Below are 57,671 nucleotides of genomic sequence, written 5' to 3' on the forward strand. Positions count from 1 at the left end.
AGGTGCCAAACCTCCCCGTCGATGTGGACTCTTGGGGGAGATAAGCCTGTTATCCCCGGGGTAGCTTTTATCCGTTGAGCGATGGCCCTTCCATGCGGAACCACCGGATCACTAAGCCCGACTTTCGTCCCTGCTCGACTTGTAGGTCTCGCAGTCAAGCTCCCTTGTGCCTTTACACTCTACGAATGATTTCCAACCATTCTGAGGGAACCTTTGGGCGCCTCCGTTACTCTTTAGGAGGCGACCGCCCCAGTCAAACTGCCCACCTGACACTGTCTCCCACCCCGATAAGGGGCGCGGGTTAGAATTTCAATACAGCCAGGGTAGTATCCCACCAACGCCTCCACCGAAGCTGGCGCTCCGGCTTCTCAGGCTCCTACCTATCCTGTACAAGCTGTACCAAAATTCAATATCAGGCTGCAGTAAAGCTCCACGGGGTCTTTCCGTCCTGTCGCGGGTAACCTGCATCTTCACAGGTACTATAATTTCACCGAGTCTCTCGTTGAGACAGTGCCCAGATCGTTACACCTTTCGTGCGGGTCGGAACTTACCCGACAAGGAATTTCGCTACCTTAGGACCGTTATAGTTACGGCCGCCGTTTACTGGGGCTTCGGTTCAAAGCTTCGCTTGCGCTAACCTCTCCCCTTAACCTTCCAGCACCGGGCAGGTGTCAGCCCCTATACTTCGCCTTGCGGCTTCGCAGAGACCTGTGTTTTTGCTAAACAGTCGCCTGGGCCTATTCACTGCGGCTTTTCTGGGCTATTCACCCTAAAAAGCACCCCTTCTCCCGAAGTTACGGGGTCATTTTGCCGAGTTCCTTAACGAGAGTTCTCTCGCACACCTTAGGATTCTCTCCTCGCCTACCTGTGTCGGTTTGCGGTACGGGCACCTTACATCTCACTAGAGGCTTTTCTTGGCAGCGTGGAATCAGGAACTTCGGTACTATATTTCCCTCGCCATCACAGCTCCGCCTTAATGGAAACGGGATTTGCCTCGTTTCCGGCCTAACTGCTTGGACGCGCATATCCAACAGCGCGCTTACCCTATCCTTCTGCGTCCCCCCATCGTTCAAACGATGTATAGGTGGTACAGGAATATCAACCTGTTGTCCATCGCCTACGCCTTTCGGCCTCGGCTTAGGTCCCGACTAACCCTGAGCGGACGAGCCTTCCTCAGGAAACCTTAGGCATTCGGTGGAAGGGATTCTCACCCTTCTTTCGCTACTCATACCGGCATTCTCACTTCTAAGCGCTCCACCAGTCCTTCCGGTCTGACTTCAACGCCCTTAGAACGCTCTCCTACCATCGACACCATACGGTGTCAATCCACAGCTTCGGTGATACGTTTAGCCCCGGTACATTTTCGGCGCGGAGTCACTCGACCAGTGAGCTATTACGCACTCTTTAAATGGTGGCTGCTTCTAAGCCAACATCCTGGTTGTCTAAGCAACTCCACATCCTTTTCCACTTAACGTATACTTTGGGACCTTAGCTGGTGGTCTGGGCTGTTTCCCTTTCGACTACGGATCTTATCACTCGCAGTCTGACTCCCAAGAATAAGTATTTGGCATTCGGAGTTTGACTGAATTCGGTAACCCGTTGGGGGCCCCTAGTCCAATCAGTGCTCTACCTCCAATACTCTCATCTTGAGGCTAGCCCTAAAGCTATTTCGGAGAGAACCAGCTATCTCCAGGTTCGATTGGAATTTCTCCGCTACCCACACCTCATCCCCGCACTTTTCAACGTGCGTGGGTTCGGGCCTCCATTCAGTGTTACCTGAACTTCACCCTGGACATGGGTAGATCACCTGGTTTCGGGTCTACGACCTCATACTCATTCGCCCTATTCAGACTCGCTTTCGCTGCGGCTCCGTCTTATCAACTTAACCTCGCATGAAATCGTAACTCGCCGGTTCATTCTACAAAAGGCACGCCATTACCCATTAACGGGCTTTGACTACTTGTAGGCACACGGTTTCAGGATCTATTTCACTCCCCTTCCGGGGTGCTTTTCACCTTTCCCTCACGGTACTGGTTCACTATCGGTCACTAGGGAGTATTTAGCCTTGGGAGATGGTCCTCCCTGCTTCCGACGGGATTTCTCGTGTCCCGCCGTACTCAGGATCCACTCAGGAGGGAACGAAGTTTCAACTACAGGGTTTTTACCTTCTTCGACGGATCTTTCCAGATCACTTCATTTACCCCGTTCCTTTGTAACTCCATGTTGAGTGTCCTACAACCCCAAGAGGCAAGCCTCTTGGTTTGGGCTAATTCCGTTTCGCTCGCCGCTACTCAGGAAATCGCGTTTGCTTTCTCTTCCTCCGGGTACTTAGATGTTTCAGTTCCCCGGGTCTGCCTTCAGTACCCTATGTATTCAGGTAAAGATACTGTTCCATTACGAACAGTGGGTTTCCCCATTCGGAAATCTCCGGATCAAAGCTTACTTACAGCTCCCCGAAGCATATCGGTGTTAGTCCCGTCCTTCATCGGCTCCTAGTGCCAAGGCATCCACCGTGCGCCCTTTCTAACTTAACCGTTAAAAAAGATCTTACAGATGCTTTGAAAAAAATTAATTGCCTTCTATCTATTATCTAGTTTTCAAGGAACAAAGCAGAAAGAATCCATCACATCGTGATGCTTGTCTTTCCTATTTGAATGAATTACTCATTCAAAACTGAACAAAACAAAAGCGCTCTCGTAATTATCCTTAGAAAGGAGGTGATCCAGCCGCACCTTCCGATACGGCTACCTTGTTACGACTTCACCCCAATCATCTGTCCCACCTTAGGCGGCTGGCTCCATGAAGGTTACCTCACCGACTTCGGGTGTTACAAACTCTCGTGGTGTGACGGGCGGTGTGTACAAGGCCCGGGAACGTATTCACCGCGGCATGCTGATCCGCGATTACTAGCGATTCCGGCTTCATGCAGGCGAGTTGCAGCCTGCAATCCGAACTGAGAATGGCTTTATGGGATTCGCTTACCTTCGCAGGTTTGCAGCCCTTTGTACCATCCATTGTAGCACGTGTGTAGCCCAGGTCATAAGGGGCATGATGATTTGACGTCATCCCCACCTTCCTCCGGTTTGTCACCGGCAGTCACCTTAGAGTGCCCAACTGAATGCTGGCAACTAAGATCAAGGGTTGCGCTCGTTGCGGGACTTAACCCAACATCTCACGACACGAGCTGACGACAACCATGCACCACCTGTCACTCTGTCCCCCGAAGGGGAAAGCCCTATCTCTAGGGTTGTCAGAGGATGTCAAGACCTGGTAAGGTTCTTCGCGTTGCTTCGAATTAAACCACATGCTCCACCGCTTGTGCGGGCCCCCGTCAATTCCTTTGAGTTTCAGCCTTGCGGCCGTACTCCCCAGGCGGAGTGCTTAATGCGTTAGCTGCAGCACTAAAGGGCGGAAACCCTCTAACACTTAGCACTCATCGTTTACGGCGTGGACTACCAGGGTATCTAATCCTGTTTGCTCCCCACGCTTTCGCGCCTCAGTGTCAGTTACAGACCAGAAAGTCGCCTTCGCCACTGGTGTTCCTCCAAATCTCTACGCATTTCACCGCTACACTTGGAATTCCACTTTCCTCTTCTGCACTCAAGTTCCCCAGTTTCCAATGACCCTCCACGGTTGAGCCGTGGGCTTTCACATCAGACTTAAGGAACCACCTGCGCGCGCTTTACGCCCAATAATTCCGGACAACGCTTGCCACCTACGTATTACCGCGGCTGCTGGCACGTAGTTAGCCGTGGCTTTCTGGTTAGGTACCGTCAAGGTACCAGCAGTTACTCTGGTACTTGTTCTTCCCTAACAACAGAACTTTACGACCCGAAGGCCTTCTTCGTTCACGCGGCGTTGCTCCGTCAGACTTTCGTCCATTGCGGAAGATTCCCTACTGCTGCCTCCCGTAGGAGTCTGGGCCGTGTCTCAGTCCCAGTGTGGCCGATCACCCTCTCAGGTCGGCTACGCATCGTCGCCTTGGTGAGCCATTACCTCACCAACTAGCTAATGCGCCGCGGGCCCATCTATAAGTGACAGCGTAAACCGTCTTTCCATCTTCTCTCATGCGAGAAAAGAACGTATCCGGTATTAGCTCCGGTTTCCCGAAGTTATCCCAGTCTTATAGGCAGGTTGCCCACGTGTTACTCACCCGTCCGCCGCTAATCTCAGGGAGCAAGCTCCCGTCGATTCGCTCGACTTGCATGTATTAGGCACGCCGCCAGCGTTCGTCCTGAGCCAGGATCAAACTCTCCGAAGAAATGTTTGACTTGCTCATTTGCTTTTTTGATAGTGTGTGCTCACTTAAAATTTAACGTTGGCGCTTTGTTTTGTTCAGTTTTCAAAGAGCAATTTGTTGTCGTTTCTCTCAGGAGCGACCTCTATAATGTAACACATTCCGTCACGTTTCGTCAACAACTTTTTTTAAAATGTTTTTCACAGCTTGTTAGCTGTTTAAGTTGCTGTCTTAGCGACAAGAAATAATATACCATGTACAAAAAATGTTTGCAATACGTTTTTTAAAACTTTTTCAAAAAAAAACGTTTCACCTATTTTCTTCTATATATCCTTTACACCAACACACCCTTATCCCTGCTTTCTGGACCAAGCTCAATGGTTTATGAATAAACGAAGCATATTTCCAAAGAAACACAAATAGTCATATATAGATATCTTTTTCCATGAGGTGAAGCAATGAATCTGCCATTAATCGGATTACTCATTTCCTACAGTATGACCCTTTACTTATTCAGTACCGCTTATTATGAAGCCATCAAGTTCAGCAGAGAAAAAGGCAAGGTGAATGGTACGACGTTTTTATTCAGCTTTACTTTCGCTTTGGTTTTCACACGGATCACCTATTTGTTTCACCCCTATTAAATAAAAGCAGTAAGTCGGGAGACTTACTGCTTTTATACGGAAACTTGCGCTTCTTCATGTACCTTGCTTTTCTTTTCATCTTTTAAGAACATCATCAAACCACCCAATATGATGGTGCCTCCCAGGACCTGAGTCCAGAGTATCGGTTCATCTAATATGAAGTAAGCCAGAATTGTAGCCCCCACCGGTTCAAGTAAGATTCCCATCGAAAGCGTCGAAGTGCTTAACCACTTTAGTAACCAATTGAATAAAGAATGACCTAATAAAGTCGGGAAAATCGCAAGCAAAACGAAATAAACCCAATCGGAAGCAGGGTAAGGCGCCAATGCCTCTCCCTTGAAGATCACATAGAAAAACAATGCAACAGCACTGATTGCATACACGACAAATGTATATGTTATAGAAGAGATACGTTTTCGAACATTTTGACCAAACAGTAAATAACCGGTTACCAGCGCACATGCGATAAGCGAAAGAATATCTCCCCAAAGCGCCATACCGCTAATTCTCAAATCGCCCCAGCTAATGACGAGGCTGCCTGCTATTGCAATGATGCCGCTCAATATCGCCTTCATTGAAAATCTTTCTTTAAAAAACAGGTAAGCTCCGGTAAAAGCGAATAAAGGCTGGAGGGTGACAAGCACAGTTGAACTCGCGACCGACGTGTAATTAAGCGATTCAAACCATAAAATAAAATGAAAAGCCAAAAACACGCCTGCCACAATCGAATATAGCCAATCCTTTTTTTCAATGAATTTAAGTTCATGACGGTATTTCATCAAGAAAAACGGCAACATAAGTAAGACGGTAAATAATAAACGGTAAAAAGCGATAACACCCGATGGAGCGGTGGCCAATTTAACAAGGATGGCCGAAAACGATACGGATGCCACACCGATTGCCAACGCTACATAGGGATTCACTTTTGGCATTTGCACTCAAATTCCTCCTTTCAAATGGAATTACATTTCATTGAACTCTATTTTACTATGTTAAAATCATTAGGGTAGTTTTTTTTGAAAAACGGGTATATGGCAACAGACGATCTTATTCTTCGATAATAATTCGGAAGTGGTGAAACAAAATGGAATGGACATTCGACCCTCAATCGGAACTGCAAATCCTTATCAAATTGGGAATTTCAGCTCTACTTGGACTAATTATCGGACTCGAGCGAGAAATGAAGCGAAAACCCGTAGGATTAAAAACAAGCCTGGTCATTTCAATCGTGAGCTGTTTATTAACGATCGTTTCCATGGAATCCGCTTATAAGTTCCCAGGGAGCGATGACGTAAATATCACAATGGATCCCTTGCGTCTAGCTGCCCAAATCGTTTCTGGCGTAGGCTTTATCGGTGCTGGCGTCATTCTCCGGCGGGACAACAACAGCATATCCGGTTTAACGACAGCCGCCATCATCTGGGGAGCTGCAGGAATCGGAATCGCCGTTGGAGCTGGATTTTTCCTCGAGGCCATTGCAGGCGTCATCCTATTGATCATAAGTGTCGAATTGGTGCCCGCAATCGTCACCTGGCTAGGACCGATGAAGTTACGGCAAAAAGAAATCTTTCTGCAGCTGGTCGTACAAAATAAAGATGACATTGCCGTCGTATTGAAAAAAATCAAAGACGAAAAAATATTCATCAAAAACCTTAGAATCAAAGATGTCGCAAATGACAATCACCTTTTGACACTTAAAGTGCTGGTCGATCATAAAGTCAGAACATCGGAAGTGTATTACACTGTTTCCAACCTTAAGGAGATTGAAAGAGTAGAAATCGAAAATGCATAATAAAAAAACCGTTTGATTACCCTCAAACGGTTTTTTTATCATTTTTGCAAAAATCTCATATTTTATATTGACTTTTCGCCAAAATCCGATAAAATAATTATTGTACCTTAATTCGGGGCATTAGCTCAGCTGGGAGAGCGCTACGCTGGCAGCGTAGAGGTCAGCGGTTCGATCCCGCTATGCTCCATACTATAAACTCTTAGAACCCCAATGGTTCTAGGAGTTTTTTTATGTCTAAAAAAATCAAAATTTATCCTACTGATGTAAAACTGATGTAAATTCAAAAATTATTTAAATTATCTTTACCTTTATAAGTAAGATAGGTACGTAATTTCCCATCTTCTAAAACAACCTTACGATCGTAATCCTTTAGAGGGTTATCACCATCTTCTTCTACCTTTTCTTTATAAACCCAAGCACCAGCATTATTAAGTATTTCAGATAACCCCTCAGGTACTGGAATTTCAAAACCATCTAATGAAATTCCAGTAACAATTAATTCTTGTTTTATTTTCAAGCAAATCCCCCCTTTAACTTACATATCCCAAAAATCCTCATAACTCACTTTATATCCAGCCTCATTAAGAGCATTAATAAGTCGAATACCATTTTTCATATTTGGTGCATGCTCTTCTGGAAGACAAAGCCTGCTGATCGTACTATTGCTAACTCCACTCTGATTAGAGAGCTCCTTTTGTGATATTGAATTAACATCCATGAATTTACCGAACCTCGAACGTGGTTTACCTAAGCCTTTTTCTATCATGCCTTCCCCTCCATGACGAAGTATTTCTATAAGCCCGTCTAAAATTCCTACATGTAATATTTTTTTTATTTATAGGAAACATGGACAACCAGTTCCACATAGGCTTTATCAAGGTACCTAATTTGGTAGTTAGCAGCTGCCAGCCAAAGTATTTACCAAGTTATCTATCAAGGTAAGCTTATCAAGGTAATGAATGGATACAGGTTGATATAACAAGAAAGAAAAGAAGTGTTAAGAAGGAGCCGGGAGGCGAGTGGATAGGGGGAGAGGCGAGAGGGGGAAAATAACTTTTTTTCGAACAAAAAAGCCTTGTAGAGAGGAAGAAAACAACATGACACACCTAATACCTGGACGATGGTCTAAGAACCGAGGTAATACCCTTTAAAGCCTTTATGAATAAAGAGAAAATCAAGAAGAAATCGATTCCTAAAAGGAGCGTCCCCGTTCTGTCCCTTATTCCCCTTAATCCTGCCGCAATGATTGACCCTATATTTATAGGAATAGCTGCAGGAATCCTCTTAATTGCCCTAATTGAAAAAGCATTAGCTGACACAGGGAATGTTTCAATAGCCGCCTTTCTATCTGCTTTCCTTCGTATATTGTTTCCTATAGCCGGTGCTGCTGCCATTTGGTTTTTGGTGAATGATTTAAAATTCTTATTTTGAGGTGGAAAATATGAAGATGTGGTTAGCAAAACAACAAGCAAAAGCCTCCTTAATGAAAGCCTTTCGAAACGGTGAAGTAGGAAATCATTATTCTTACAGTTCTAACTCTGGACTTGTCTATCCAAAAATCCACGCTGTAGATATTCAGAAAACGAAACTTACTTATGTATTCACAATCCCAACTGGTATGGATCCCAAGGAAATCAAGAAAAAAGAGTTTTGTTTTAAACAAGTATTTGGGGAACGCATTGAACTGAAAGGCGATAATAAGAAATTCACCCTTACGGTGTTTGCGGCTGTTCTTCAACCTAAGTTGGAATACAACTATAAAGAGATAGAAGCCTTTACTAAAGAAGCAGGGTATCATATGCCAATCGTGGCTGGTAAAGATGCCAGTGGCGCCATTCAAGTTTATGATGCGACAAATAACCCTAATCTCCTGATTTATGGCGAACCAGGGAGCGGTAAGAGTTCTATCCTGCACGTTATCTTAACAACCCTGATACAGTTTTACTCACCTTCTGAGTTACATCTCCACCTGGCCGACTTTAAACAAAATGAATTATGTGTATACGAAGGAGTTGACCACGTAAAAAGCGTCAGTTATCAAGTGAAGAATTTCGCTCCTATTCTGGGGACACTGAAAGCTGAATTAATCAAACGAGGGGAATTACTAAAAAACAATCGTGTAAGGCACGTTAACAAGCTTCCTAAAGACAAAAAACCACCCTATATCGTACTTTGTGTAGATGAGTTTGTAATGATTACCGATAATGACATTATGTCTGATTTGCTTCAAATAGCATCACTGGGCAGAGCTTACGGAATTTACCTCATATTATCGATGCAACGTCCCTCACACAAAATTCTAAGTACCGATGTTCGTGGCCTTTTATCAGTTAGAATGGGATTCCGAACTGTGGATCTCCGAAATGCTATGATCGGGGAAACGCCCGGTAGTGAAAAGATAAAAAAAGAACAACCTGGTAAGTTTTTATTAAAACTTGATGAACTAACAGAGATTCAAGCCCCTTATTTAGACGAGAATAATGTTGAGAAGATTTTGGAGGCGTATCAGTCGGCAGATGATTTGCCCTCTTTTGGGACCACAGAACAGCCTCAACCGAAAAAAGACGATGTATTCGGGGTGTTAGACTGATGAGAAAACGTGATAAAAATATACTGGCTGATTTAGACCGTTTCCGGTGCATGACACGCAATGATATTATCGACCTTCACTTTTCCGGATTAAAGAACCCCGTCACATGCTGTAATACTGTTATGAAAAGGTTAAGAAGGGATGGACATATAGAAGTGAATGCTGCCCAACAACCTTACACCTATTTTTCTTCACCAACTCCTATAAAGAAAGATTCTGCTAAGATTCCCCACTTTTTGAAAATCGTTGAGTTTTACAAATCTCTATTAAACATTGAGCCTCCACAAGATTTCATTGTTGAACCTAAATACGGAAAAGGATACATGGAGCCGGATACTTTCATGATTTGGAAGCGTGCTCCGTTCTTTGTGGAAATTCAACGTTCTATCTATTCCGAAAAGATTATGAATGAAAAGTTTAACCGCTATGTCTCTTATTACATGAGTAATGAATGGCAGCATGAACATTGGCAACCAGAAGGTAAAAAGGTGTTTCCTAAAATCATTTTGATTACCGATACCAGATACACTTTACCGCAGCATTCAGCCGTTCAATTCTTTCAAGTTCAGAATATTAAGCATTTCCTTTCCTTTGCCTTCAGAACTCAGGATATAAAAAAAACTCCTCCAAAAACAGAAGGGATAAAAGTTTCGATCGGATAGATATACAGGGTGCTGAATTCCAGCGCCCTTATAGATAAAAAAATAAACAGGAATTTTCTATTGGAAAGTGGAATAGTTATTTGAGGTGAAGTTTGTAGAATTCAATTAAAGGTCATTTTAGCAGAGAAAATTTCATTTTATTAAAAGTAGAAATCAGCAGAGCTGCGATAAGTGGATTATAAACAATAGATCGTTACCTTCATTCCCGGAGACATTTTGTACATCAGAAGAATTGGGGATGGATATAAAGGCGAATTGGATAAAAAAATGAAATGAAGGTTGTGCAATAAATGAAAAGATTTATGATTTTATTCGTGTTATTATTATCTGCCTGCAGTTCAAGTGAACCTGTAGAAGAGAAAAAGGATGTAGAACAAGAGGTGGAAGTTGAGGTTGAACCAGAGGATGAACAAGTGGATATAACGGAAGAAGATGAGTTTACTGAAGAAGAAGATCTCTTAGAAGAAGAATTATCTGAATTAGAAGAAGAACTATCAGAAGATGATGTTTATGAAGAAGAAATTGAAACTGAATCTGATTATGAGTTTTATGAAGAGTCCGAAGATGAATCAGAATCAGACGTAACCATTGAAACAGATCCATATGAAGATGACTCGGTTGGTGGGACTGATCGAGATACAGATAATGATGGTAGTTGGGATTATCATAATGGTGGTACCGACCGTGATGAAGATAATGATGGTTCATGGGATTATGATAAAGGCGGCATTGATAGGGATTTAGATAATGATTCTACATGGGACTATAACCAAGGTGGGATCGACAGGGATTTGGATAACGACAGCTCTTGGGATTATAATCTAGGAGGTACAGACCGGGATACCGATGGAGATGGAACGTGGGACTATGACAAAGGTGGTACAGATAGAGATTTAGACAATGATGGAACGTGGGATAGGTAATGAGGTGGAAGATTGAACATTAACATCAAGCTTTACTTACATTCAAAAGGAACAAATTTTTTACAAAGTGGAAGCTTCCTTGTCTTAAAGTCAGACTTTAAAAAGGACCCTGACTGGACGGCAGCTATTGCGGCTTACGAATGGATTCAGCAGATTAAAATTAAGTTTGCTGCCAGTGATATTTCAGGATAGATGAAGTAATTTATAACGAGGATAATGATATTACGGAGTTAGTTCGGATGATTAACCCTTCATCCTAAGGCAAACTAACTTTTTCAATATTTTAAAAAACTAATTGATAAGTTACACATATAATGTAATAATTTATTTGTTTCTTAAATAACAATAACTTATTATTGTTATTTAATCGGCAGGAATTTAGGCCCTATATGTCGAAAAAATAGTTAAGGGAGGGGATTTTAATGTTACATCCAAATCAGGTAGCTAAATACTTTATTTTTAAAAGTATCCCCGGCACAAATGAAAACATCACTAACTTAAAATTACAGAAACTTCTTTATTTTGCACAAGGTCATTTCCTTGCAAAACACGGTCTTGGTAATCCTTTGTTTGAAGAAGAAATAAAGGCTTGGGCACATGGACCTGTAGTACCTGAAATCTATAGACTGTATAGTGATTATAAATTTATGGAGATAAACAAGAGTGGTACTGAAAACATGGATGCTGAAATTGAAGAAAACTATAAAAAAGTTTTAGATGCTGTTTGGGAAACGTATAAGTCATATAATGGGAAAGAGTTAGAGAAAAAAACTCATGAAGAAGGTCCTTGGAAGGATATTCGCGGTGACTTGCCTCCATTTATATCAACTAATATAACAATACCAAAAAAAGATATTTATAATCATTTTAACACTGTGACGGTCTAACGGCCGTTATTTTTATTGGAAAGGAGTTGCAATTTGCTTTTTTCATTAATTTCTTTTATCAGTGCTTTAATATCTTTTACTTCTGAAAATGCAGCCTTATTAAAAGATCACCTACCTACCGGTTTAAAAATCCTAGTTCCGCTTAGTTTGACCTTGTATTTATTTGCATATAAGGAAAGAAAAGATATTACATATTCATACTTACGTTCAAAAAAGAATAATAAAAAAACCACATTTTTTATTATTTTAACTATTTTAATTTCTGTACTTTTGTATATTGATCATTTTATTAACATTAATTCGTTTATATTTGATTCCATATTAATAGTTTCTACTCTGCTATGGGTTTTTATTCTCATTAAAATATATTTAGAAATATTTAATTCAATTAATATTTTTTACGTATTTGATGTTCATTTAAATCACTTAACTGAAGCTAATAAAAAACTTGTACTACTACTACAAATTCAGAAACAAACAAACGACCTTTTTTCTAATGGAATAATGCAAAATTCCAAATTAGCCATGAAAATATGGAAATTCTATAATAAGCTACAAAATCGCAAGTTAATTTCTCAACTTAACACAGTTGATAATTGCATGCAAATTACATCTCAAATACTAATATCCAAAATAAAATATAACCTACCGAAAGATTTTTCTACTAGCTTAAAGTTGTTAATTGATCAGTTGGATACATTTATAAAAAATACAACAAGATCCAATTTTGAATATATAACAGGACTCAATTTAGAAAAGTACTCTGAGATTTATCACAGTATACTTAGAAACATAGAGTTATTAGCTGAATATACTGCAAAAAACGGAAAAACCCAAGATTTAGAAAAAATAATAACTTTTTTCAAAAGTGCAACTGTCGGTCCCTACGAGTTTACAGAAAATTTTTATAAAGTATATCTAAAAACAAATATAATTAATTATGATGATTTAAATACCTCATTGAAAGATACACAATATTATTATATACAATCTGTAAAGTCATTAACTAATATTCTTAGTGATAGCAATTATTGGGATGATGTAGCTTTATTACGAAGTTTAAATGATTTATCTGAGGAAGCTAATGTTAACTCTACTGGATCTTTTTCTAGTGAAGAAGTATTCACATTATATACGACGTTTTTATTTGAAGCCATTAACAAAAATGATATTAGGTTATTAACAGATATTGTTAACTTAATGTTCGTTCATAAGAGTACAGATATAGCATCAATGATAAGATTATATCTCCTATGCTCAATAAAGGCTGTCGAGCTTGGGCATTATAAATGCGCCGGCCACTTAATAAAAATGATTGTTAAAAATACTGATGAATATACGTTAAAAAATGCTATAGATGATATTTATTCAAAACTATATCCAAAAAAATCTTTTAGTGGACATGAGTTTATTGATTTTTGTTCAATCCTTGACGAAAGGATGGTCAATGACTTTATGTTAAGTATTCCATTTAGTTCTGTCTCATTCAATTATTGTTTCTCTAAACTTATTTTTATTTTTACTTTGCAAATAAGGTTCATTATAAAACCTCAAATTCTTTTGTTACAATATGATGACTATGATTTTGAAGAAAGTAAAGCATATATTGAAGATAAGATTATAGACCTTCACAAGGAATATGGTTTAGTTGTATTAAAAAAAGAAAATTTAAAAAAGAAATTTGAAAATAAAGAAACAATTTGAATGATTCTTTACTATCATAAAAATCGAAATCCAGTTTTCTCCTAAAAAGCCCATTTCACTAAGAGAAGGGCTTTTTTTAATCCTCTACACTCACACTAAGTAAAATCTTATTATTTTATATAATTTTACTTGTATATTCAAAACGAGTACATCATACAATAAGAAAACAGCGATAACGCATTATGCGTCAATAACAAAAACCGAAGTGTGTCTCACCACACCTCGGCAAAAGGGTATTGCCTCTTGATTAGATTACTTTAAGAATAAGATGCAGAGTGTTAGCACAAGATTTGCTGTACTAAAAAAAATCATGAAAGAAAGTTCTATTATCCTTATTAAATCCAAGTGATCACCACCTTTTCAAGAGGTTAATCTCTAAGAATGTATGCCTGGTCTCTACGGCATTGTGGAGACCAGAATAAATTCTTCTCTAATAGTATTTTAAAGAGCATTCAAAATTATTCTGTTGAAGAAGATAACCCATCAAAAATTTGAATAGAGGATAAAAAAAGGAGCCAAAAATATCATCGGCTCCTTTTTGGCATTTACATTCTTTGATATAACCATGCTTCAACTTCCTTTTGGCTAGGCAGTTGCGTCTGGTAATAGGAAGTATCCACGGTTGTTTTTTCAAACTGATACTGATATTCACCTTTTTTCTTTCTTTTTTTTATAATGTAAAGAGTACAATCTGACGATACATAGTTAGGATTCACATATGAAAGGGTACCGTGTACAAGTTGGACTGTTTTTGATATCGTTTTAAAATCCATTTTTCCGTGCGGATTTCCCAGACCAAAAACGTGACCGCTTATATATTCCTTAAAACCATACGGATTTAGCATAGAAAAATTATCAGGTAAGTTTTCGAATGAGTTTGGAGTTTCCTTGCCTATCATCATTACATATTGTGAGGATGTACCATCCCGATTAAACCCCACTAAATTACCTCCAATACTATCCTGTTCTAAAATAGATTTAAAATAGTAATCACTTTCAGTTAATTCCTGTACCACTTCCCAAATGACTTGACGGCATTTGTTTATATCATCATTAGGTTGTAATTTGTCTGCTACCCTATCAAGAATTAATTCGTGTCCTTGTTCCGTCCCACCCATTCCATATAGCACTTTATTCGTTAATTTCTTCACCTTGCTTTTTGTTTCATCAAGCTTACTAAAGTGGGTATCGATTTCCTCACCCGTTTCCATATCGTAATAAACCAGTTGATATGAGCTGTCGCAACTTACTATGACATAGTTATCGAATCGGACTCCAGTTATTAAAGTCATACAGATATCACTCCACTTCCGAAGAAAGGATCTTCCCAAGAAGAACATTCCTCTATAGATAAATTGGTTAAATGCGTTGAACTTCTAGTCAGTGTCAGAGAGCCCTGATACCTACCTAAAGTTCCAATCCCCTTGCCCAATGCCCCTGTCACGGCACTGACACCATTCACTACAGCTCCCAATCCAATAGCTACTGGTCCAGCCGCCAATGCTATGGCTCCTATAGTTATGACTGCATTTTTCCCTGCTGGTGAAAGACTCTCCATCCATTCAGTAAATTCTTTAATATGTTCGGATGCACCTTCTAACCCAGGTTGAATCTTATCTAACAGAATATTTCCTAGAGGCATAAGTGAAGCACCTAAATTACGTAATTCCTTGATAGCACGGTCACTAAAATTATCTTGTAAAGCTTCTCCAGCCTTTTTTGTAGCTCCTTCTACATTTCCTAGCATATCCACTGTTGGGTTAAGAGCACCAATGACATTCTTCTGTACATCTTCCCATTGAGTTCCAAACAAGGCCACCCCAGCTTGTTGTTGTTCTAGGGGGTCTTCCACAGATGATAAGGCCGCCACTGTAGCCATAAAAGCCTTTTCAGCTGAATCTCCACCTTCGGCAAACTTTTTGCCCATTTCATCAGCATTTAATCCTATAGTCGAAAATCCTGCTGCAGTAGTCTTAGAACCATCAACTGCACGAACGGAAAACTCTTTTACAGCATCTCCGACTTTATCAAGATTCCAGGCCCCATTTTGAGCACCTTGAATGAGGATGTTGAACATTCCGCCAATATCCATACCTGCTGTCTTAAACTGAACTGAATACTCACTAATGGTATCTAAAAGCTCTTCAGAATAATCTCCGCCTTTTTGAGAAGCAACAGTAATGTAATCCATTGCTTTTGCGGCGTCTACACCAAAGTTATCAATTAAGGACTTAGCTGCCCTTGTAGATTCAGGAATGTCATAGCCAAACGTGTCACGCAATATAAAGGCTTGGCGAGTCACAGCTTCTAATTCTTTTCCTGTAATTGTTTGAAGGTTTTTCTTAACATCAATAATTCCTTGGGATGCTTCCTCCATGTTTTCACCAAATCCAGTTTCCCAGATATTTTTAGCGGCACCATTCATTTTCTTAGCTTCATCAGCTGTTAATCCTAATGAGGCTTGCATTTTCCCTTGGGATTTTTGAAAGTCACTGGCTGATTTAATAGCAAGACTGCCAAGTACCGAGAGTGGAACAGTAACCCCCAATGATATTGATTTCCCAACACCTAGCAAATTGTCACCTATACTAGTCAATCTTGTACCTGTTTCATCTAACCTTTTGCTCATTCTGCCCCAACTGGATTCTGCAAATCGTTGTTCATCTGTTAGCTTTTTTAATTCATCTCGAACACTACCTACATAACGTTCTAAGTTATTTAGTGCAGCTGCTTCATTGTTATAGCTTTTGGCTGCATCGTCTGCCTCTTTAGAGCCCAAACCGTGATCCTTGACCATCTTTTCATAACTTGTTTTGGCTTTATCTGTAATAGCCTTTTGGACTTCCAATTTCTTATTTAGACCATGTAAACGAGTTTCATATTTTTCTAAAGACTTATCAGCACGATCAAATGCAGAAAGATTAGCTTTCATTTCGCTATTAACTAATTTTAATTTTCCTTTCAAATCAGTTAATCCGCTATCAAGTTTTAACGTATCCAAACCGAGCCCTATAGATAATCCTTCAATTTTCTCCATGTTTTCACTCCTCAATCAGTTGCTTGCTCTTTAATGGGGTGGGCTTATTGAATAACAATGAAACCCACTTCATTATTAGGAGCCTTAAACTTCTTTTTCTTACCGTTTATGTTTAATTTGATGACGAGTTTTTTCAAGAATCTCCCTCCTTACTATCCTTTAATGTCATCAAACTTCATTGATGCCCATTAAATCAGGAATATCATCAAAAGTTAATTTTATTGGCTGTTCAATTTCCACACGTTCACCGATGATAATTTCGAAATCTGTTCCTTCCGTTAAAGCTACCGCATGAATTATTTTATCAGTGTCAAAATGTTTGAATCCATCAATTCCCTGTTTTGCTAATGTCTTAAGCGCTCCTTGTTTCACTAAAGAAATTCGTACTCCTTCAGTTTCCTTTGGATCATCATAATGAAATGTATATCTTCCAGATAATTTTTTCATATTTTCCTCATTAAAAAATTTCATATGTTCGTTTCTGAATGATAAATAGTAGCTGGTGGTTTGTTTATAGAAATGTCTTGCCAATAGCACTTTCGCTAAATCTGATTTTGCTTTCACACTAAATGGATAATAAAACAATGGTGTACGGTTTTCTGCTTTTGCTATTTCAAATTCATAATGGCTCATTATTTATTTCCTCCTAAGATTCTTTTAAAAAGTGATGGTTTTGGTAACCCACTCGATATTGTGGGTTCTGTTGCTATTTTTTTTAATGCTTTGAATAATTCCTCACCTTTTTCACGTGCGCTTTTCGAATTTCTCTCTCCTGCCGAAAAAGATAAATAACTCACGCTTCTAAATGGGCTATGGATACGGGGATCTTTTGTAATTTTTTCATCAAGCAAAATATCAACCTTCGTACCAATTAACTTACGAACTTCTAAATTTTCGATATTGGTCAGAACATTCATCAATGGATTTTCTAACCCGTCTAGAATTTGAAGAAGCAGCTCCTTTTGTTTAGCTATCTCTATATCAATTTGTTCTTCTTCATGTACACGATTAAACGCTATTCTATTTTGATGTTCTTCTGGAATAGCTGGAATGGAATTATTACCAAATTTAATTTCATATTCAAGGTTTTTTATCGTGTTTTGGAGTTTCTCATAACTCTCGCGCGTTGCGGCTTTTTCTAACGATTCTTTAGCAATCTCTAACTTATATTTCGCTGGTAATGTACGGCGTAATTCTTCTTCACGATCCTTCACAATTTGAATAACCTTTTCTGATTCAATAAAATACTGATTTACATCGATTAAATTCGTGTTTTCCATTTGTTAAAACCTCCATTTTTAGTTACATATTCAAAAAAGCTCTTATAATTGGACTATTTTTAATGTTTTTTTGACCTTTTATTGCATTATTTACATCGTTTTCTAACCTAAAAGCTTCTTCATCATTGACTTTTCTTGCCTAACCCCCCCTATATACGCGAGAAATTAAACAAAAATTTAGACAGTTGGGCCCCCTCCCCGGTCCCCGGGTTGAAAAAAATTGGTGAAACTTTTTAGGGGGGCGGTGTATTTTACTCTCCACATCGGCCTTGCCGGTCCCAATGGACCATACAATCAACTCCTTAAAAGGCTCCTTCATCTTGAAGGAATGCACTGTGTTTAATTCCAGTGTTTATATTCAAATAGATTGCTAACTTAAGCATGGCCCTGTCTCTATACACCCCGTATGTCCTTGAACTTATAGATGGATTCATACGATGCGTATACATCTCTATATCTGTTATGTAATCACTCTCGTTGTTTAGATATCGCTCCATAATCAAATGCTTTTCTCGAGCCGGCAGCCGACTAACAGCTTGGTCTATCCCTTCACAGAAAGACCTCATATATGGTTGCTGATCAATATATCCCTTGGAACCAATCAGTAATTGATAAAGCCTATAGCTCTCAAACACTTGCTCAAGAGCTTTCCGGATCTCCTTCTTTTCTGTAGCAGATAACTCCACTGCCTTCATATCATCCCAAGTGCATAAGCAATGGAGATAACAGCTGATTTCTTTTTCTGGTAATAGATTGTTTTTTCCAGGTACATATTCATGTACACCTGAACATCTGTAGGAATAGATGACTGGAGATATTTAAGCTCAATGATTTCACGTTCCACAGCATCTAATCCGTCTGTCAAAGCCCTATCAATCTGTTTAACTTTTAAATCATCCTTAATGTAATTCTCACGAAGAGAAGGAAATAACCGGCCTACTCCAGCTGCTTCACATTCTCGCTTGTTATGCAGCCTTACCTTCAATGCACGGTAAAGTTTTAATTGCTCCTTTACCATCCTTTGTAGGGTCTTATATTCGGCGCCATTCAGGATCTTCATTTCAACAAAAGATAAAGTTTCCTGTTTCATACAATCCCACCTTCGTGATATAATTCAGGTGGATAAAAAACTTATTTATGCATTTAATTTTTCAATGCCTTCACTATTCTCAGTAGTGGAGGTATTTTTCATCATATCAACGATTTTATCCATTCCCTCGTATGTGATCATTCCGGCACCTTTCGCCTTCCCAGCCAAATACACGAGCATGATTGCCCACGATAGTTCGCCATTTTCTTGTGACATTTCCTCATCAAAAATTCGTTTGTAAATCTCCCTTTCAGCCAAATTTGGCACTCTCAGACTCCCTACAAGTTCACGGAAATGCTCATAATTATCGATTGGTTTTTTTGGTTTTTTCATATTAATTTTTCCTCCCTTGTTTAAGTTGGTTATTTTCAATAATGATTTTCTTCCCTTTATATTTGACCTTTTTTAAGTAATAACCGGTTTTATTAAATGGACTATCTTCATTTGTGCAATGAGCAACCACATGTCCTTCTTCTCTACCATGAAGATGGAATTCTACACAATAAGGGCACCAAACTGCTAAATACCCCGCATTACCTCGTTCAATTCCTAAAAGAACTGGTGCATCATATTTTTTAGGCATCTGTTTCACCCCTCATTAGAATGTGTTGATGAAAAAGTGAAAAAATGAATTAGATTCCGGAAACTTTCTCCTTTCTATTTTTCTTATAAGGACTTTCCTTTTTTTCTTTCACTAATTTCACTTTTTCATCTTTATATTTTCTTTTTTTCATTAGTTGAGAAAGAATTAATAGTATTAGAGTAGTTAATCCCAATTCCTTGAAAAAAGTACCCTCGATTATCCTTCTTTTTCTTAAATCCACGTTCTTCAATCTTTTTGTAGAATCGTACCTTCTGAAGACAATCTTCCCCTGTATCATCACACCAGTACTCATATTGCCGGTACAGCTCTTTAGAGTAAGATTTCGCACTTGCATGTTCCAAGCAATTTTCATTGAGAAAATTCCCGATTGTATCCATTTCATTCCTATAGCTAGATGTAGCATTTTGGACTTCTTTTGGATTTCCAAGTCCTTCTTTTTGCCACTTTATACAGCCTTCTACAGCCCAGCGAAGGATACCTGGCATTTCCTGTGCTAATAATTTATCAGGAAGATCATAATCGATTTTTTCTTTTGGAATTGTGACAGTAAACGGGATTAACCTTATCCTCCTCCAGATTCCCTCATCATTGTTTTGAATTATTGGCTTATGATTTGTCATAAGAAAAATCTTAAATTGTGGAGTATATACAAAAGGATTCCCATATAGAAACCTAGCCTGTATTGCATCGCCACCTGTCAATTGTTTAACTAATGACTCGGCAAGTTTTGCTCCTTCTTCGCTTTCTGAAGAAACTACCAATCTAGAACCTTTTAATGCAGCCAAATCACTTCTTACAGAATCAGTTTTTTTCAATGTAAAACTTTCACTGTTTGCTTGTGTTCCGTAATCACCAAACAGTTGCCTGATAGTATCGAGAAAGGTGCTTTTTCCATTCCTTCCATTGCCGTACAGAACAAATAAAGCATGCTCTTTGGTTTCTCCTGTTAATGAATATCCAATTGCCTTTTGTAAAAATTCGATCAAATCGTGCTTTACGTTCCCTTCAGCATCCTGCATGATGTCTTCTAAGAATTTTTCCCACAAAGGACATTTAGCCTTAGAATCATAATTAATGGGGGATATTTTATTCATAAAGAAATCACGATTGTGTTCTAAAAATTCACCTGTCTTTAAGTTGATAACCCCGTTATTACAGTTGAACAGCATGATATCTTTATCCAAGTCTTCTGGTATTATGGGCACTTCAGCTTCCGCTAAAGAAATCATAGACTCTATCCTTGATCTGGATTCTGACTGAATCGCATGTTTAGAAAGCGCGGCTCGAGCTGCATCATCTTCTTCCTTCAAAGCTTCTTTATAAATATTTCTTACTGTGTGCTTTGCTAAGATTCTTATTTGATTAGTGTTATCTTCAATCCACTGCTTTTCATTCCATAAATACCATTTATTAAAGGGATTATTATATCGAATGTTATTTCCGTATCTGTAAATCAATCTCTCCGCATTGCCTAAATCACTTCGCATAAATGATGGCATGTTTTCTTCCTGTGCAGATAACCCTTGATACTGTGAAATGTCAATTTTGTAGGACTTAGGCTCGAAGTCAGCAACTGTATTGTGGGTTGATCGAATAGCATTCCCAATTGTCATTTCTCCATAAGTACTGCCCTCTGAAGAATGTTGCTTGTCCCACTTTTCACGTATCAAACTTGATTCCCGAAACATCGAATCCATCTTAGTAGCGTCTTTATCCGTCCAGAATGCCAGGTGATTGCAGAGAGCTAAATCTGTGGAAGAATGATCACCATTAATCAATTCTCCATTAAATAATGCACGGATAGAGGGACCATTTTTACTTCTAAACATTTTCTCCCATAGTTCTGCACTCGATAAGTTTTCAACGCTGTTTCTTGTAGATTTTCTAAAGGTTTTAACCTTATTTTCTTCATCTGAAAAGTATTTCTTGAACATCAATCCAAGTTCATCTGTTCTTTCCACAATATCGGGGATATTCGTTGAATTTCCGGTAAAAGTGAAATATCTTCCATGTCTATATACTTCAAGGTTATGTGCTGTACTTTTTTTACCAGTTCCTTTTTCGATTGGCAGATCGCCTTTAACAATAATGTGGACACCTTTGACACTAGGAGAAAACTCTGTGTAGCTATCCATCATTTCGATAATTTCATCAGCCAAATCTGAAAACTGTCCATCTTCAACACATTTATCAATATCGATTCCAATGAAAGGATCATCCTTGGAAAACATAAACCCAATCCCGTCATAATTCCCATTGATATATGTGTTAACTACAGAATGAAAAGTAGACCAGGTGCGTCTATTATTTGATTGAGCCATATTCCCGTCAGCTTGATATGGAACTTTAGTTTTCTTTCCATTCCGTTCCTCTATCCTCCAGAGGACCCATTGATTTGTTCGCTTTAACTCTTCAGGTATATTGCTAAAGTTAAATTTCTTTTGGTTCACAGTTCATCAATTCTCCCTCCCTATGCATGGTGTAAATTTTCATGCCTGTTTAACACTTTTAAATCTCCCTTTAACCATGATTCAAGCATTCCTTTGTGAAAGATAATTTTGGATCTTACTCGAGTATGTGGTATCTGATTTTCTCGAACCATTGTATAAACCGAAGTGGTACTAACTCCAATTAATTCAGCTGCTTCTTTTACAGTAAGCGTAATTTTATTCATTTCCACTTTATAACCTCCTGTTATATTGCTCTAGCAATAAATTATTACTATAGCAATAATTTATCATCTTTTTATTTCTTTTGCAATACTTTATATTGCTTTTGCATTAAATAAAATTTATTATTAAAAGAAAAAAAGTGGAGGAAATTTAATGATGGACAAATTTGGAGATTATATAAAAGAAATAAGAACAAAAGCTGGATTAACGATCTCAGATCTTGCAAAAGCTTCAACAGTATCACAACCTTATTTATCACAAATCGAAGCCGGTAAAAGAAGGGCATCAATTCAAATAGTAAACAAATTAGCAAAGGCACTAGGTGTTGATCAATTTGAACTGGCTGAGAAAGCAGGATATTACACAGCAGAAGAAATTAAACAAAGAAAAGAACTAGAAGCAATGGAATTAGAGGATGAACTTAAAGAAGAATCATTCAAATGGTTATTGCCTGCTACTGATGAATCGTTAAAAGAATATTGCCATTTAATTTTTCACAATACAAATACACCATTTTCCGGGGCTTTAGAGAATGAATTTTGGTCTTCTATAGATAAGCTCTTATCTAAATACCCTTGGTTAAAAATCGACAAAAAAATAGATATTAACAAGAAAGGATATATTGATGAAATTGCCAACGCCCTTAAAAATACAGGGAATGTACAATTTAAATTAGAATTGTTAAAAGAATTACAACGTATTGCGCATGAATATCATTTGAAATTTGATCCAACTTATAAAGAAGATTTAAGCAACATTCTAAAAAAAGAAACCCTTTATTTTAATGGTGTTTTACTATCTGAACGAGACAAAGAACGTATTAAATCCTATTTGGAAATTAAATATAAAATTGCAGGAGATGAATAATCTTGGCAAATATCCAATCGCGCGGTAAAGACTCATATTTCTTTACCGTTAGCTTAGGGAAAGGTGCAGACAATAAGTATATTCGCCGAACAAAAACAATTAAAATTGAACAAAAGATGACTCCAAAACAGTTGAAAGAATTTCTTGAATTTGAATATGCAAAATTCAAACAAGAAATATTGGCTGGAGAATACATTACCCCAGATAAAATGTTATTTGCCCAATTTATTGAAGAATGGCAAAAAAAATATGCCTCAAAGGAATTATCAGAAACTACAGTGTCCACATATTCCAATCATCTTAAGAATCATATTTTACCGGCAATCGGACATATGAGGATAGACCAGATTATGCCCATGCACATAATCACATTACTCGATGGAATGAAGAGGGTTGATGACCCTAGTAAGCCACTTGCAACTAGAACAAAACAGGACACTTATCTTGCAATTAGGAATGTTTTTGAACGAGCAGTGGAATGGCAATTCATTAAGTCTAATCCGGTTAAAAGTGTAAAAAAACCACGGAACATTGATTTGGTTGAAAAAGAAGTTAATGTTTATGATCAAGAAGAAGTTCAACTATTGCTTTTAGCAGCAGAAAAAGAACCTTTTCATTGGAAAATCTTCTTAACACTTGCCCTAACTGCAGGCTTAAGGCGAAGTGAAAACTTAGGTTTGGAATGGGATAATGTTAATTTTAAAGAGGGAACTATTGACATTAAACAAGTAGTCGTAAGGGGGCGTAATGGATCTGTTATAAAATCACCAAAAACAAAGAACTCAAAACGCTTAATATCATTACCACCCTCGGTTGTGGATGAATTAAAACGATATCAGCTTCATTGTAGAAAAGAACGTCTTAGAATGGGTGAAAAATGGATTGTAAAAGATAGAGATTGGTTATTTTTCAACGAAGATGGTACAAACTTTTATCCAACAACACCGACTACGTGGTGGAGCCGGTTTATAAAAAGAGCTGGGGTTCGTTTCATCAGGCTCCATGATCTCCGACATACTTCGGCGACTCTGTTAATTAACCAGGGTGTTCATGCTAAAATTATATCTGAAAGGTTAGGCCATTCAGATATTCGGATAACCATGAACACTTATGGTCATGCTTTACGTTCAGCTGATCAGGCTGCTGCTAATACATTTGAAAATCTGTTCAGCAAGAAAACGGATGTAAAATGACTTTTGATGTAAATTTGATGCAAAAAATGATGTAAAACCGTTCTAAATGCTGATAAAGGAGCATAAAGTTTAAGTTAGAATCCTTGTTATATAAGGTTTTATGTTAAATTAACACACTACATTAAATGAGCAAGTCCACACTGGCAGCGTAGAGGTCAGCGGTTCGATCCCGCTATGCTCCATATCCGAAACCCTTGCGTAGCAAGGGTTTTTTTCTTTGGCTTTTAAAAAAATACTTCATAGTGATCATATGAATCATCACAATCTACATATATACATTTTAGGTTGTGTGCTTCAGCAGTGGGCTTAACCCAAAGTGCCTACCTCCTTTAAGGAAGTAGGCACTTTCAAATTTTTTTCAATAAAAGCATCGAAATAACTAATAGATTAATTAACTAACAATCCTTCAGGGCAATCTATTCAAAAAAGATGCGATAAGCTGTCCTAGTCTTCGAATTCCCTCGAATATTTCTTTCTCATTGGCATAACTGAACGAAAGCCGGATAAACTCGGTTCCATCGTTTTGATCCAAGAAAAAGTATTTCCCTGGAACATATGAAATACCCTCAGCAAGAGCCTGTGATAATAAATGCGACGTATCCACACCTGGAATTCTCACCCATACAAAGTAACCGCCATCTGGTACATACCATGAAACGGATTCTGGAAGAAATTGTTCCATCGAACGGATTAACGCATTACATTTAGAACGATACACATCTTTTAGTAGGTCGAGCCGTTTATCAAAATCGGCGTTTTCTAAGTATACAGCCATTGTACTTTGAGCAAATGGATGGTCTAAATCTTTTTTAAACCACTCTAAAGCCTTAATGAATTCACTTTCTCCCGCTATCCATCCAATCCGCATTCCTGGCGCAACAACCTTGGATAAGGACCCAACATGGAGGACCCGCCCGCGTTCATCAATAGATTTTATTGGCACCGGATTTTGATCGAAGGATAATTCTCCGTACGCATCATCCTCTAGAATTAGAAAATCAAACTCGATGGAAAGCTCCAATAAATGCTTCCGGCGCTCAATTGTCATAGTCGTGCCAGTTGGATTTTGAAAGCTTGGGATAGTATAAAGAAAACGCGGGAGGGTTAGACCTGTACACTTCCTTTCATCCAGCATTTCTTTTAATCGGTATGTTTGGATCCCCTGTTCATCTATAGGTATACTGATAATCTGCTTCGTATAGTTTTGAAAAATCTCTAAAGCCTCCATATAGGTGGGAGACTCTACCGCTACGACCGCTTTATCATCAAGAAGAATGCGGGCAATGAGATCAATCCCCTGGCAAGCTCCTGATGTAATCAAAAGCTGTTCTTCCAAAATGCAAATTCCACGCTCTGCCAATCTTTTCTGGATTTGCTGCTTTAGTTTTGGAATTCGTGGACTTCCGAGATAATGGAGCGGCAAATCCTGCTCCTCATCAAGAAGTCTGGCTACAGCTACCTTGAGCTCCTCAGCAGGAACGAGAGCAGGATCAGGATAACCTGAACTCAAGCGAATACAATCATCCGGCAGATTTGGCATCCATGCACCGGGCGGATCATTCTTAAGTGCCGCTTTAATGTTTTGAGAAAAAAAAGATTCAACATTCACTTCAACCATACACCCTTCCGTCAATCAAATCTTAATTGATACTCGTGATTTTTGAAGATAGACCCCTTATTTTATATAAGCATAAATCTTTTGTAGAAACACTCTAAATTAATTTTAAATTTTCTCTAATGAGAGACAACAATCACTCTTTGCAAATTCCGAAGTCCCTTTTACAAAGACTTTCTTTGTCGCTCCAATGCAATTTTAACTTATGTGTGTATGGATGAGGTCGTTATTTTCGTCATCAGTATCTGTAAAGCTGATTAAAAGAATGAAAAAATAAAGAAAGGCAGATTTTCCGCCTTTCTTCACTTTTTATGCAACTCTTTGCATTTCTTAACCAATCGCTTCGGTGCCGCACGTAAATAGGCTTCTTGAATCAGATAGGTCAATTCATCCCAGTCTTCCCTATCCGGATTTTGAATAGAGACCCAACCGTGATGTCCTATATATGGAGTTTTGAAAAAATTCTCTTTCTGTCGCAATAATTCCTGAGTTTCTCGATCTGACTTGAACGACAAGCTGAATCCCTTCTCGCTTTCACCTGAAATCACGAAGGATTTTCCATTGATTTTAATAGTATTGTGACCGAATCCGTCAATATGTTCAACAGCTTCGGGCAGCGCAAGACAGATATTGCGTACATTTTCAAGCATGGCTGCCGTGTCTTGTGATTTCATATTTTAATTCACCTATTATCAACTCTATTTTGCATTCACATCGGGTTGATGATCCAAAAGTATTGCCTTCGGTATCAACATAGTATCCTTGCCAAGCCATTCCGGGCAGGGCAAATATGGGCATTGCGACCTTGCCGCCATTCCCAATAATTTTAGCTTCCGTTAAATCGTAATTTTCCACTTCCATGGTACAAGCAAATGCATTTAATGCTTGGTGTGTTTCCGGCGGAGCACTATGACGCTGCATCAAAGCACCATCGATCCCAGGTTCTTTCTCATCGCCAGTTACTGCTCCATAGTAAGGCACTCCCGCATAATCACTCCAGTCTTGAAATGTCCATCCGAATACCTCTCCATAAAACTTCTTTGCCCGTTCCATGTCATTCACATGAATTTCGAAATGAACTATTCTACCCATGATTTCCTCCTAATTTAAACAAGAATTAACCATATCCTTAAATTATTCAGTCTGCGTTAGCTTACAAATGCCCATTTATTTTTAAAATTAAATGGAAATAAATTCAAATAAATTAGAGCTTCACCCTACATCCTGTCATAACTTTTTAGAAAGACCACAGGAACCCTATTAAATCTCGTTTGTTCCGACCAACCGTTTGTATATCAAATATTTGCGAAACTATGCGTATATTTTTGTGAAAGTTTGACGAGACTGCTAGTAAATAATTCTAGGAGGTTATCAAAATGTTTAGATTCGGGAAGAGAAAGCCGCGGAGCAAGGTCGGTAAATTAATAGATAAGCACGGATATACACAAGAGGAGTTTGTAAGTGCGTCCGGAATCTCACGCAATACGATAAGCAGAGTTTGCAGCGACCCTAAGTATGTGCCGTCAGCCGGGGTTTTAAAGAAAATCATGAAGGCGGTTCGAAGTATAGATGCTGGCGCCAAGGCAGATGACTACTTTGATTTGTAAAAAGGCCCTAGCTTATGGCCGGGGCTAAATGTATTATTCAATTCTTGTTCATACTCTCCTTAATCCAAGCTTTCCTTTCGCTGGAATTAGGGCATGTCCTTAACTTCAAAAGCGTATCCTCCCACTTTGAAGGCAATTACTTTCAAATAAAATACCTTCATTCCAACGGCCCCAGCTTTTCAAAGTTCAGGTGAAAAAGCTCATATGTTAAAATCCCCCGCTTCTAATGGAAGCTGGGGATTTTCATCATTCTCGGATAATATGCTTATAGCTAACGGTTCTTTTGTCGCTTTTAGACAAACCCTGCAGGAATTGTTTAAAAGCGACAAAGGGTTATGTATTCCGCCTCAGCTATTTTCGACTAACCATTTTCTTAATGAACTGAACCACAGGTGACACAATGGATTCATGTACATTCGTAAGGGCATAACCGATCAGCCCCATTATTATCAGGGCCATTATTAATCCTATTATCAATCCTGATGTTTCTCTAAGTTCTTCAAGTACAGCATCCATTCCTTATCCTCCCCGGCTTGCCGATGCACTTATTTTTACGGTTTTTCACCGATTTTACGTCTGAAAGCTTCATTTATCGTTTTTTCTTCGAACATTGACCGATTCTGTTAAATAAGGTTCATTATAACGCATTGGATGATTATGGTCGAGCTGCCACTTTTAAACGCATTCATTGAAGGCCTACACCATCATCGCTCACTAATAAAGGCTTTACCTCTAGCGTTTCTCTTTAAGTCAAAAGATAAACCTTCGTTTCATCTGAACATTCAAGGAGATATGTAAACCTTTTCATTTGTCCAAAACCGACAAACAAAAGACAGAATTATTGTTTTTTAAGAACATTGAGAATATTGTCGAAAAACCTTAAGCTTAATTTAAGAAATACATCTTCTTAGGGGGTGCGCTTTATATGGAAGCCATTACAAGGGACTTTTTCTTATTTTTATCTAAGAATAACCTGCTTAATAATATTGCTAAAAAAAGCGGAGGAAATTTTGCTGCTGGAAAGATCATTGGGGGAACTGATTTCCAAAGTTCCATTAAATTCATTAAACAACTTAATAATAGCGGCTTGTCGGTTACAGTCGACCATCTTGGGGAATTCGTTGATTCCAAGGAAGTGACCCTGGAACGTACGGCAGAATGCATCGAAACCATCGAAATGATCAGCAGGGAAAAACTTGATTCACAGGTTTCTCTGAAGATGACTTCTTTGGGACTTGATATCGATCATAAACTCGTGATTGAGAATATGACGAAAATTCTTGATACAGCCGAAAAACATAAAGTCATGGTCACGATCGATATGGAAGATGAAGTTCGCTGTCAGGCGACAATCGATATCTTCAGGCAGTTCAAAGAAAAATACAGCTGCATAAGTACTGTTCTGCAAGCATATTTATTCCGCACAGAGAAAGATTTGGAGGACCTTGCCCAATATAAGCCATTCCTGCGTCTCGTAAAGGGTGCCTATAAGGAATCTCCCGAGGTGGCTTTTCCTGAAAAAGATGATGTAGACGAAAACTATAAAAAGTTGATCAAGCAAAGTCTTCTTAACGGAAATTATACGGCCATTGCCTCACATGATGACAAAATCATCGAATATACAAAAGAGCTGGCCAAGAAGTTTGACATTCCAAATACACAATTCGAATTCCAAATGCTTTATGGCATGAGAAACAAGACTCAATACGAGTTGGTCAAGCAAGGTTACAAAATGCGCGTTTATGTACCATATGGTCTGGATTGGTATGGATACTTCATGAGAAGGCTTGCAGAAAGGCCATCCAATATTGCCTTTGCCTTCAAAGGGATGGTCAGAAGCTAAATATACATTCAACATTATTAATTGCTACAAAAAATCTATTAAAAGGTGTGATTATCAATGATTTCATATAAACACGAACCATTTGTCGATTTTACAAACGAGGAAAACAAAAAAGCATATCAGGAAGCCCTTCAAACTGTTGAGGGCTACTTAGGGCAAGACTACCCTCTTTATATCGGTGCAGAGCAAGTGACGACCGATGAGAAAATCGTTTCATATAACCCTGCAGATAAGCAAGAGGTCATCGGACGAGTATCGAAAGCGAATAGGGATCTTGCTGAAAAAGCCATGCAGGAAGCTGTTACCGCTTTTGAAAGCTGGAAAAAAGTGAAGCCGGAAATCCGCGCTGACGTTTTGTTCAAAGCAGCTGCCATCATTCGCAGACGCAAGCATGAATTCTCTGCGTTATTGACGAAAGAAGCGGGAAAACCTTGGAATGAGGCTGATGCGGATACAGCGGAAGCGATCGATTTCCTTGAATTCTATGCCCGTCAAATGCTGACTCTTAAAGATGGTGTGCCTGTTCAAAGCCGTCCAGGAGAATTCAACCGCTATGATTATATTCCATTAGGGGTCGGCATCATCATTTCTCCTTGGAACTTCCCATTTGCGATCATGGCAGGTACAGCTGTTGCCGCTATCGTTACTGGTAACACAATCCTTTTGAAACCAGCTTCTACTACTCCTATCGTTGCTGCGAAATTCGTTGAAGTGATGCTTGAAGCAGGCCTTCCAGCAGGTGTATTGAATTTCGTTCCAGGAAGCGGAGCAGAGGTCGGCGACTACCTGGTCGATCATCCTAAAACACGTTTCATTTCCTTCACAGGTTCACGTGATGTAGGTCTGCGCATTTACAAACGTGCTTCAGAAGTGAACGAAGGCCAAATTTGGCTGAAGCGTGTCATCGCTGAAATGGGCGGAAAAGATACAATCGTTGTCGACAAAGAGGCAGATCTTGAATTGGCGGCTCAATCGATCGTGAAATCTGCATTTGGCTTCTCTGGACAAAAATGTTCTGCTTGTTCCCGTGCTGTCATCGTTGAAGATGTATATGATCAAGTATTAGCTCGCGCTGTTGAATTAACAAAACAACTTACAGTTGGTAATCCTGTAGAAAATCATTTCATGGGACCGGTTATCGATCAAGCGGCTTTTGACAAAATCATGAGCTATATTGAAATCGGGAACCAAGAAGGACGCATTCTGACTGGCGGAGAAGGAGATAGCTCTAAAGGCTACTTCGTTCAACCGACAATCGTTGCCGATGTCGATCCGCAAGCCCGCTTGATGCAAGAAGAAATCTTCGGACCAGTCGTTGCCTTCACAAAAGCGAAGGACTTTAACGAAGCACTTGAGATTGCCAATAACACTGAATATGGTTTGACTGGGGCTGTCATTACGACAAATCGCCTTAACATGGAAAAAGCACGCGAAGAATTCCATGTCGGGAACTTGTATTTCAACCGCGGCTGTACTGGTGCAATCGTAGGTTATCAGCCATTCGGCGGGTTCAACATGTCAGGAACTGATTCCAAGGCAGGCGGACCGGACTACTTGCAGCTTCATATGCAAGCAAAAACAACATCCGAAACATTCTGATAATGTTCCATTGAGCTATTTGAAGATGATTTGAAACCCCTATGGTTTTCGTATCCTCCATTCTGGATACGGAAACCAAAATGAAGTTAAATGGAGGAAGTGACAAATAGGTTGCTTCCTCTTTTAAAACAAAAAATTATATATTTCATCACGAAGGGAGTCTTTTATGGATTACGCATTAATAATTTCGATCAGCATTTACATGGCTGGCATGCTTCTCATCGGTTACTTCGCTTACAAAAGGACTTCCAATTTAAATGATTATATGCTGGGCGACCGGGGTCTTGGACCTGCTGTCACTGCATTAAGCGCCGGTGCCGCGGATATGAGCGGTTGGCTTTTAATGGGTATGCCTGGTGCCATGTTCGCAACAGGACTAAGTTCAATCTGGATTGTAATCGGTCTCACAATAGGAGCCTATATGAACTGGCTGTATGTTGCACCTAGATTGAGAACCTATACGGAAGTCGCCAATAACTCGATTACGATCCCCGCTTTCCTGGAAAATCGTTTTGGCGAGGGCTCACAGATCTTAAGGCTCATTTCGGCTTTGGTTATCCTCGTATTCTTTACCTTTTACGTTTCTTCCGGAATGGTATCCGGCGGAGTCTTATTCCAAAGTACATTCGGCCTTGATTACCATACAGGCCTATGGATCTTAACAGGCGTCACCGTTGCCTATACTTTATTCGGTGGATTCCTGGCAGTAAGCTGGACAGACTTTGTTCAAGGGATCATCATGGTTGTCGCCTTGGTTCTTGTACCGATAGTCACCCTTTTCCATGTTGGCGGTTTCGGTCCTGCGATTGACACGCCACGTTCCATTGATCCAGCCCTATTGAATATTTTCACGGGGACGAGCTTTTTAGGAATCATCTCATTATTTGCTTGGGGACTGGGTTACTTCGGACAGCCGCATATCATTGTCCGCTTTATGGCGATCAGTTCTATTAAAGAGATCAAGAAAGCCCGTACTATCGGGATGGGTTGGATGATTTTCTCCAGTATCGGTGCCATGCTGACTGGATTCATCGGTATTACGTATTTCCATCAGAACAACCTGAAGTTAGATGATCCTGAAACGATTTTTATAGAGTTAGGGGAAATACTATTCCACCCGCTTATCACTGGTTTCTTGATTTCCGCAATACTGGCAGCCATCATGAGCACGATTTCTTCGCAGCTTTTGGTTACGGCCAGCTCTTTAACGGAGGATATGTACAAAACTTTCTTCCGTCGTTCCGCTTCAGATAAAGAGCTTGTTTTCCTGGGCAGACTTTCCGTACTGACCATATCCGTCATAGCGCTCATTCTCTCTTGGGAACAGAATGACACGATCCTTGGACTTGTCGGCTATGCATGGGCTGGATTCGGATCTTCATTCGGTCCATTGGTCATACTAAGCCTCTGCTGGAAACGAATGACAAGATGGGGCGCTTTAGCCGGGATGATCGTTGGTGCCGGGACTGTAATTTTCTGGTCGATGGCAGGATTATCCGATACGCTTTATGAAATGATTCCTGGTTTTGGCGCAAGCTTGATTGCCATCATCCTGGTCAGTCTTCTAACAGCGAAACCATCAAAAGAAGTAGAAGCGACATTCGAAGAATTCGAAAAAACTTTAAAACAATAATAAAACCCCTAAAAGGAACGGTATTTATTCATATACCGTTCCTTCTTTGTTCTTGCCCCTATACACATCATTAGTTTAAAAGTATTATTAAACTAAGTTGTCATACACTTCAAAAAACTACAGGGGGCCATATATGTCATTAGAAAAAATTCTGACTCTCACAAACATCAACGATATAACGGATATGGTCAGCACTTATTTAAAAAAACCAGTCGTCATCGAAAATGACCAATTTTTATTGCTGGCATATAGTTCTTATTATATCGAACACTTCGACCAAGCCAATCGGCAAACCATCTTCACAAAGCATTGGCCGATTCCAATTCTGGAAAAATTCATGGATGAGGGCATTGTCGAACAGCTTAAAACAGTGGAGCATCCATTTAGGGTGAAACAAATCGAGGAAATAGGATTAAATCAAAGGGTCGTTGTGAGCGCCGTTCACAAAGGACAGGTCTTCGGCTTCATTTGGGTCCAAGAAACGGAAATGATGACTGATTCCGATCTGGAGTTTTTACATGAAGTTTCCCATCATATCGGCAAGCTCCTTTATCAGAAAAAACAGATAAACATGAAAAAAGATGAAGAAAAAAATGAGTTTTATCAAAAGGTCATTGACGAAGTCTATCAAACGGAAAACCAAATAAAATGGGAAGCCGCCAATATGAGTCTTCTCATTCCGGAAACTTTCCTTGTCAATGTCTTTACCATAGCTCAATCCGATGCGGAACATTTCGATGAATTAGCGGATACAGTCAGTCTGTTCGCCAATGCGTTGAATCATTTTACCCATGTATTCACAAACCAATTGAAGATCATCGTTCTGATTGGCAGCAATGGAAAAGGGAAAGACCTGCTTACCGATAGCGCCAATGATTTAACGAACACCGTTCTTTCCCAATTCACCGACAAAAAGGTATTCCCGGGAATCGGAAATGAGTACTCTTCGATTCTTCAATTAAGAAAATCCTATCTCGAAGCCCTGGAAGTGATCAACTCAGCCAAGTTCATCGGTGAACCTGAGCAGCTTCCCTTCCAATATAGCAAGCTTGGGATTTTCCGTTACCTCGAAATGATCTCCAACCATCATACTAAAAAGAAATATATCAATACGGATTTAGAGATTCTTCAAAAGAAGGACCTGGAAAGCCAAACCAAACTCCTTCAAACACTGGAAATATATCTATTGAACAATTGCCGGATCAAACCGACATCGGAACAGCTATACATTCATACCAACACATTGAAATATAGATTGAATCAAATAACCGATCTCACCTCAATCGATTTTGATGACTTTCATTCGAGAATGCAACTATACATCGATTTACAGCTTATAAAGCAGAGATCTTAAAGAACGCCCCGTTTTTGAGTTCGGGTGATTCAATAAGCGAAGGAGAGAAGAAACGCGGCTAGGTCTGCCAGTTTTTTCTCTCCTTATACATTGTTGTACTTCTTTAACGCTTTTACCATATCAAGTTTTAGGTTTTTATATAATCTTATGGAAAGGTCCATTTTTTAAGTTTAGTAGAAATCGGTTCCTATTTATACAAGTTTCCTTCCAAAAGATCTTTTAAAGTGGTATTATCCAGCAATTCTGCCACTTGATCTCTAATCAGTGCCCAAAGAGGTTTCAATAAACAGTTATTATCTTCAAGGGGACAATATTCATATGCTGTAATGCTTACACAACTCATAGGGGCAAGCGGTCCTTCTAAGTCCCGAATTACATTTCCAATGATAATCTTATTGGGCAATTCCTTTAAAGTATACCCTCCGCGGACTCCCCTTTTACTTTTAACATAACCGTGACTTTTCAAATGCAATAGAATTTGTTCCAGATATTGAGGAGACACTAATGTCTCATTCGCAATATCTTTAATCTGCATGAGTTCTTCTTCGCTCTTTGCTAAAGCTATTAAAGCTCTTAATGCATATTCCCCCTTACTTGAAATCTTCATATGATGATCACTCCCAGCCAATACCCTTTATATCAGGCTATTTAATGATTGACGATTATATACGTGGAAATTTGTGTCCATTTCATTATTGGGAATGCACATTTAAATAATTTATTCATACTATATTTCAGAAAGTCGACAAATTTAATCATGTTACTTTGGAATCAAGTTAATCATTAAAAAGAAAGGAGCCGAAAAGATTTCAGATTAATTTAACTATTAACCCCCTCAAAAAAAGGGGACAAGTCAAGCTTCCTGACATTGAAAAAAAAATGAACGCTATCTTATTTGTAAGGAGCCGAGAAAGAATGGGTTTTTTAGAGACTATCAAAAGCACTTTCGATAACTTACCCTCATATAATGAGGTTAAATTAGTACAAGCTGTACAATCTTTAAATCTAACATTTAATGAAGTTTCTAAGTATGTTACTGAACCGAAGGATTTAGAATACGGAAGAAATGTTATTTACAGTTCCGAAAATGTCGAAGTAATTGTTATTCATTTACCTAGTATGGCCAAAACTTTTATCCATGATCATGGATTGTCTATTGGATGCATTTTTGTAGTGGCTGGAGATTTTCTAAACGTATTATATAAGTTAGAAGACAAAGAATCTTATCCTATTTATGATCGAATCGAGGAGTTTTCCCAAAATGAGATCCTCCTTGTTAAAGAAGATACCATCCATATGATGTATAATCCCACCACTTCACCTGTTATTACATTTCATATATACACTCCACCATTAAAAGGCGGAACAACTTATCCTTCCTCATGAACAATCCCCAGATTCATTTTCACTCAAATATATGAGCAATAATCTAATAGATATAGGAATGTCATTTTTACAGACAAAAAAATTCCCATAGTTTCACAGGAGGATGCTATGAATTCGCAAAGCAATCAATTTATTCAAAGCTTGCAAGACGGAAGAAGTGTTTGGTTAAATGGAACAAAAATTGATGTCACAACCGATGAGAACTTCATTGGTACATTAACTACGATTTCCGATTTATTTAATATGATTGATGATCCGCAAAAGAGAAACTTGGTAAGCTATCCTAGCCCCAAAACGAAAAAGTTCGTCCATTCAGCCTTTTTAGTTCCACACTCTTATGATGATTTACTGCAGAGGAGGATAGCTTTTGAAACTTGGAGCCAAACAACTGATGGTGTGATGAGCCGTTTATCAGACTATGCAAGATCAAGATTAACAGGATGGTATGCATCGCGAGAGGACTATAAAAAGTTTGATGCACACTTTTCCCATAAAATTAAAGCTTATTATGAAGAAGCAAGAGATAAGAATCTTTTTTTAAGTGTCGTCCAACGAGATCCTCAAATTAATCGTGCCGATCAATGTTTCAAAGATATAAATGATCTAGGATTATTAAGAATTACAAAAAAGACGAGTGATGGTGTTTTCTTAAGTGGAGCCAAAATGATTGGTACTGCAGCACCATATTCGAATGATATAATCGTTTATCCCCTCGCAAATCTGAAAGAAGAACAAAAATCCATAGCTCATATGCTTATTGTTGCGGCCAACTCTCCCGGATTGCATATGGTTTGCCGGGAATCCTTTGCTGCAAATCAAAGCAAAACAGCAGATTCCCCTCTAAGTTCAAGGTACGACGAGATGGATGCTTTATTAATTTTTGATGATGTATTCGTCCCTTGGGAACGTGTATTATTGTACGACAACCCAGATGCTTTGTTACAAATTAAATTAAATTCCGCATCAAATGGCTTAGCATATCATCAAGCAATTGTTCGATTATTAACAAAGCTGGAATTCGTTGCGGCTATAGCTTGCGAAATTGCTGAAGCAATAGGGGCCGATGTTTATCTGCATGTTCAAGAAAAAATAGGAGAACTACTCATCCAAGTCGAGACGATCAGAGCTTTATTGATAGCTTCAGAAAGGGAAGGAAAGCTTGATCAATATCAAACGTTCATCCCAAATTTTACGTATATTGAAACAGCCAGAAACCTTGGGACCAAATATTATCCCCGTGCCATAGAGATCTTACAACTCATAGGAGCAGGAGGATTCATTCAAATTCCCTCAAGTGTCCAGGATTTTCAAAGTCCCTTATCAGATTTGCTGACAAAATATTATAAAGGAGCGAATCTGGAAGCAGAAAAGAGAACAAAACTATTTAAATTAGCGTGGGATCTTGTGGGGAGCCCTTTAGGGTCGAGGCATGAATTATATGAACGTTTTTACGCAGGAGATCCAATACGTAATATAGCTAATCAGTATAATAATTATGATAAAAAAAGATTTAAATATATGTTAGAAAAGTATTTAAATGATTAATAGATTTGCTGGCAAAAAACATCGCTTGAATCTTGGCGAAATCGGTAAATGTATTGGGAAAAGCTTGTTTAATAGTAGACAAGCTTTTTATTCATTCACCCTTTAAGTAAACAGCAAGAACCATTCCGTCTTTATCCGTAATAAGCACATCATGGCCGATTACTTCACTGGTTATATTCACAATTTCTTGGTCTAATTTAGCTAACATATCATCCCCCTGGTTATCGCAAAACTATAAAAAACCAGCTCGCAAATAACTTGAACTGGCTTTTCATGTATCTTCTTATATTAATTAATTCAAAAGCATTTTCCCTCAAGAAACATTTTCTTTGTCGCCGGTGTATTCACGCTCCCAAAAATCGGCGTTTTTTATGCCTAAAGCTTTTGGATTGAAAACCGGATCGACCCCTGCTTTCTTTTGCTTTTCGTAATCCTTTAACGTAATGAGCGCCGGTTTAGCAAGAATTAAAATGGCAATGACATTGAGCCATACCATAATCCCTAGTCCAGCATCACCTAATGCCCAAGCCAGCTCTGCCGTCCGCACGGATCCGTAAAAACTGGCCGCCAGGATGATGAGCTTCAAGGCGAACATGGCCGTTTTACCATTCCGGTTGCGCATTAAATAGGCGATATTGGTTTCAGCGATATAATAGTAGGCCATGATCGTCGTAAAGGCGAAGAAGAAAAGGGCGATTGCAACAAAGCCAGCACCAAAACCTGGGATTACGCTATCGATTGCCGCTTGTGTATACCCTGGACCAGGTGTTACATCTCCCAAATTATTGACGATATATGAACCATTTTCCGCTTGTGTATTATACATGCCTGTAAATAAAATCATGAAGGCCGTAGCGGAACAAACGAACAATGTGTCGATATAAACCGAGAATGCTTGAACAAGACCCTGCTTTGCCGGATGTGATACTTCAGCCGCAGCCGCCGGATGAGCTCCTGTCCCTTGGCCGGCCTCATTCGAATAAACGCCGCGTTTCACTCCCCAAGCTATCGCCATGCCAATGATCCCCCCAAATGCGGAATCCAACCCGAAGGCACTTCTGAATATCAAAGAGATGACTCCTGGTAATTCTGTGATATTCATTAGAACGATGACAACAGATAGCAATATATAACCAAGGGCCATGAAAGGCACGATTAAGGTTGCAGCATTAGCTATCCGTTTTACACCGCCGAATATAATGAAGCCAAGTAAAAGGACGATGGCCAAACCAGTGAATACCGGTTTGATGCCGAATGCATTTTCCACCCCGGCAGCAATCGAATTGGATTGAACACCTGGCATAAGGATGGCCATGGCTATCAGGGCTGCAAATGCAAAAAGGACAGCAAACCACTTCCACCCTATCCCTTTTTCAATATAATAAGCAGGACCTCCCCGATATTGTCCATCTTGTTTGACTTTATAAATTTGAGCTAAAGTGGATTCCACAAATGCACTGGCCGCTCCTATGAAGGCTATGGCCCACATCCAGAAAACGGCACCGGGACCGCCAAAGGCGATAGCCGTGGCCACTCCTGCAATGTTACCTGTACCGACCCGACCTGAAAGGGCTATGGATAAAGCCTGGAATGAGGAAACCCCCGCTTCCGAACTTTTTCCTTGGAACATCAAGAGGATCATTTCCTTAATATGCCTCACTTGCAGAAAACGGGTTAAAATCGAGAATAATAAACCTACTCCCAATAAAATATAAATGACTGGTGAACTCCATAAAACTCCATTTAAAGCCGTAATAAATTCAGACAATCAAGCTCCCCCTTTATAGTTTGAAAATTCTAATTTATCTTTTAATGATTATATTTCATCTTGTTGGATTAAACAATAGTTTTCGCGTAAGGAAACCTTACATGTTTTTTATTTTTCCACTTACAAATACCCCGATAATCACATTCCTAATACAAAAAAACGCCAGCGATTCCGCCGGCGTCATGTTTTTTGCATATAGGTCAAGATACTTTAATCGCACCCAATATTTCCTGTTCCAATTGATTCGTTCTCTCTATTTTTGTTGATTCCGTCCATCCAAAATATCCAGCCATATAATCGATCACTGCATGTTTATGCGTTTGGACTAAATCAATATCGAATAACAGTGTCCCCGTCCTGCGGAAGAAGAAATCCACTGGAGTTGCGGCCATTTCATGATCCACTGCGTATTTCAGCTGTACGAACAATTTCTTTGGAAGGCCACCGCTCGCTCCTCCGGCTCCTTCGTTTTTGGCGATATCGAATAACACAGGTGCGTTGGACCCGTACATGGCCAATATCTCTTTGGAGTCCTTTACAGCGAGTCCTGAGTCAACTCCCATTTGAATATGTTGCTTGATATAATCGGAGAAGTTGCTTGATCCCCCGACATCCCCTCCGGAAATCGGCATTCCTTTAGTGCTGCTGGCTGGGTAAGTTTTATTGGATTGCTGGGCAAGCTTCCCAGCCAAAAGGTCGACCGTCGTTTTTGCCATTTTGCGATAACCGGTCAATTTCCCACCCGCAATCGTGATAAGTCCAGAATCGGACTCCCATATTTCATCTTTCCTTGATATCTCAGAAGGATCTTTCCCTTCTTCAAGAATTAACGGCCTTACCCCAGCCCAGCTAGATTCGATATCATCATTCGTAATGTTCACTTCCGGAAACATATAATGTATGGACTTTAATAGATAGGCACGGTCATCGGAAGTAACGGTCGGCACTGCAGGATCACCATCATAAAAAGTATCCGTGGTCCCTACATAAGCTTTACCGGCTCTCGGGATGGCAAAAATCATCCGGCCATCAGGCGTATCAAAATAAAGTGCCTGCTTCAACGGGAAGTTCGATTGGTCGATGACCACGTGAACACCCTTGGATAGCTTCAGCGTCTTCCCTTGTTTCGATTGGTCCTTCTCACGAATGAAATCCACCCACGGACCTGCTGCATTAATGACTTTGTCTGCGTATATTTCATAAGCATCACCTGAAAGCAAATCGGCAACTTGGACTCCGTTCACCTTACCGTTTTCATATAACAATTGTTCTACTTTTGTATAATTTATCGGTGTTGCACCTTTATCGACAGCCGCCTTCATGACTTCAATCGTAAGACGTGCATCGTCTGTCCGATATTCAACATAGTAGCCTCCGCCCTTCAGTCCCTCTTTCTTAACGAGAGGCTCCCGTTTTAGTGTTTCATCCGCCGAAAGCATTTTCCTGCGTTCAGATTTTTTAACCCCCGCAAGGAAATCATATACCCTAAGTCCGATGGAGGTACTGAATTTCCCGAAGGTGCCTCCTTTATGCATCGGTAACAGCATCCATTCCGGCGTGGTCACATGCGGTCCATTCTCATAAACGATTTCTCGCTCTTTACCAACCTCAGCAACCATTTTTATTTCAAATTGCTTCAAATACCGCAATCCGCCATGAACAAGTTTTGTCGAGCGGCTAGAAGTACCTGCAGCAAAATCCTGCATTTCAACCAAAGCCACTTTCATCCCACGGGTCGTTGCATCCAGGGCGATCCCTGCACCGGTAATTCCCCCACCAATGACAACCACATCATATTTCTCTTTTTTCAGAGTTTCGACCGTTTCTTTCCGATATATATTTGAAAACCTCATGACTGACTCCTCCTTTAAGTATTGCATTCTATTGTTTTTTTGTATGAATTTTGCGTTTACTCTTGAATTCACACTGTTTACTCGTGAATTCGCACTATTTACGCGTGAATTCTGCACTTTTACTCGTGAATTCACACTGTTTACTCGTGAATTCGCACTATTTACGCGTGAATTCTGCACTTTTACTCGTGAATTCACACGATTTACTCGTGAGTTCGGTCATTAATATTCAATTGGTTCATTTGTTCGCATAGGTTATATAGATATTAATATCCCTAATCTGCCATTAAAAACAAAAAAAGAGACCATAAATGCACATTATCGAATTAACGATAACGCATTCATGGTCTCTCCTGTTCTCCGGCCGAGTTATTAACTTGATTTCATTATAGCATACTCCAGCTCATTTGAGAAAGAATACATCTTGTTTTTTATTTAAACGCCATAGCGGCATGTACAGCTTTTTTCCAGCCTTCATATAATTTTTCACTTTCTTGCTCTTCCATGGAAGGTTTAAAGGTTTTGTCTACCGCCCATTGCCGGGAGATTTCTTCTTGATCCTTCCAATACCCGACAGCAAGGCCGGCTAAGTACGCAGCACCTAATGCTGTAGTTTCGTTTATGGTCGGCCTCTCCACGGGCACACGTAATAAGTCGCTCTGGAATTGCATCAAGAAGTCATTCTTGACTGCCCCGCCATCCACTCTTAGTGTTTGCAGCTCGATTCCTGAATCCGCCTCCATTGCATCAAGGACATCCTTCGTTTGATACGCAAGTGATTCAAGTGTGGCACGAATGAAATGTTCTTTGGATGTGCCGCGCGTCAAACCAAAAACGGCTCCCCGCACTTCGCTGTCCCAATATGGAGTTCCAAGTCCTACAAAGGCCGGTACCACATATACTCCATCCGTACTTTCCACCCGTTTTGCATAGGCTTCACTGTCCTTGGCATCATGCAGCATCCGCAGGCCATCGCGCAGCCATTGGATGGCGGAGCCAGCTACGAATATACTGCCTTCCAGTGCATATTCGACCTTCCCATTCAAGCCCCAAGCAAGGGTCGTCAATAGTCCGTGTTCGGAGCTGACAGCCTTGGTTCCTGTATTCATGAGCATGAAACAGCCTGTTCCATACGTATTTTTAGCCATTCCTTCATTAAAGCAGGCTTGGCCGAATAATGCTGCCTGCTGATCACCGGCTGCCCCGGCGATCGGAATCGATTGGCCGAAGAAATGATATTCAATCGTACGTGCATATTCCTCAGAGGAAGGCCTCACTTCCGGCAGCATCGACTTTGGTACAGTCAATATCTCAAGCAGTTCTTCATCCCATTTCAGTTCATGGATATTGTACATCAATGTCCTGGATGCATTGGAATAGTCCGTTACATGAGCCTTGCCTCCTGATAGTTTCCAAATCAGCCAAGTATCGATGGTACCGAATAACAGCTTGCCTTCATCTGCCTTTTGCCGTGCCCCTTCCACATTATCGAGGATCCATTTCACTTTCGTTCCGGAAAAATAGGCATCTATCAACAATCCCGTTTTATCCCGGAATAAATCATTAAGTCCCTTTTCCTTCAACTCATCACAGATTCCACTTGTTTGCCTGGACTGCCATACAATCGCATTATAGACAGGGGCACCTGTTTCCTTATCCCAAACGACTGCCGTTTCACGCTGATTGGTGATCCCGATACCGGCAATTTGCTCTGGCTTTACACCGGATTCAGATAGTACACCTGCAATCACCGCCAGGATCGATCCCCAAATCTCATTGGCGTTATGCTCGACCCAGCCTGGTTTAGGGAAATGCTGTGTGAATTCCTTTTGGGAGGAATGGACGATTTCCCCCTTTTCATTAAATAAAATCGCCCTCGAACTTGTTGTTCCTTGATCTAATGATAAAATGTATTTTTCCATTGTGTATGCCCCTCCTTTTAATTAACTAGCGATATTTCTGCTATCCAATTCATGTGACTGTTTTTTACCAAAAGCATAGGCTACTATCAATAGTACCAGGCTTGCACCCATAACAGACCAAAATCCTGCCGTTATTTCCCCCATAAAGAATGCTTTATAACAAACGGCACCAAGTGAACCCCCTACAATCGGTCCAACGACCGGAATCCATGAATAGCCCCAGTTGGAATTGCCTTTACCAGGTATCGGCAGCAAAAAGTGAGCGATGCGCGGCCCCAGGTCGCGGGCCGGGTTAATGGCGTATCCTGTCGTTCCCCCAAGTGACATCCCGATCACGACAATCAATAACCCGACTGCGAATGGGTTTAGACCCTCTGTAAAATCATTGGCCCCTATAAATAATAGACCAAGAATAAGGATGAAAGTTCCAATCATCTCACTTAATAGATTTGAAAATGTGTGCGGGATTGCAGGTGAAGTCGCGAATACACCAAGCTTCGCCCCTGGATCATCCGTAGCTTTCCAGTGTGGCAAATAGTGCAGGAATACTAGAGTTGCGCCGAGAATCGCGCCAATCATCTGGGCAACGATGTAACCGGGCACATCACTCCATGGAAATTCTCCAATAATGGCAAACCCTACTGTGACCGCTGGGTTTAAATGCGCCCCGCTTATGGAACCCACTGCAAAAACACCCATGGTAACAGCCAATCCCCACGCAATCGTGATAACGATCCAGCCGGCATCTTTTGCATAGGAACCCTTTAAGGATGAACCTGCCCCAATACCTGCTCCGAATAAAACTAATATCATCGTGCCTAACACTTCTCCCCAAAATGGAGTCATGATAAAACCCCTCCCCTGATAATTTTTTAAACCTTGCCAACAAATAAAAGGAGATCCACAGCAGAACTATCTTCATAAAAAAATTATGAATAGATCTGTTGTGAATCTCCTAGTCTCCGTCACATATATTAACTTGTACTGTAAAATATACTAGGTTATGAAAACGCTGTCAATAATTTGTGAAAAATTAATCTATTTTTCTGTAATTTTTTTCAATTTTCCCCTATTAGACGATATCCCATAATTCAGTTTTTGAAGTGGTGATTGACGAGGCGCCGGCATCAAGGGCATTCAGGACTTCATCCGAAGTACGTATGAGGCCACCTGCAAATATCGGTGTCTGCAATCGTTCCTTCACTTCTTTTATCATCCATGGCATAGCGCCCGGCAATACTTCGATATAATCCGGCTTGGTTTTCTGCACCAGCTTATAGCTTTTCTCAAGCGCATGTGAGTCTATTAAAAAGATTCGCTGGATGGCAATGACCCCCTTTTGCTTCGCCTTCAATATAACGCTTGATTTAGTCGAAATCAGCCCATATGGATTATATTCCTGACAAATGAATTCTGTCGCGTACTCATCACTTCTTATGCCATGGATCAAATCGACATGATAAATCATTTTCTTATTATGCTGCTTTGCCATCATACTTACATTTTTCAATTGTGAGATATGCAAATCAAGAAACACACCTATTTCATAGGAACTTTCTAGAAATCTTTCAAAATCCTTCATGCTTGCTGAAGCAGGCAAAATCTTCTGATCCATCATTATCCTCCTCATTCCCAGAAAAACTCAAAACTTCAAGTCATTTAGTATATTTTAAAGAGCTTGATTTATCAAACACATTTTTTTCATGAACCATGTCACCTTAACACTATCATACCTGGCACACCCTTTATAGATTGCGGCTAAGGATATATGTAAAATATCCCCTTAAATCATAAAGAAAGTTTCATTTTCAATGCACCTTCGACGAGTTCATACGATTTAATTGTGCCAATGGGAATTTTTCGCACGATGCTCCAAGCATTAACATTCATTTTGATCGCTCTTTTTTCATATTCAAAAAATGGCGGTCTGTTAAATATCCTTTGGTTGATGAAATTCCTGTCAATGGGTTCCATTTCCACTAATTCAAATGAAATCGTTCTTTTTTCCACATGAACCGGTTTCAATGTAATCCGGAAAGCTACGTCTCTCTTAAACATCATTTTTTTCACTTCCATCGTTCCGGAAAGCACAATATGCTTAGGCGTAATCTTGACTTTAATATCCTGACCATATGATTTCATTTTTATGATTCTCTCTATCATGGATTCAGTTACCGTTATCGGTATGCCGCTTTTGAATGGACTCATCCTTGCATTCCCTCCCCACTCAAAGCATATGCCGGATTACCTGATGCCGTTAACATTTAAGCGTGAATCAATAAACGGTATATTCTAAATATTCAACCACCAACTCTTGACCTTTATAAAAACTACCTGTATAGTCATAATTAATTTAATAGACAACTCTTATCCAGAGAGGTGGAGGGACTGGCCCTTTGATGCCTCAGCAACAGACTATTCATGTACTGTGCTAATTCCAGAAGTGTAAAAACTTGAAGATAAGAAGAGTATATAGCTTTGTTGCCAACACCTCTTCTTATTTTTAAGAAGAGGTTTTTTATTTTTAAAAGGAAAGAAGGAATGCAACATGTCAATCACATTAACGAAAGCACCATTCAGGGCCGATCACGTCGGAAGTTTATTAAGACCGGAACGTTTACATATTGCCAGAAAGCAATTTAGGGAGGGTACCCTTTCAGCAGAGCGGCTTCGTGAAATTGAAACCGAAGAAATCAAACGGATTGTCGATAAACAAATTGAAGTTGGTTTAGAGGCCGTTACGGACGGTGAGTTCAGACGAACATGGTGGCACTTTGACTTCCTCGAACATTTAAATGGCATCGAGGGTTATGTAACTGAAAAAGGCCTCACATTCGATGGTGTGGAAACAGAGAGATATAATGTTCGCAATATCGGGAAGGTTTCATTCAACCCTGAACATCCCTTCATTCGTGATTTCATTGAATTGGACAAAATCGTGAACGGACGTGCCGTTGCCAAACAAACCATTCCCAGTCCGAATCAATTATTTGCTGCAGGCATTCATAATGAAGACATCTACCCTGATATTGAAGATTATGCAAATGATATCATCAAGGCGTATCAGCATGCTTTAAAAGCCTTTTATGAAGCAGGTGTGCGTTATCTTCAATTGGATGATGTATATATTGCCAGACTTTCAGCTCCAGATTTCCAGTTCAAAGATGGAAAATATACGAGGGAACAATTAATTGATCTTGCACTTCGCGTCATTAATGGCGCATTGGAAGGAAAACCAGAAGACCTTATCGTCACTACCCATCTATGTCGCGGAAACTACCAGTCGACATGGGCGTTTGAAGGAAGCTATGCCCATATCGCCCCAACTTTATTGGCAAAAGAAAAAGTAGATGGATTCTTCTTGGAATATGATGATCAACGCTCAGGGGATTTCAAACCATTGGAATACATTCCAAATGGCGGGGCACAGGTCGTACTGGGTGTCGTCACTTCAAAAAATGGAGAAATCGAAGACAAGGAAGCAGTTAAGGTACGCATCAAGGAAGCTTCAGACTTCGTTCCTCTCGAACAATTATGCTTAAGCCCGCAATGCGGTTTCGCCTCCACCCATCACGGCAACAAGCTAACCGAAGAACAGCAATGGGAAAAGCTGAAATTCGTCGTTGATGTAGCAAAAGAAGTATGGGAATGATTCATCCTTAAATGTAAAGTAAAAGCTAGGCATTAGGAAGGCCTAGCTTTTCTTCAAAACAACTCAATAAAATGTTTTGCCGTTTTGGAAAGATAACGATCTTGTCTAAAAACCAAGGCTATATTCGATTGAATTGAAGAATCGATAATATCCAGCACTTTCACTCCTTTTATAATATGGGGTGAAACAGCTGATTTCGGAACAATACTCGCCCCAACTCCAGCGGCAACCAGAGAGAGCAGAACATTTACATCATGGCATTCGCATAAAATATTTAGCTGTATTTCCCGCTTTTTAAATTCCTCGATAATTTCCTCGTAAATCCCTGGTCCTTTTTCCCTATGCACTAAAAGCAATGGGATGTTTTCAATATCCTTTAAATGAACCCTATCCTTCGAAGTGAAGCTGTCCCAATCCTCAGGTACAACAAAAACATTGGGCACTTGTCCTAAGTTCAAACTGGAAAGACTCTTCATCTCGACAGGTAAATGAACAATGGCAAGTTCGATATCCTGATTCTCCAAATAATTACTTATTTCATATGGATCTCCTGCGAATATTTTGAAGGAAACGGAAGGATATTTTTTCTTGAAACTATTAATTTTATCAGGTAAATAAGACATATACGCAAGTACAGAACCTACTGAGAGTGTACCTTTAATTCCCTCACCCGTTTCCTTCACTTCGAGCAAGGAGTCCTCGAAATATTGAAGCATATCCTTAGCCTTCTCGTAAAGTACCCTCCCAGCTTCGGTCAACTCCATACTTTTACCGTTCCTTTTTCGTTCAAGTAAAGTAGTCCCTAATTCTTCTTCCATAAGGCGGAGCTGCTGGCTTAATGGCGGCTGTGACATATTCAACTTTTTGGCTGCACGGGAAACCTGGCCTTCTTCTGCAAGAATGAGAAAATATCGTAATTGTCTAATATCCATATTGGCACCTCTGATATATATGTTTATCGTATATAAACTTAATTATATAGATATTTTAAATATGATACAAACAGCAGTAAAATATATTTGTTTACAACATAAAGGGGTGTTCAAAATGGAGAAATTCAAGGATCTAAACAAAAGCTTCATCAATGGGGAATGGATGGAAGGCTTAAGTCAACGCAGATATAATATTTTAAACCCATACAATAATGCCGTGATTTCAAATGTGAGCTTGGCTACATCAAAACAGCTCGAAGAATCATTTGAAATAGCAAAAAATGCTCAAAAAGGTTGGGCAAAAACATCAGCCGAAAAACGTCGTCAGGTCCTGCTTAAAGTTGGTGAATTCCTGCAGGAAAACCGGAATGAAATCGTTGAAATGATTTCCCGTGAAACAGGTGGATCGCTTATTAAAGCAAACGTTGAATTTCAGCTTACTATGGAAATAGTCGAAGAATCTACTAACATGGTGGATGAAATATATCAAATGCATGAGGTTCCGTCAGCTATAGAGCATAAAGTCAATCATATACATCGTCTGCCACTAGGAGTTATCTCTTCAATATCTCCGTTTAACTTTCCGATGAACTTGTCAATGAGAACCATCGCACCAGCCATTGCATTAGGAAATGCAGTCGTTCATAAACCGGACGTTCAAGTTGGATTTACTGGAGGAATCATCATCGCTGCAGCATTTGAATATGCCGGTCTTCCAAAAGGGGTCTTTAATATGATCCTTACTGACCTGGAAGAAATCGGTGATGGCATGCTGACAAACCCGATTCCTAAATTAATCAGCTTCACAGGCTCTACTCCTGTAGGACAGCACATCGGGGCCATTGCAGGGAAAAACCTAAAACGAGTTGCGCTGGAGCTCGGCGGTAATAATCCTTTCATTGTATTATCGGATGCAGATGTGGACCGTGCCGTTGATGCTGCAATCTTCGGGAAGTACATTCACCAAGGACAGATTTGCATGTGCATTAACCGCATAATCGTGCATAAAGACCTTTACGAAGACTTTACTACAAAATTCGTTGAACGTGCAAAAGCTCTTCCATTTGGTGACCAATTAGATCCTAAAACAATCATTGGACCACTTGTGAACGAGCGTCAATTAGAAAAAGTACAACAAATCATCGAGGAAACTAAAGCTGCCGGGGTCAATGTTGCACTTGAGGGAAAACGCATTGGCAATGTGCTGACACCAACTATTTTCCGGGATGTACAGAACTCGGATAAAATCGCACAAACAGAAATGTTTTCTCCTGTCGTGTCCATCATTCGAACAGAAACGGATGAAGAAGCCATTGATATCGCCAATGACACCCTTTATGGTTTAAGTTCGGCTATCTTCACTTCTGATCTGGAAAAGGGCGAACGCTTAGGGTTACAAATCGACAGCGGAATGACACACATCAATGATCAAACCGTTAATGATGGAACGAACATACCATTCGGCGGGAACAAAATGAGTGGTTTAGGCAGATTCGGAAGCCCATGGATTGTCGAAGAATTCACTGTTACGAAATGGATTTCCCTTCAAACACACTATCGCGAATATCCATTTTAACCATTAATTCATCGGGCATCTGATACAACCTTTTGGGATGTATACAGATGCCTTTTTTCAGTAATTGCGTACTAAGGAAAGCAACAAAAAAAGAACGCTCACCAGCACGTCCCCTTTTTACTTGCAACTATCATCATCATCCATTTTCTTCACAAATATATCATCCGTCACCCTATCTTCCAGCTTGTTCCTCAAGGCCAATTCCGCAGCCTTCCCATCACTAGGCGACCCGTCCGAGAAATACATCGGAAACAAGGAGAAAAACAAAACATAAAAAGAAAAATAGATAAATTGATACCAGATTACCGAGCTGTCCAGGATATTCTGATACACTAAGCTATATATGATCAGCATGCTGACTAAATTAAAGATAGACCCGCCTAAATATATCAGCGTATTCGTCAATCGATTATCATGTTTCAATCCCTTGAACTCGCAAGTCCCATTCCAAAAATAATATTTCCTTACTTCTATGTTCCGAAAGGCGAAAATTTTATTGCCACAACCGATCAAGATTTTCTTTTCTGATCCCCCAAAGATCGTAACAAAGAAAATATGCCCGCTCAAATGTATCAGCGTAACGATCGGCATGATCAAAAAAAAGGAAAATAGAAATTTAATGATATCAGAGAGACCAAACATGTTTAAGCAACCCTCCTTACTAGAGCAATTTTCTTAACAGGATGCTACTCTGATACCCTGCCCACACTAGTTATAACTAGTAAATTTTCACAGTAGTAATATGTTGCTTTCCACAAGTGATAAGAGGATAATTAGTTCTCCTTAATCATGGCTGTTTCCAGCATAATCAGACCTTTCATGGATTAATTCGACCTATCTCCTGCTTTATTCGACCTTCCACCGATTAATTCGACCTATCTCCTGCTTATTTCGTCCTTCCATCGATTATTTCATCCCTCCTCCTGCTTTTTCCGTTCCTCAATAAAACAGGCTACCTCCTTCCCAAAAATTCCGGAAAAGTGATAGCCTTTACATCTTTATTTAGCGATTGGGGGTGCGAAGAATTTCTGCGTTGTTTTGTCCTGGCCTCAAGCCTGTATGTTTATATTCAGGGGTGAAAACCGATGTTTTGATTGGGCAGGCGATTTGCTTCTGGACATTTCCTTTTCCGTCAGGTACCTCGACGATCATTCCCCTTTCCTTCAATTGGGGGTGTTCGGCCGCTTCGGTGAAGGTCAGCACTGGTTCTGCACAGGCCTCGAAATCAGCGAATATTTCCTGCCATTCATGAAAATCTCTTTCAAGGAAAGCCAGTCGGATGGCCGTTTTAAATCTAATTCCGCTTTCTTCATCGCTTTTCATGCTGAGGTCATACAATTCGGGTGCACCGATTGCTTCGCATAATGCTTTTCGAAATGGGGGCTCAAGGCTCCCTACCGAAAAATGGCGTCCATCTTTCGTTTCGTAAAAGTCATAAAAGGATCCTCCGTTTAACATCATTTTTTCTGGTTCAAGCTCGAGGCCCCCTTGTAAATTCAAAGGTGCGGATATGGCATTCAAGGCAAAACTGCAGTCGGTCATGCTGATGTCGATGGCTTGGCCGAATCCCGTTCTTTCCCTGTGAATGACTGCCGATAATATACCGATAACAGCATGCAATGAGCCTCCGGCAAGATCTGCTATTTGGGTTCCGTTTTTTGCCGGTCCGCCCTTTTTCGTACCGGAATAGCCTGATAAGCCTGCAATTGAAATATAATTGATATCATGTCCCGGTCGGTCTTTATAGGGACCAGTCTGGCCGAAGCCCGTGATGGAACAGTAAATCAGCTTTGGATTGATCGATTTTAATGCCTCATACCCCAGTCCCAGACGTTCCATGACACCTGGACGGAATTGTTCAATGACGATATCGTATTCCTTCACTAGGTTTTTTACAGATTCGATTGACTCAGATTGTTTTAAATCCATTGTGATCGACTTCTTCGATCTATTAAGATATTGGTTCACACCCCATGAATCCTTTGCTCCCGGCCTCTCTACCTTCAATACATCCGCTCCTAAATCCGCTAGCATCAAAGTGGCATATGGGCCTGGCAGTAACGTTGAAAAGTCCAATACTTTTAAATGAGTCAATAAGGTCATCAGCCGTGCACCTTCCCTTTCCATTGAAAATATTAAAAGCTTTCCCCGTCGTTCTGTACATTCAATTTAGCAGAGATTACGATTATCATATAACACCTCTCATCGAATATGTATAAATTTCCATTTAACAAAAATAAAAAGCTAGGAATCAGCTTCCTAGCTTTTTGATGATGAGCATAACAAGTAAATGCCGGACAATTCAATACTGCATTGTCCGGCTGATTTTACTTTAAGGTTGTTCATTCATATTTTTTGTCAAAGTCAAATTCGACTTCATCAAGTTTAACGAATTTAGTTTTTCTTATCAGTTTATAGCCAAACCATAGACCAAGGAAAAGCGGGATTCCCAGGTATGCTGCTATAACACTGCCCCAATCGATCTGGTCTGAGAAAAAGGCTTGGATATTTTGGGACAGGATGACGATCATGCCAATTAATATGGCAAATATCGGACCTATCGGGAACCATAATGCCTTATATGGCAGCTTCTCCAATGAATGGCCTTGAGCGATGAATGCTTTCCGGAAACGGTAATGGCTGATGGAAATGCCCAGCCAAAAGATGAATCCTGTAATTCCAATGGCATTCATTAACCAAATATACACTTTACCATCACCGAATACGGAGGCTAAAAAGGCAAGCATGCCGATGGAACATGTCAAAATCATGCCTGCAACCGGTACTCCGCGTTTATTAAGTTTTGCAAAAATACGCGGTGCTTGTCCATCTTTTGCCATTGAATATAACATACGCGTAGATGCATATAGACTGGAGTTACCTGCAGATAATACGGCTGTTAAAATGACGGCATTCATAAGCGAAGCAGCAAAGGCCACTCCAGCTTTTTCAAAAATGAGCGTGAATGGACTTACCATGACGTTATCACCTTGTAAACTTGGATTCGTATAAGGGATAAGCAGTCCTATTACGAAGATTGCAAATACGTAAAAGAGCAGGATTCTCCAGAATACACTTTTAATGGCCTTCGGTATATTCCTTGCTGGATCTTCACTCTCACCGGCAGCAACACCGACAATTTCAGTACCTTGAAAAGAAAAGCCAGCCGCTATGAATACAATGAAGACACCCATGAACCCACCCGGGAAAGGAGCCTCATCGACGGTGAAGTTTTTAAAACCTACTGCTTCGCCGCCCATAATGCCGACGATCATTAGCAGCCCGACGATTATAAAAATAACGATGGCCGTGACTTTTATGAAGGAAAACCAGTATTCCCCTTCACCATATCCTTTAACGGATAAATAGTTCAATAGGAAAATGAGCACCAAGAATGATGAACTCCACAACAATGATGGACTATTCGGAAACCAGAATTTCATGATCATTGTCGAGGCTGCCAACTCTGCAGCTATCGTCATCGACCAATTGAACCAATACGTCCATCCCAAGGCAAATCCAAATGCCGGATCGACGAACTTCGACCCATAGGTACTGAAAGAGCCGCTTGTCGGCATGAATGCTGCCAATTCCCCTAAGCTCGTCATCACAAAGTACACCATTGCCCCAACTAAGGCATAAGCAAGTAATGCTCCGCCTGGCCCAGCTGTATGAATGGCTGCCCCGCTGCTGAGGAACAGCCCGGTGCCAATAGCCCCTCCAATGGAAATCATCGTTAAATGGCGGGATTTTAAACCGCGCTTTAATCCTTGTTCTTCTTGCTTTGGAGGATGCAAGATGTCATTTTCTTGTTTTGGTATCATAAATTTTCATCCCTTTCTATATAAGCGCTTTCATATATGGGGAAATCCATTTAATAAATTTTCCTATTTCATAGACTTTCAAATAGACCTAATTTACAATTCGAATTCCTTTTCTGAATATATGCAATTTTCATGCCAGATTTACAAAGCGCAATATTCAACAAATTATCAAAAAAAAATGCCTTCAATAGACAAATTTCTTTGCACTTTACGCCATGTTTTTTTGCACATTATGCCATGTTTTTTTGCACATTTATTCATTTGGTTTAATTTAAATACATTCCAAATATTACTAAAAGAATATATTCAAAGAATATTTCTATTAAAATCCATTTTTCTCCATTTTATTCCTTTAAATGTCATATTTTTTGCTGTTTTCTCCATTTGATAATAATATGAAACGATGTAAAAATGAGGTATTCTCATGAAGGAGTTGAGTGTTATGAAAGGTAAGGTATTTTTAGGAACTGCACTATCCATCGGTCTATTATTTTCTGCTATTCCCCATCAAGAAGCTTTAGCGGCAAAAAATGTGTTAAGTGTTGAAAAGTACAATAAGCATAAGGATTCGCTAGAATTCAAGTCTGGGAAACTTACGGACCCATCCAAGCAAACGGCAGAAAATATCATTCTTACCTTTTTTGATGAAAACAAAAAGTCTTACAAGCTAGAAAAGCAAAAGGCAAAGGACTCCTTCACGATTCAGAAAGAAAGCAAGGATGAACTAGGCAATACCGTCCTTAGATTGCAACAAACCTATAAAGGCGTACCTGTATGGAATTCCACACAAGCAGTATTGATTGACGCTAAAGGTGTATTAAGCGTCGTGTCCGGTACGGTTGAAGCCAATCTAAACACGAAATTAGGCAAAAAGGCTAAAAAAGGCATCAGTGAATCCGAAGCTATCAAAATAGCGGAAGCGGATCTTGGGTTCACCCCTGCTTACGAACAATCACCTGAATCTGACCTATATGTATATGCAAATGAAGGCAAGGCCGATTATGTTTATAAAGTCAATTTGAAATTCCTAAGTCCGGAACCAGGAAATCATAATTATTTCATTTCAGTCAAAACGGGTAAAATCCTGAATAAATATAATACACTAGATGAAGTGACAGGGACCAATTCCGTCGGGACGGGCACCGGTGTGCTAAACAACACCGTGTCGCTGAACACTACCTTATCCAACGGCCAATACTATTTACAGGACAATACACGCGGTAAAGGCATCTACACTTATAATGCCAATAACCGTTCAAGATTGCCTGGTACACTCTTTTCCAACACAACAAATGCATTTACTGCTTCTGCCGATAAAGCTGCGGTGGATGCCCATTATTATGCGGGTAAAACCTATGATTATTACAAATCCACATTTGGCCGGAACTCTTATGATGGAAATGGAACCATCCTGAAATCAACCGTTCATTATGGTTCAAGATACAATAATGCTTTCTGGGATGGCACCCAAATGGTTTACGGTGATGGAGATGGCACGACATTCATCCCATTGTCCGGGGGTCTCGATGTCGTTGCACATGAACTGACGCATGCCGTGACTTCCTCGGAATCGAACCTTACCTATCAAAATGAATCCGGTGCTTTGAATGAAGCGATATCTGATATTTTTGGAACTGTTGTAGAATTTAAGAATCAAAGTGCCAAAGCCGATTATTTGGTCGGAGAAGATATTTACACACCTAGCATTTCCGGTGATGCACTCCGCTCGATGGCTAATCCAACATTGAATGGTGACCCTGACCATTATTCGAACCGTTATACGGGAACGGGTGATAACGGCGGAGTCCACACGAACAGCGGAATCATAAATAAGGCAGCTTATTTAATCTCTGCAGGCGGAACCCACCATGGCGTAAGTGTATCCGGGATCGGCATCGATAAACTAGGAACCATCTTTTACCGGGCAAACACAACTTATTTAACTTCCTCGTCGACTTTTTCACAAGCCAGAGCGGCAATCATACAAGCGGCTTCTGATTTATACGGTTCAAGCAGTGCAGAAGTCACGGCTGTCAAAAATGCCTTTACAGCTGTCGGTGTTAATTAAGAGATTTACCTATATAAAACACCTCCCTAGCCCACCTCTAGCGGAGGTTTTTTTCTTATGCGGGGCTATCCCGATCATTTGAGCAGTTCGCCGCCTTTTTTCGGCCTTCATGTGAAGAATTCCGTCCTTTGGTACGGGGAGAGCCTCAATAAAAACAATCTTGTCGTTTGCTAAAAATGATTAATTCCGTAAAATAGTTGCTTTTCTTCTTATTAACTGTCAAGCTTAGAAGATCTGGACTATATTGAATAGAACAAGTAGGTGACGAACATGATTGAAGTTAAAACTTCCACACTCAGTGATGGTGAGTTCAATAGAGGCGTATTCGCAACACGAGATATTAAAAAAGGTGAGCTTTTACATGAGGCACCTGTCATTGCATATCCAAACGAGGAGCATGTTTTCATAGAGAAGACATTGCTGGCTGATTATGCGTTTGAATATGGTATAAACCATACTGCCATGCTTTTAGGCTATGGCATGCTGTTTAATCATTCTTATACACCCAACGCTACGTATGACATAAACTTCAAGAATCATACGTTTGATTTCTTTGCTTACACCGACATAAAAGCAGGAGAAGAAATCCTGATTAATTATAATGGTGAAGTCGATAATGAAGATCCGCTTTGGTTCAATAAAGAAAATGACGGTGAAGATGAAGCTGAATGATCATTGATCATTCATGATAGCACTTGTACTTTTTAAAACCTGTCCAAGGTTTTTTCGAAAGTACAAGTGCTTTTCCTTTTTCCTTTCACCGGCTTGATGAATTCACTGCTGGATTTTACTAAAAGGATATAAGCAATAAAAAAAAGCCCCATTAAGAATAACTTAATGGGGTCATTTCACCTTAACGTACGGATGGGTTACTTGATTTCGTTTTGGTTATTGATTGGAATTGGTTCTTGACCTTATCAATGGTTTCGGGTGTGGCTAGGGATCTTATTTGACTCATGGTTTTTTCACGGGTTTTCTTATTGCGCATTAAAAATGCGGCTGCTCCTATCAGGACGGTTCCAAGCATTTTGTTTGATGGCATGTTAGTTTCCTCCTTCAAGTTAGTCCTATATAGTATTCCCTCTATCAGCCGATTTAAACAAAAGCATCCTTTTGAGAGAGCGGTTTCGCTTTTATTCATCCTCGCTCAGGCTTTCGATAAACTTTATGCTTTCGGGATTTTTCACGACTTTTTCCGCTTGATCCGGGTCAGCTTTCGTTTGCTTCATATTGTAAAGTTTATATGTCAGCACTCTTTTCACTGACTCGTCAATTCTATCCATTGGAACTTCCCCTGCTTTTACTGCTTGCAGTAATCCGTTATATACCTCAAGCTCATGGGAATATTCATGACAGACAAGTAATAAATCAACTCCTGCAAGGATTGCCTGCTTCCCCATCTCTTCATAGGAGAAATACTTGTTCACAGCACCCATTTCCAAATCGTCGGTAACGACAAGTCCTTCATATTTGAGTTTCCCCCGAAGCAGGTCTTCGATGATGATTTTAGAAAGGCTTGCTGGTTTTTCTTTATCATAGGCTGGATATTTAATGTGGGTCACCATCACGAAAAACTTTTGGTTATCCAGTTCACTTATGATTTGCTTGAAAGGATAAATATCCGAATTTTCCAGATCAAGTTGGTTTGCCTCCACGGAAGATGTTTCGACATGCGGATCGATTTCGCTGCGTCCGTTTCCAGGAAAGTGCTTCAGTGCACCAGTTATCGATACATCGTTCAATCCTTGAATGGCTTTCTTTCCGTATTGATACACCTTTTCCGGATCTTGCCCAAATGAACGCTTGTCCGTTTTCGATAGATCAAGTACAGGGGCGAAATTAATGTTAATCCCCATGGAGCCCAGTTCTGTCCCATTCAATTTGGCCACTTTGTACATGTCTTCAACAGAGGCATTTTTTCCAATCTCCTGTTGTGCAGGGAGGGGCGATACCCGTTCCTTCATCCTGATGATGTCCCCGCCTTCCTGATCGATGGCCACCATCAACGGAAGCGAATGGGTACTTTGATCGGCCATTTGCTGAAGCGAATTCGATAACCTGGCCACTTGTTTAGGGGATTTCATATTACGGTCAAAATAAATGACGCCCCCTATATGTTTTTGTTCGATAAGCTCCGTAATTTCACTGCTCTTTTCGGTTCCCTTGAAACCGACCATCATAAGCTGTCCGATTTTTTCTTCAAGCGTCATTTTTTTCAGCAATTTTTCTATACTCTCATGATTATCCGCACCGGCTTCTTTCCCTTTTTCCGCTCTGGAATCCACATCCATATTCAACTGAATGGACACCACTGTAAAAGCGAGAATTGCGATGAGGAAAAGGCCCCAATATATATTTTTTTTATTCTTCATGCTTTGACCTTCATTGACATTTTCTCTGTCCTTCCTTGATAGCCCTTTTATTGATTTCGCTGCACACTTCTTAATCATGTTCATAAAGTGACAATTCTATATCATCATTGCGGATTTTTTTGAATAAAGCATTAGCCGCGTACCATACTACAAACATAGCCTAATTAAAAGGAGATGCCCCCATGAACGGAATCTTTAAGAATATTGCCGTCACCTTCAGTCATGCAGTCGATTATGCAAAAGAAAAAATAACTGCCATTACAGGAACAACTTCTGTTACGATAGTGGAATTGAGTGAGCACATCATCAATCAGCCTGAAACAAAACTAATCAGGAAAACCCTTTTAGGTATACCTTTTTCTTTTTATCATTTACAAAAAGAAGACGTTACGTACTATTTGGAAATGAAAAGCACACAGGTTCTCCAGTTGGATGTTCAAGCGCACAATCATACAATTGTGTCTTACAGGTCTTATCGAGATAAATCAAGCTTGCCCACGGCCATTAGATTTCCTAAAACCCTTTTATCCGAATGACTTCGGTACAAAAATAAAAAAGCTGATATCCCCTGCATATGGGGTTATCAGCTTTTTTTTAATCTTATAGGGAGAAAAAACGGTCTCTTTCACTTGAAATCCATTTCTCTGCATCTTCTTCATCCTTTTTAACCAAGCGGTTAACGAGGATATCATGCCAAATGTAATTTTCGAGAAAATTGATATGAATGGGATCATCTGTGTAAAACGCCGTTTCCCTCGTTTCGGGAGAAGGGCCGTAAATCGTCTCCTTGCCATCGATGGATAAGATGAACCATTTGTTTTCTCCGATATTTTCCACATAGCTTGTTTTGCGATGTATATCTATCCCTGATAATGGGTTTTCAACCTGAAATGCAATCCCCTTGAGAGTGCAATGCCCAGCGACCCCTTTTAGCTCTTGT

At 39.9% G+C, this 57,671-nt stretch carries 53 protein-coding genes, 1 tRNA gene, 2 rRNA genes, 1 pseudogene and 1 riboswitch (2 of these 58 running past the window's edge); of the genes and pseudogenes, 24 read left to right on the forward strand and 33 right to left on the reverse strand.

The genetic code is table 11. The annotated features are described in order from the left end of the window. Positions 1-2,534: ribosomal RNA gene (locus ABC374_RS22545) — 23S ribosomal RNA — on the reverse strand; it reaches 399 nt to the left of the window's first position. 176 nt (positions 2,535-2,710) lie between these two features. After that, positions 2,711-4,261: ribosomal RNA gene (locus tag ABC374_RS22550) — 16S ribosomal RNA — on the reverse strand. The 16S and 23S rRNA genes sit together here, the layout of an rRNA operon. Before the next feature lie 434 nt (positions 4,262-4,695). Here ABC374_RS22550 and ABC374_RS22555 point away from each other — a divergent pair. Beyond that, positions 4,696-4,881, forward strand: coding sequence for a hypothetical protein (locus ABC374_RS22555; protein WP_101223533.1), 186 nt, complete (start codon positions 4,696-4,698; stop codon positions 4,879-4,881). Positions 4,882-4,913: 32 nt separating this feature from the next. Here ABC374_RS22555 and ABC374_RS22560 read toward each other — a convergent pair whose 3' ends face one another. Continuing rightward, positions 4,914-5,813: a DMT family transporter gene (locus ABC374_RS22560; RefSeq protein ID WP_413020425.1), complete on the reverse strand. Its 900-nt coding sequence runs from the start codon at positions 5,811-5,813 to the stop codon at positions 4,914-4,916. 152 nt (positions 5,814-5,965) lie between these two features. Between ABC374_RS22560 and ABC374_RS22565 the strand changes: the two genes are divergently transcribed. Both ABC374_RS22565 and ABC374_RS22570 read left to right on the forward strand, forming a co-directional pair. Continuing rightward, complete coding sequence (locus ABC374_RS22565; protein ID WP_101223535.1) at positions 5,966-6,673, forward strand: MgtC/SapB family protein; 708 nt, start codon at positions 5,966-5,968, stop codon at positions 6,671-6,673. 114 nt (positions 6,674-6,787) lie between these two features. Then, positions 6,788-6,860 (forward strand) — tRNA-Ala (locus tag ABC374_RS22570). 93 nt (positions 6,861-6,953) lie between these two features. Here the strand turns inward: ABC374_RS22570 and ABC374_RS22575 are convergent. Further along, entirely contained in the window at positions 6,954-7,190 is a 237-nt protein-coding gene (locus ABC374_RS22575; protein WP_413019823.1) for a hypothetical protein, read from the reverse strand. Between the two features lie 18 nt (positions 7,191-7,208). Then, entirely contained in the window at positions 7,209-7,439 is a 231-nt protein-coding gene (locus tag ABC374_RS22580) for a helix-turn-helix domain-containing protein (RefSeq protein ID WP_413019824.1), read from the reverse strand. Positions 7,440-7,831: 392 nt separating this feature from the next. On the opposite strand from ABC374_RS22580, the gene ABC374_RS22585 reads away from it, so the two are divergent. From ABC374_RS22585 to ABC374_RS22615, 7 genes are all read left to right on the forward strand, one after another. Then, positions 7,832-8,104, forward strand: a complete 273-nt coding sequence (locus tag ABC374_RS22585) for a hypothetical protein (protein ID WP_413019825.1) — start codon at positions 7,832-7,834, stop codon at positions 8,102-8,104. Between the two features lie 10 nt (positions 8,105-8,114). After that, positions 8,115-9,263, forward strand: a complete 1,149-nt coding sequence (locus tag ABC374_RS22590; RefSeq protein WP_413019826.1) for an FtsK/SpoIIIE domain-containing protein — start codon at positions 8,115-8,117, stop codon at positions 9,261-9,263. Next, positions 9,263-9,925, forward strand: coding sequence for a replication-relaxation family protein (locus ABC374_RS22595; RefSeq protein ID WP_413019827.1), 663 nt, complete (start codon positions 9,263-9,265; stop codon positions 9,923-9,925). Before ABC374_RS22590 ends, ABC374_RS22595 begins: the two co-directional genes overlap by 1 nt. A gap of 290 nt (positions 9,926-10,215) precedes the next feature. Next, a complete protein-coding gene (locus tag ABC374_RS22600) occupies positions 10,216-10,848 on the forward strand; it encodes a hypothetical protein (protein ID WP_413019828.1) in 633 nt (210 codons plus the stop codon). 12 nt (positions 10,849-10,860) lie between these two features. After that, positions 10,861-11,040 (forward strand): hypothetical protein, encoded by a 180-nt coding sequence (locus ABC374_RS22605; protein ID WP_413019829.1) that lies wholly within the window; start codon positions 10,861-10,863, stop codon positions 11,038-11,040. Positions 11,041-11,270: 230 nt separating this feature from the next. Beyond that, a complete protein-coding gene (locus ABC374_RS22610) occupies positions 11,271-11,735 on the forward strand; it encodes a Panacea domain-containing protein (RefSeq protein ID WP_413019830.1) in 465 nt (154 codons plus the stop codon). Between the two features lie 33 nt (positions 11,736-11,768). Next, a complete protein-coding gene (locus tag ABC374_RS22615; RefSeq protein WP_413019831.1) occupies positions 11,769-13,439 on the forward strand; it encodes a hypothetical protein in 1,671 nt (556 codons plus the stop codon). Between the two features lie 545 nt (positions 13,440-13,984). On the opposite strand, the gene ABC374_RS22620 is transcribed toward ABC374_RS22615, so the two are convergent. The 10 genes from ABC374_RS22620 to ABC374_RS22665 form a co-directional block, all read right to left on the reverse strand. Then, a complete protein-coding gene (locus tag ABC374_RS22620; protein WP_413019832.1) occupies positions 13,985-14,731 on the reverse strand; it encodes a hypothetical protein in 747 nt (248 codons plus the stop codon). Continuing rightward, a complete protein-coding gene (locus ABC374_RS22625) occupies positions 14,728-16,476 on the reverse strand; it encodes a phage tail tape measure protein (RefSeq protein WP_413019833.1) in 1,749 nt (582 codons plus the stop codon). The genes ABC374_RS22620 and ABC374_RS22625 overlap by 4 nt, the downstream gene beginning before the upstream one ends. Before the next feature lie 168 nt (positions 16,477-16,644). Further along, positions 16,645-17,109: a hypothetical protein gene (locus ABC374_RS22630; protein WP_413019834.1), complete on the reverse strand. Its 465-nt coding sequence runs from the start codon at positions 17,107-17,109 to the stop codon at positions 16,645-16,647. Next, the gene (locus tag ABC374_RS22635) at positions 17,109-17,756 is read right to left on the reverse strand and encodes a hypothetical protein (RefSeq protein WP_413019835.1); all 648 of its coding nucleotides are present in this window, start codon (positions 17,754-17,756) and stop codon (positions 17,109-17,111) included. Before ABC374_RS22635 ends, ABC374_RS22630 begins: the two co-directional genes overlap by 1 nt. A 302-nt stretch (positions 17,757-18,058) precedes the next feature. Further along, the gene (locus tag ABC374_RS22640) at positions 18,059-18,451 is read right to left on the reverse strand and encodes a hypothetical protein (RefSeq protein WP_413019836.1); all 393 of its coding nucleotides are present in this window, start codon (positions 18,449-18,451) and stop codon (positions 18,059-18,061) included. Next, complete coding sequence (locus tag ABC374_RS22645; RefSeq protein ID WP_413019837.1) at positions 18,448-18,846, reverse strand: ArpU family phage packaging/lysis transcriptional regulator; 399 nt, start codon at positions 18,844-18,846, stop codon at positions 18,448-18,450. The genes ABC374_RS22640 and ABC374_RS22645 overlap by 4 nt, the downstream gene beginning before the upstream one ends. A 45-nt stretch (positions 18,847-18,891) precedes the next feature. Beyond that, positions 18,892-19,179, reverse strand: coding sequence for a hypothetical protein (locus tag ABC374_RS22650; protein WP_413019838.1), 288 nt, complete (start codon positions 19,177-19,179; stop codon positions 18,892-18,894). Position 19,180: 1 nt separating this feature from the next. Next, entirely contained in the window at positions 19,181-19,429 is a 249-nt protein-coding gene (locus ABC374_RS22655) for a hypothetical protein (RefSeq protein WP_413019839.1), read from the reverse strand. A 131-nt stretch (positions 19,430-19,560) separates the two neighbouring features. Next, positions 19,561-21,900, reverse strand: coding sequence for a phage/plasmid primase, P4 family (locus ABC374_RS22660; RefSeq protein WP_413019840.1), 2,340 nt, complete (start codon positions 21,898-21,900; stop codon positions 19,561-19,563). 20 nt (positions 21,901-21,920) lie between these two features. Continuing rightward, positions 21,921-22,124: a helix-turn-helix domain-containing protein gene (locus ABC374_RS22665; protein ID WP_413020426.1), complete on the reverse strand. Its 204-nt coding sequence runs from the start codon at positions 22,122-22,124 to the stop codon at positions 21,921-21,923. A gap of 151 nt (positions 22,125-22,275) precedes the next feature. Between ABC374_RS22665 and ABC374_RS22670 the strand changes: the two genes are divergently transcribed. Further along, positions 22,276-22,989: a helix-turn-helix domain-containing protein gene (locus ABC374_RS22670; RefSeq protein ID WP_413019841.1), complete on the forward strand. Its 714-nt coding sequence runs from the start codon at positions 22,276-22,278 to the stop codon at positions 22,987-22,989. A gap of 2 nt (positions 22,990-22,991) precedes the next feature. Continuing rightward, positions 22,992-24,182: a tyrosine-type recombinase/integrase gene (locus ABC374_RS22675; protein WP_413019842.1), complete on the forward strand. Its 1,191-nt coding sequence runs from the start codon at positions 22,992-22,994 to the stop codon at positions 24,180-24,182. A gap of 406 nt (positions 24,183-24,588) precedes the next feature. Here the strand turns inward: ABC374_RS22675 and ABC374_RS22680 are convergent, their stop codons facing one another. From ABC374_RS22680 to ABC374_RS22690, 3 genes and pseudogenes are all read right to left on the reverse strand, one after another. Beyond that, complete coding sequence (locus ABC374_RS22680) at positions 24,589-25,791, reverse strand: aminotransferase-like domain-containing protein (RefSeq protein ID WP_413020427.1); 1,203 nt, start codon at positions 25,789-25,791, stop codon at positions 24,589-24,591. Positions 25,792-26,099: 308 nt separating this feature from the next. Continuing rightward, the gene (locus tag ABC374_RS22685) at positions 26,100-26,471 is read right to left on the reverse strand and encodes an MmcQ/YjbR family DNA-binding protein (RefSeq protein ID WP_413019843.1); all 372 of its coding nucleotides are present in this window, start codon (positions 26,469-26,471) and stop codon (positions 26,100-26,102) included. A gap of 24 nt (positions 26,472-26,495) precedes the next feature. Next, positions 26,496-26,889, reverse strand: a pseudogene (locus ABC374_RS22690) (VOC family protein). A 284-nt stretch (positions 26,890-27,173) separates the two neighbouring features. Between ABC374_RS22690 and ABC374_RS22695 the strand changes: the two are divergent. After that, on the forward strand, positions 27,174-27,404 hold the full coding sequence (locus tag ABC374_RS22695) for a helix-turn-helix domain-containing protein (RefSeq protein WP_134782497.1): 231 nt from the start codon (positions 27,174-27,176) through the stop codon (positions 27,402-27,404). A gap of 351 nt (positions 27,405-27,755) precedes the next feature. Here the strand turns inward: ABC374_RS22695 and ABC374_RS22700 are convergent, their stop codons facing one another. Continuing rightward, on the reverse strand, positions 27,756-27,920 hold the full coding sequence (locus ABC374_RS22700) for a hypothetical protein (protein ID WP_214744096.1): 165 nt from the start codon (positions 27,918-27,920) through the stop codon (positions 27,756-27,758). A gap of 409 nt (positions 27,921-28,329) precedes the next feature. Here ABC374_RS22700 and ABC374_RS22705 point away from each other — a divergent pair, with 409 nt between their 5' ends. From ABC374_RS22705 to ABC374_RS22720, 4 genes are all read left to right on the forward strand, one after another. Continuing rightward, positions 28,330-29,247 carry a proline dehydrogenase family protein gene (locus ABC374_RS22705; protein ID WP_350300382.1) on the forward strand — a complete coding sequence of 306 codons (918 nt, stop codon included), beginning with the start codon at positions 28,330-28,332 and terminating at the stop codon, positions 29,245-29,247. 57 nt (positions 29,248-29,304) lie between these two features. Further along, on the forward strand, positions 29,305-30,846 hold the full coding sequence (pruA, locus tag ABC374_RS22710) for an L-glutamate gamma-semialdehyde dehydrogenase (protein WP_101223545.1): 1,542 nt from the start codon (positions 29,305-29,307) through the stop codon (positions 30,844-30,846). Positions 30,847-31,012: 166 nt separating this feature from the next. Continuing rightward, complete coding sequence (putP, locus tag ABC374_RS22715) at positions 31,013-32,479, forward strand: sodium/proline symporter PutP (RefSeq protein WP_350300383.1); 1,467 nt, start codon at positions 31,013-31,015, stop codon at positions 32,477-32,479. A 133-nt stretch (positions 32,480-32,612) separates the two neighbouring features. Further along, on the forward strand, positions 32,613-33,833 hold the full coding sequence (locus ABC374_RS22720; protein ID WP_350300384.1) for a PucR family transcriptional regulator: 1,221 nt from the start codon (positions 32,613-32,615) through the stop codon (positions 33,831-33,833). Between the two features lie 187 nt (positions 33,834-34,020). On the opposite strand, the gene ABC374_RS22725 is transcribed toward ABC374_RS22720, so the two are convergent. Beyond that, on the reverse strand, positions 34,021-34,440 hold the full coding sequence (locus tag ABC374_RS22725; protein ID WP_350300385.1) for an RrF2 family transcriptional regulator: 420 nt from the start codon (positions 34,438-34,440) through the stop codon (positions 34,021-34,023). A 308-nt stretch (positions 34,441-34,748) separates the two neighbouring features. Here ABC374_RS22725 and ABC374_RS22730 point away from each other — a divergent pair, with 308 nt between their 5' ends. Continuing rightward, positions 34,749-35,219 (forward strand): cysteine dioxygenase, encoded by a 471-nt coding sequence (locus ABC374_RS22730; protein WP_350300386.1) that lies wholly within the window; start codon positions 34,749-34,751, stop codon positions 35,217-35,219. Positions 35,220-35,327: 108 nt separating this feature from the next. Continuing rightward, positions 35,328-36,764, forward strand: a complete 1,437-nt coding sequence (locus ABC374_RS22735; RefSeq protein ID WP_413019844.1) for a 4-hydroxyphenylacetate 3-hydroxylase family protein — start codon at positions 35,328-35,330, stop codon at positions 36,762-36,764. Positions 36,765-37,077: 313 nt separating this feature from the next. On the opposite strand, the gene ABC374_RS22740 is transcribed toward ABC374_RS22735, so the two are convergent. From ABC374_RS22740 to ABC374_RS22765, 6 genes are all read right to left on the reverse strand, one after another. Beyond that, positions 37,078-38,532 carry an alanine/glycine:cation symporter family protein gene (locus tag ABC374_RS22740; protein WP_413019845.1) on the reverse strand — a complete coding sequence of 485 codons (1,455 nt, stop codon included), beginning with the start codon at positions 38,530-38,532 and terminating at the stop codon, positions 37,078-37,080. A gap of 200 nt (positions 38,533-38,732) precedes the next feature. Further along, positions 38,733-40,385, reverse strand: a complete 1,653-nt coding sequence (locus ABC374_RS22745; protein WP_413019846.1) for a glycerol-3-phosphate dehydrogenase/oxidase — start codon at positions 40,383-40,385, stop codon at positions 38,733-38,735. 431 nt (positions 40,386-40,816) lie between these two features. Further along, complete coding sequence (glpK, locus tag ABC374_RS22750; RefSeq protein WP_350300391.1) at positions 40,817-42,307, reverse strand: glycerol kinase GlpK; 1,491 nt, start codon at positions 42,305-42,307, stop codon at positions 40,817-40,819. A 21-nt stretch (positions 42,308-42,328) separates the two neighbouring features. Continuing rightward, entirely contained in the window at positions 42,329-43,153 is an 825-nt protein-coding gene (locus tag ABC374_RS22755; RefSeq protein WP_127777776.1) for an MIP/aquaporin family protein, read from the reverse strand. A 226-nt stretch (positions 43,154-43,379) separates the two neighbouring features. Further along, positions 43,380-43,922: a glycerol-3-phosphate responsive antiterminator gene (locus ABC374_RS22760; protein WP_048683275.1), complete on the reverse strand. Its 543-nt coding sequence runs from the start codon at positions 43,920-43,922 to the stop codon at positions 43,380-43,382. A gap of 173 nt (positions 43,923-44,095) precedes the next feature. Then, the gene (locus tag ABC374_RS22765; RefSeq protein WP_413019847.1) at positions 44,096-44,515 is read right to left on the reverse strand and encodes a hypothetical protein; all 420 of its coding nucleotides are present in this window, start codon (positions 44,513-44,515) and stop codon (positions 44,096-44,098) included. Between the two features lie 156 nt (positions 44,516-44,671). Next, a riboswitch (SAM riboswitch) is annotated at positions 44,672-44,773 on the forward strand. A gap of 82 nt (positions 44,774-44,855) precedes the next feature. On the opposite strand from ABC374_RS22765, the gene ABC374_RS22770 reads away from it, so the two are divergent. Further along, positions 44,856-45,959, forward strand: a complete 1,104-nt coding sequence (locus ABC374_RS22770; protein ID WP_413019848.1) for a 5-methyltetrahydropteroyltriglutamate--homocysteine S-methyltransferase — start codon at positions 44,856-44,858, stop codon at positions 45,957-45,959. Between the two features lie 53 nt (positions 45,960-46,012). Here the strand turns inward: ABC374_RS22770 and ABC374_RS22775 are convergent, their stop codons facing one another. Further along, positions 46,013-46,891 (reverse strand): LysR family transcriptional regulator, encoded by an 879-nt coding sequence (locus ABC374_RS22775; RefSeq protein WP_413019849.1) that lies wholly within the window; start codon positions 46,889-46,891, stop codon positions 46,013-46,015. Positions 46,892-47,006: 115 nt separating this feature from the next. On the opposite strand from ABC374_RS22775, the gene ABC374_RS22780 reads away from it, so the two are divergent. Further along, on the forward strand, positions 47,007-48,467 hold the full coding sequence (locus tag ABC374_RS22780; protein ID WP_413019850.1) for an aldehyde dehydrogenase family protein: 1,461 nt from the start codon (positions 47,007-47,009) through the stop codon (positions 48,465-48,467). A 117-nt stretch (positions 48,468-48,584) separates the two neighbouring features. Here the strand turns inward: ABC374_RS22780 and ABC374_RS22785 are convergent, their stop codons facing one another. The 3 genes from ABC374_RS22785 to ABC374_RS22795 form a co-directional block, all read right to left on the reverse strand. Then, positions 48,585-49,109, reverse strand: coding sequence for a hypothetical protein (locus tag ABC374_RS22785; protein WP_205684549.1), 525 nt, complete (start codon positions 49,107-49,109; stop codon positions 48,585-48,587). A 360-nt stretch (positions 49,110-49,469) separates the two neighbouring features. Then, positions 49,470-50,570 carry a CaiB/BaiF CoA transferase family protein gene (locus tag ABC374_RS22790; RefSeq protein ID WP_413019851.1) on the reverse strand — a complete coding sequence of 367 codons (1,101 nt, stop codon included), beginning with the start codon at positions 50,568-50,570 and terminating at the stop codon, positions 49,470-49,472. A 239-nt stretch (positions 50,571-50,809) separates the two neighbouring features. Next, the gene (locus ABC374_RS22795) at positions 50,810-52,291 is read right to left on the reverse strand and encodes an amino acid permease (protein WP_350300396.1); all 1,482 of its coding nucleotides are present in this window, start codon (positions 52,289-52,291) and stop codon (positions 50,810-50,812) included. A gap of 442 nt (positions 52,292-52,733) precedes the next feature. Here ABC374_RS22795 and ABC374_RS22800 point away from each other — a divergent pair, with 442 nt between their 5' ends. Together ABC374_RS22800 and ABC374_RS22805 are read left to right on the forward strand one after the other, a co-directional pair. Further along, positions 52,734-54,359: a M4 family metallopeptidase gene (locus ABC374_RS22800; protein ID WP_413019852.1), complete on the forward strand. Its 1,626-nt coding sequence runs from the start codon at positions 52,734-52,736 to the stop codon at positions 54,357-54,359. A gap of 270 nt (positions 54,360-54,629) precedes the next feature. Further along, positions 54,630-55,031, forward strand: coding sequence for an SET domain-containing protein (locus tag ABC374_RS22805; protein WP_034310428.1), 402 nt, complete (start codon positions 54,630-54,632; stop codon positions 55,029-55,031). A 181-nt stretch (positions 55,032-55,212) separates the two neighbouring features. On the opposite strand, the gene ABC374_RS22810 is transcribed toward ABC374_RS22805, so the two are convergent. Then, positions 55,213-55,401, reverse strand: a complete 189-nt coding sequence (locus ABC374_RS22810) for a hypothetical protein (RefSeq protein WP_350300398.1) — start codon at positions 55,399-55,401, stop codon at positions 55,213-55,215. 91 nt (positions 55,402-55,492) lie between these two features. Continuing rightward, positions 55,493-56,731 carry a beta-N-acetylhexosaminidase gene (gene nagZ, locus ABC374_RS22815; RefSeq protein WP_413019853.1) on the reverse strand — a complete coding sequence of 413 codons (1,239 nt, stop codon included), beginning with the start codon at positions 56,729-56,731 and terminating at the stop codon, positions 55,493-55,495. Positions 56,732-56,913: 182 nt separating this feature from the next. On the opposite strand from nagZ, the gene ABC374_RS22820 reads away from it, so the two are divergent. Continuing rightward, positions 56,914-57,267 (forward strand): hypothetical protein, encoded by a 354-nt coding sequence (locus ABC374_RS22820; protein ID WP_413019854.1) that lies wholly within the window; start codon positions 56,914-56,916, stop codon positions 57,265-57,267. A 64-nt stretch (positions 57,268-57,331) separates the two neighbouring features. Here the strand turns inward: ABC374_RS22820 and ABC374_RS22825 are convergent, their stop codons facing one another. Next, a protein-coding gene (locus ABC374_RS22825) for a TrmB family transcriptional regulator (RefSeq protein ID WP_350300401.1) crosses the window boundary here: on the reverse strand, positions 57,332-57,671 show its 3' portion. 443 nt of this gene lie beyond the right edge of the window; 340 of the gene's 783 nt are visible here — the last part of the coding sequence; its start codon lies beyond the right edge, outside the window; it ends in the stop codon at positions 57,332-57,334.

The organism is Peribacillus phoenicis (genome assembly GCF_047238085.1).
Classification (GTDB): Bacteria; Bacillota; Bacilli; order Bacillales; family DSM-1321; genus Peribacillus.

Bases quoted from the DNA above. Each gene is read 5' to 3' on its own strand.
- ABC374_RS22555 (WP_101223533.1), top strand. From the start codon at position 4,696: ATGAATCTGCCATTAATCGGATTACTCATTTCCTACAGTATGACCCTT.
- ABC374_RS22560 (WP_413020425.1), bottom strand. From the start codon at position 5,813: ATGCCAAAAGTGAATCCCTATGTAGCGTTGGCAATCGGTGTGGCATCC.
- ABC374_RS22565 (WP_101223535.1), top strand. From the start codon at position 5,966: ATGGAATGGACATTCGACCCTCAATCGGAACTGCAAATCCTTATCAAA.
- ABC374_RS22580 (WP_413019824.1), bottom strand. From the start codon at position 7,439: ATGATAGAAAAAGGCTTAGGTAAACCACGTTCGAGGTTCGGTAAATTC.
- ABC374_RS22585 (WP_413019825.1), top strand. From the start codon at position 7,832: ATGAATAAAGAGAAAATCAAGAAGAAATCGATTCCTAAAAGGAGCGTC.
- ABC374_RS22590 (WP_413019826.1), top strand. From the start codon at position 8,115: ATGAAGATGTGGTTAGCAAAACAACAAGCAAAAGCCTCCTTAATGAAA.
- ABC374_RS22595 (WP_413019827.1), top strand. From the start codon at position 9,263: ATGAGAAAACGTGATAAAAATATACTGGCTGATTTAGACCGTTTCCGG.
- ABC374_RS22600 (WP_413019828.1), top strand. From the start codon at position 10,216: ATGAAAAGATTTATGATTTTATTCGTGTTATTATTATCTGCCTGCAGT.
- ABC374_RS22610 (WP_413019830.1), top strand. From the start codon at position 11,271: ATGTTACATCCAAATCAGGTAGCTAAATACTTTATTTTTAAAAGTATC.
- ABC374_RS22620 (WP_413019832.1), bottom strand. From the start codon at position 14,731: ATGACTTTAATAACTGGAGTCCGATTCGATAACTATGTCATAGTAAGT.
- ABC374_RS22625 (WP_413019833.1), bottom strand. From the start codon at position 16,476: ATGGAGAAAATTGAAGGATTATCTATAGGGCTCGGTTTGGATACGTTA.
- ABC374_RS22630 (WP_413019834.1), bottom strand. From the start codon at position 17,109: ATGAGCCATTATGAATTTGAAATAGCAAAAGCAGAAAACCGTACACCA.
- ABC374_RS22635 (WP_413019835.1), bottom strand. From the start codon at position 17,756: ATGGAAAACACGAATTTAATCGATGTAAATCAGTATTTTATTGAATCA.
- ABC374_RS22640 (WP_413019836.1), bottom strand. From the start codon at position 18,451: ATGAAGGCAGTGGAGTTATCTGCTACAGAAAAGAAGGAGATCCGGAAA.
- ABC374_RS22645 (WP_413019837.1), bottom strand. From the start codon at position 18,846: ATGAAACAGGAAACTTTATCTTTTGTTGAAATGAAGATCCTGAATGGC.
- ABC374_RS22650 (WP_413019838.1), bottom strand. From the start codon at position 19,179: ATGAAAAAACCAAAAAAACCAATCGATAATTATGAGCATTTCCGTGAA.
- ABC374_RS22655 (WP_413019839.1), bottom strand. From the start codon at position 19,429: ATGCCTAAAAAATATGATGCACCAGTTCTTTTAGGAATTGAACGAGGT.
- ABC374_RS22665 (WP_413020426.1), bottom strand. From the start codon at position 22,124: ATGAATAAAATTACGCTTACTGTAAAAGAAGCAGCTGAATTAATTGGA.
- ABC374_RS22670 (WP_413019841.1), top strand. From the start codon at position 22,276: ATGATGGACAAATTTGGAGATTATATAAAAGAAATAAGAACAAAAGCT.
- ABC374_RS22685 (WP_413019843.1), bottom strand. From the start codon at position 26,471: ATGAAATCACAAGACACGGCAGCCATGCTTGAAAATGTACGCAATATC.
- ABC374_RS22695 (WP_134782497.1), top strand. From the start codon at position 27,174: ATGTTTAGATTCGGGAAGAGAAAGCCGCGGAGCAAGGTCGGTAAATTA.
- ABC374_RS22700 (WP_214744096.1), bottom strand. From the start codon at position 27,920: ATGGATGCTGTACTTGAAGAACTTAGAGAAACATCAGGATTGATAATA.
- ABC374_RS22705 (WP_350300382.1), top strand. From the start codon at position 28,330: ATGGAAGCCATTACAAGGGACTTTTTCTTATTTTTATCTAAGAATAAC.
- pruA (WP_101223545.1), top strand. From the start codon at position 29,305: ATGATTTCATATAAACACGAACCATTTGTCGATTTTACAAACGAGGAA.
- putP (WP_350300383.1), top strand. From the start codon at position 31,013: ATGGATTACGCATTAATAATTTCGATCAGCATTTACATGGCTGGCATG.
- ABC374_RS22720 (WP_350300384.1), top strand. From the start codon at position 32,613: ATGTCATTAGAAAAAATTCTGACTCTCACAAACATCAACGATATAACG.
- ABC374_RS22725 (WP_350300385.1), bottom strand. From the start codon at position 34,440: ATGAAGATTTCAAGTAAGGGGGAATATGCATTAAGAGCTTTAATAGCT.
- ABC374_RS22730 (WP_350300386.1), top strand. From the start codon at position 34,749: ATGGGTTTTTTAGAGACTATCAAAAGCACTTTCGATAACTTACCCTCA.
- ABC374_RS22735 (WP_413019844.1), top strand. From the start codon at position 35,328: ATGAATTCGCAAAGCAATCAATTTATTCAAAGCTTGCAAGACGGAAGA.
- ABC374_RS22745 (WP_413019846.1), bottom strand. From the start codon at position 40,385: ATGAGGTTTTCAAATATATATCGGAAAGAAACGGTCGAAACTCTGAAA.
- glpK (WP_350300391.1), bottom strand. From the start codon at position 42,307: ATGGAAAAATACATTTTATCATTAGATCAAGGAACAACAAGTTCGAGG.
- ABC374_RS22755 (WP_127777776.1), bottom strand. From the start codon at position 43,153: ATGACTCCATTTTGGGGAGAAGTGTTAGGCACGATGATATTAGTTTTA.
- ABC374_RS22760 (WP_048683275.1), bottom strand. From the start codon at position 43,922: ATGGATCAGAAGATTTTGCCTGCTTCAGCAAGCATGAAGGATTTTGAA.
- ABC374_RS22765 (WP_413019847.1), bottom strand. From the start codon at position 44,515: ATGAGTCCATTCAAAAGCGGCATACCGATAACGGTAACTGAATCCATG.
- ABC374_RS22770 (WP_413019848.1), top strand. From the start codon at position 44,856: ATGTCAATCACATTAACGAAAGCACCATTCAGGGCCGATCACGTCGGA.
- ABC374_RS22775 (WP_413019849.1), bottom strand. From the start codon at position 46,891: ATGGATATTAGACAATTACGATATTTTCTCATTCTTGCAGAAGAAGGC.
- ABC374_RS22780 (WP_413019850.1), top strand. From the start codon at position 47,007: ATGGAGAAATTCAAGGATCTAAACAAAAGCTTCATCAATGGGGAATGG.
- ABC374_RS22785 (WP_205684549.1), bottom strand. From the start codon at position 49,109: ATGTTTGGTCTCTCTGATATCATTAAATTTCTATTTTCCTTTTTTTTG.
- ABC374_RS22790 (WP_413019851.1), bottom strand. From the start codon at position 50,570: ATGACCTTATTGACTCATTTAAAAGTATTGGACTTTTCAACGTTACTG.
- ABC374_RS22795 (WP_350300396.1), bottom strand. From the start codon at position 52,291: ATGATACCAAAACAAGAAAATGACATCTTGCATCCTCCAAAGCAAGAA.
- ABC374_RS22800 (WP_413019852.1), top strand. From the start codon at position 52,734: ATGAAAGGTAAGGTATTTTTAGGAACTGCACTATCCATCGGTCTATTA.
- ABC374_RS22805 (WP_034310428.1), top strand. From the start codon at position 54,630: ATGATTGAAGTTAAAACTTCCACACTCAGTGATGGTGAGTTCAATAGA.
- ABC374_RS22810 (WP_350300398.1), bottom strand. From the start codon at position 55,401: ATGCCATCAAACAAAATGCTTGGAACCGTCCTGATAGGAGCAGCCGCA.
- nagZ (WP_413019853.1), bottom strand. From the start codon at position 56,731: ATGAAGAATAAAAAAAATATATATTGGGGCCTTTTCCTCATCGCAATT.
- ABC374_RS22820 (WP_413019854.1), top strand. From the start codon at position 56,914: ATGAACGGAATCTTTAAGAATATTGCCGTCACCTTCAGTCATGCAGTC.